The sequence below is a fragment of the Streptomyces sp. Isolate_45 genome, from assembly GCF_024721315.2.
In the GTDB taxonomy this organism is placed as follows: Bacteria; Actinomycetota; Actinomycetes; order Streptomycetales; family Streptomycetaceae; genus Streptomyces.
On the sequence record NZ_JANFAK020000028.1, the window covers coordinates 248 to 56406 of the forward strand.

General features: G+C 73.5%; 53 protein-coding genes and 1 tRNA gene (1 of these 54 cut by a window edge). 28 read left to right on the plus strand and 26 right to left on the minus strand.

The features are described 5' to 3' along the window. A partial coding sequence (locus tag NOD94_RS11995) for a serine/threonine-protein kinase (RefSeq protein WP_281205828.1) occupies positions 1-889 on the minus strand: 889 nt, incomplete at its 3' end. Positions 890-1135: 246 nt separating this feature from the next. Here NOD94_RS11995 and NOD94_RS12000 point away from each other — a divergent pair. Further along, on the plus strand, positions 1136-1405 hold the full coding sequence (locus NOD94_RS12000; protein ID WP_281205829.1) for a hypothetical protein: 270 nt from the start codon (positions 1136-1138) through the stop codon (positions 1403-1405). 48 nt (positions 1406-1453) lie between these two features. Here the strand turns inward: NOD94_RS12000 and NOD94_RS12005 are convergent, their stop codons facing one another. Further along, the gene (locus NOD94_RS12005; RefSeq protein ID WP_281205831.1) at positions 1454-2746 is read right to left on the minus strand and encodes a CaiB/BaiF CoA-transferase family protein; all 1293 of its coding nucleotides are present in this window, start codon (positions 2744-2746) and stop codon (positions 1454-1456) included. Between the two features lie 168 nt (positions 2747-2914). Continuing rightward, entirely contained in the window at positions 2915-4036 is a 1122-nt protein-coding gene (locus tag NOD94_RS12010) for a type ISP restriction/modification enzyme (protein ID WP_281205891.1), read from the minus strand. Positions 4037-4196: 160 nt separating this feature from the next. Between NOD94_RS12010 and NOD94_RS12015 the strand changes: the two genes are divergently transcribed. After that, positions 4197-4361: a hypothetical protein gene (locus NOD94_RS12015; protein WP_281205832.1), complete on the plus strand. Its 165-nt coding sequence runs from the start codon at positions 4197-4199 to the stop codon at positions 4359-4361. Positions 4362-4502: 141 nt separating this feature from the next. Here the strand turns inward: NOD94_RS12015 and NOD94_RS12020 are convergent, their stop codons facing one another. After that, positions 4503-5252, minus strand: a complete 750-nt coding sequence (locus NOD94_RS12020; RefSeq protein ID WP_281205833.1) for a GntR family transcriptional regulator — start codon at positions 5250-5252, stop codon at positions 4503-4505. 160 nt (positions 5253-5412) lie between these two features. After that, positions 5413-6735, minus strand: a complete 1323-nt coding sequence (hmgA, locus tag NOD94_RS12025) for a homogentisate 1,2-dioxygenase (RefSeq protein ID WP_281205834.1) — start codon at positions 6733-6735, stop codon at positions 5413-5415. A gap of 149 nt (positions 6736-6884) precedes the next feature. Here hmgA and NOD94_RS12030 point away from each other — a divergent pair, with 149 nt between their 5' ends. The 8 genes from NOD94_RS12030 to NOD94_RS12065 all read left to right on the plus strand — a co-directional run bounded on the left by NOD94_RS12030 (position 6885) and on the right by NOD94_RS12065 (position 19282). Further along, positions 6885-9014 (plus strand): right-handed parallel beta-helix repeat-containing protein, encoded by a 2130-nt coding sequence (locus tag NOD94_RS12030; RefSeq protein WP_281205835.1) that lies wholly within the window; start codon positions 6885-6887, stop codon positions 9012-9014. A 211-nt stretch (positions 9015-9225) separates the two neighbouring features. Next, entirely contained in the window at positions 9226-10140 is a 915-nt protein-coding gene (locus NOD94_RS12035) for a hypothetical protein (RefSeq protein WP_281205836.1), read from the plus strand. Further along, on the plus strand, positions 10137-11681 hold the full coding sequence (locus NOD94_RS12040) for a hypothetical protein (protein WP_281205837.1): 1545 nt from the start codon (positions 10137-10139) through the stop codon (positions 11679-11681). The genes NOD94_RS12035 and NOD94_RS12040 overlap by 4 nt, the downstream gene beginning before the upstream one ends. A gap of 81 nt (positions 11682-11762) precedes the next feature. Then, the gene (locus NOD94_RS12045) at positions 11763-12383 is read left to right on the plus strand and encodes a TetR/AcrR family transcriptional regulator (RefSeq protein WP_281205892.1); all 621 of its coding nucleotides are present in this window, start codon (positions 11763-11765) and stop codon (positions 12381-12383) included. A gap of 342 nt (positions 12384-12725) precedes the next feature. Beyond that, positions 12726-15107: a molybdopterin-dependent oxidoreductase gene (locus tag NOD94_RS12050; RefSeq protein ID WP_281205838.1), complete on the plus strand. Its 2382-nt coding sequence runs from the start codon at positions 12726-12728 to the stop codon at positions 15105-15107. Between the two features lie 73 nt (positions 15108-15180). Beyond that, the gene (locus NOD94_RS12055; protein ID WP_281205839.1) at positions 15181-16668 is read left to right on the plus strand and encodes a citrate:proton symporter; all 1488 of its coding nucleotides are present in this window, start codon (positions 15181-15183) and stop codon (positions 16666-16668) included. Between the two features lie 98 nt (positions 16669-16766). Continuing rightward, positions 16767-18179 carry an aldehyde dehydrogenase family protein gene (locus tag NOD94_RS12060; protein ID WP_281205840.1) on the plus strand — a complete coding sequence of 471 codons (1413 nt, stop codon included), beginning with the start codon at positions 16767-16769 and terminating at the stop codon, positions 18177-18179. Between the two features lie 23 nt (positions 18180-18202). Next, the gene (locus NOD94_RS12065; protein ID WP_281205841.1) at positions 18203-19282 is read left to right on the plus strand and encodes a zinc-binding dehydrogenase; all 1080 of its coding nucleotides are present in this window, start codon (positions 18203-18205) and stop codon (positions 19280-19282) included. A 152-nt stretch (positions 19283-19434) separates the two neighbouring features. Here NOD94_RS12065 and NOD94_RS12070 read toward each other — a convergent pair whose 3' ends face one another. Continuing rightward, on the minus strand, positions 19435-20079 hold the full coding sequence (locus tag NOD94_RS12070; protein WP_281205842.1) for a TetR/AcrR family transcriptional regulator C-terminal domain-containing protein: 645 nt from the start codon (positions 20077-20079) through the stop codon (positions 19435-19437). A gap of 78 nt (positions 20080-20157) precedes the next feature. On the opposite strand from NOD94_RS12070, the gene NOD94_RS12075 reads away from it, so the two are divergent. From NOD94_RS12075 to NOD94_RS12085, 3 genes are all read left to right on the plus strand, one after another. Continuing rightward, on the plus strand, positions 20158-21309 hold the full coding sequence (locus NOD94_RS12075; RefSeq protein WP_281205843.1) for an acyl-CoA dehydrogenase family protein: 1152 nt from the start codon (positions 20158-20160) through the stop codon (positions 21307-21309). 59 nt (positions 21310-21368) lie between these two features. Further along, complete coding sequence (locus NOD94_RS12080) at positions 21369-21674, plus strand: YiaA/YiaB family inner membrane protein (protein ID WP_281205844.1); 306 nt, start codon at positions 21369-21371, stop codon at positions 21672-21674. Between the two features lie 132 nt (positions 21675-21806). After that, positions 21807-22454 (plus strand): TetR/AcrR family transcriptional regulator, encoded by a 648-nt coding sequence (locus tag NOD94_RS12085; protein ID WP_281205845.1) that lies wholly within the window; start codon positions 21807-21809, stop codon positions 22452-22454. Here NOD94_RS12085 and NOD94_RS12090 read toward each other — a convergent pair. After that, positions 22445-22906 (minus strand): MaoC family dehydratase, encoded by a 462-nt coding sequence (locus NOD94_RS12090; RefSeq protein WP_281205846.1) that lies wholly within the window; start codon positions 22904-22906, stop codon positions 22445-22447. The two genes, NOD94_RS12085 and NOD94_RS12090, sit on opposite strands and share 10 nt — an antisense overlap. Positions 22907-23041: 135 nt before the next feature. On the opposite strand from NOD94_RS12090, the gene soxR reads away from it, so the two are divergent. Then, on the plus strand, positions 23042-23491 hold the full coding sequence (soxR, locus tag NOD94_RS12095) for a redox-sensitive transcriptional activator SoxR (RefSeq protein WP_281205847.1): 450 nt from the start codon (positions 23042-23044) through the stop codon (positions 23489-23491). Positions 23492-23615: 124 nt separating this feature from the next. Here the strand turns inward: soxR and NOD94_RS12100 are convergent, their stop codons facing one another. The 4 genes from NOD94_RS12100 to NOD94_RS12115 form a co-directional block, all read right to left on the minus strand. Beyond that, complete coding sequence (locus NOD94_RS12100) at positions 23616-24410, minus strand: 3-keto-5-aminohexanoate cleavage protein (protein ID WP_281205848.1); 795 nt, start codon at positions 24408-24410, stop codon at positions 23616-23618. Continuing rightward, positions 24407-25006: a hypothetical protein gene (locus NOD94_RS12105; protein WP_281205849.1), complete on the minus strand. Its 600-nt coding sequence runs from the start codon at positions 25004-25006 to the stop codon at positions 24407-24409. Before NOD94_RS12105 ends, NOD94_RS12100 begins: the two co-directional genes overlap by 4 nt. 147 nt (positions 25007-25153) lie before the next feature. Then, a complete protein-coding gene (locus NOD94_RS12110) occupies positions 25154-26569 on the minus strand; it encodes a serine-threonine protein kinase (RefSeq protein ID WP_281205850.1) in 1416 nt (471 codons plus the stop codon). A 223-nt stretch (positions 26570-26792) separates the two neighbouring features. Continuing rightward, positions 26793-28055, minus strand: a complete 1263-nt coding sequence (locus NOD94_RS12115; RefSeq protein WP_281205851.1) for a DUF1343 domain-containing protein — start codon at positions 28053-28055, stop codon at positions 26793-26795. Positions 28056-28226: 171 nt separating this feature from the next. Between NOD94_RS12115 and NOD94_RS12120 the strand changes: the two genes are divergently transcribed. The 3 genes from NOD94_RS12120 to NOD94_RS12130 all read left to right on the plus strand — a co-directional run bounded on the left by NOD94_RS12120 (position 28227) and on the right by NOD94_RS12130 (position 31480). Further along, on the plus strand, positions 28227-29000 hold the full coding sequence (locus NOD94_RS12120) for an SDR family NAD(P)-dependent oxidoreductase (RefSeq protein ID WP_281205852.1): 774 nt from the start codon (positions 28227-28229) through the stop codon (positions 28998-29000). Positions 29001-29134: 134 nt separating this feature from the next. Continuing rightward, positions 29135-30808: an AMP-binding protein gene (locus NOD94_RS12125; RefSeq protein WP_281205893.1), complete on the plus strand. Its 1674-nt coding sequence runs from the start codon at positions 29135-29137 to the stop codon at positions 30806-30808. 60 nt (positions 30809-30868) lie between these two features. Beyond that, positions 30869-31480, plus strand: coding sequence for a TetR/AcrR family transcriptional regulator (locus NOD94_RS12130; protein ID WP_281205853.1), 612 nt, complete (start codon positions 30869-30871; stop codon positions 31478-31480). Positions 31481-31493: 13 nt separating this feature from the next. On the opposite strand, the gene NOD94_RS12135 is transcribed toward NOD94_RS12130, so the two are convergent. After that, the gene (locus tag NOD94_RS12135) at positions 31494-32603 is read right to left on the minus strand and encodes an alkene reductase (RefSeq protein WP_281205854.1); all 1110 of its coding nucleotides are present in this window, start codon (positions 32601-32603) and stop codon (positions 31494-31496) included. A 60-nt stretch (positions 32604-32663) separates the two neighbouring features. Between NOD94_RS12135 and NOD94_RS12140 the strand changes: the two genes are divergently transcribed. Beyond that, complete coding sequence (locus NOD94_RS12140; RefSeq protein ID WP_281205855.1) at positions 32664-33044, plus strand: MerR family transcriptional regulator; 381 nt, start codon at positions 32664-32666, stop codon at positions 33042-33044. A gap of 14 nt (positions 33045-33058) precedes the next feature. Here NOD94_RS12140 and NOD94_RS12145 read toward each other — a convergent pair whose 3' ends face one another. From NOD94_RS12145 to NOD94_RS12185, 9 genes are all read right to left on the minus strand, one after another. After that, on the minus strand, positions 33059-33703 hold the full coding sequence (locus NOD94_RS12145) for an acetate uptake transporter (RefSeq protein WP_281205856.1): 645 nt from the start codon (positions 33701-33703) through the stop codon (positions 33059-33061). Between the two features lie 302 nt (positions 33704-34005). Next, the gene (locus tag NOD94_RS12150; protein WP_281205857.1) at positions 34006-35205 is read right to left on the minus strand and encodes a S8 family peptidase; all 1200 of its coding nucleotides are present in this window, start codon (positions 35203-35205) and stop codon (positions 34006-34008) included. A gap of 190 nt (positions 35206-35395) precedes the next feature. Beyond that, the gene (locus tag NOD94_RS12155) at positions 35396-36640 is read right to left on the minus strand and encodes an acyl-CoA dehydrogenase family protein (protein ID WP_281205858.1); all 1245 of its coding nucleotides are present in this window, start codon (positions 36638-36640) and stop codon (positions 35396-35398) included. Positions 36641-36650: 10 nt separating this feature from the next. After that, positions 36651-37691, minus strand: a complete 1041-nt coding sequence (locus NOD94_RS12160) for a phosphotransferase family protein (protein ID WP_281205859.1) — start codon at positions 37689-37691, stop codon at positions 36651-36653. 198 nt (positions 37692-37889) lie between these two features. After that, on the minus strand, positions 37890-38801 hold the full coding sequence (locus NOD94_RS12165; RefSeq protein ID WP_281205860.1) for an MBL fold metallo-hydrolase: 912 nt from the start codon (positions 38799-38801) through the stop codon (positions 37890-37892). An 89-nt stretch (positions 38802-38890) separates the two neighbouring features. After that, the gene (locus tag NOD94_RS12170) at positions 38891-39187 is read right to left on the minus strand and encodes a hypothetical protein (protein ID WP_281205861.1); all 297 of its coding nucleotides are present in this window, start codon (positions 39185-39187) and stop codon (positions 38891-38893) included. Between the two features lie 130 nt (positions 39188-39317). Beyond that, positions 39318-39635: a DUF202 domain-containing protein gene (locus NOD94_RS12175; RefSeq protein WP_281205863.1), complete on the minus strand. Its 318-nt coding sequence runs from the start codon at positions 39633-39635 to the stop codon at positions 39318-39320. Continuing rightward, entirely contained in the window at positions 39632-40030 is a 399-nt protein-coding gene (locus NOD94_RS12180; RefSeq protein ID WP_281205864.1) for a DUF202 domain-containing protein, read from the minus strand. Before NOD94_RS12180 ends, NOD94_RS12175 begins: the two co-directional genes overlap by 4 nt. A gap of 9 nt (positions 40031-40039) precedes the next feature. Beyond that, positions 40040-40561, minus strand: a complete 522-nt coding sequence (locus NOD94_RS12185) for an NUDIX domain-containing protein (protein WP_281205865.1) — start codon at positions 40559-40561, stop codon at positions 40040-40042. Between the two features lie 87 nt (positions 40562-40648). Here NOD94_RS12185 and NOD94_RS12190 point away from each other — a divergent pair, with 87 nt between their 5' ends. Continuing rightward, positions 40649-42304, plus strand: a complete 1656-nt coding sequence (locus NOD94_RS12190) for an FAD-binding dehydrogenase (RefSeq protein ID WP_281205866.1) — start codon at positions 40649-40651, stop codon at positions 42302-42304. A 65-nt stretch (positions 42305-42369) separates the two neighbouring features. Here NOD94_RS12190 and NOD94_RS12195 read toward each other — a convergent pair whose 3' ends face one another. Further along, positions 42370-42795, minus strand: a complete 426-nt coding sequence (locus tag NOD94_RS12195; protein ID WP_281205867.1) for an ASCH domain-containing protein — start codon at positions 42793-42795, stop codon at positions 42370-42372. A 260-nt stretch (positions 42796-43055) separates the two neighbouring features. Here NOD94_RS12195 and NOD94_RS12200 point away from each other — a divergent pair, with 260 nt between their 5' ends. The 3 genes from NOD94_RS12200 (at position 43056) to NOD94_RS12210 (ending at position 47270) form a co-directional block, all read left to right on the plus strand. Beyond that, positions 43056-44006 carry a hypothetical protein gene (locus tag NOD94_RS12200; protein WP_281205868.1) on the plus strand — a complete coding sequence of 317 codons (951 nt, stop codon included), beginning with the start codon at positions 43056-43058 and terminating at the stop codon, positions 44004-44006. Between the two features lie 62 nt (positions 44007-44068). Further along, positions 44069-45613, plus strand: a complete 1545-nt coding sequence (locus tag NOD94_RS12205; RefSeq protein WP_281205869.1) for an APC family permease — start codon at positions 44069-44071, stop codon at positions 45611-45613. 217 nt (positions 45614-45830) lie between these two features. Further along, positions 45831-47270: an amino acid permease gene (locus NOD94_RS12210; protein ID WP_281205871.1), complete on the plus strand. Its 1440-nt coding sequence runs from the start codon at positions 45831-45833 to the stop codon at positions 47268-47270. Positions 47271-47389: 119 nt separating this feature from the next. Here the strand turns inward: NOD94_RS12210 and NOD94_RS12215 are convergent. Continuing rightward, a tRNA-Leu gene (locus NOD94_RS12215) sits at positions 47390-47474 on the minus strand. Between the two features lie 167 nt (positions 47475-47641). On the opposite strand from NOD94_RS12215, the gene NOD94_RS12220 reads away from it, so the two are divergent. From NOD94_RS12220 to NOD94_RS12230, 3 genes are all read left to right on the plus strand, one after another. Then, positions 47642-48967 carry a M20/M25/M40 family metallo-hydrolase gene (locus NOD94_RS12220; protein WP_281205872.1) on the plus strand — a complete coding sequence of 442 codons (1326 nt, stop codon included), beginning with the start codon at positions 47642-47644 and terminating at the stop codon, positions 48965-48967. A gap of 151 nt (positions 48968-49118) precedes the next feature. Beyond that, the gene (gene chpH, locus NOD94_RS12225) at positions 49119-49352 is read left to right on the plus strand and encodes a chaplin ChpH (RefSeq protein WP_281205873.1); all 234 of its coding nucleotides are present in this window, start codon (positions 49119-49121) and stop codon (positions 49350-49352) included. A gap of 159 nt (positions 49353-49511) precedes the next feature. Continuing rightward, positions 49512-50261 carry a chaplin gene (locus tag NOD94_RS12230; RefSeq protein WP_281205874.1) on the plus strand — a complete coding sequence of 250 codons (750 nt, stop codon included), beginning with the start codon at positions 49512-49514 and terminating at the stop codon, positions 50259-50261. Positions 50262-50300: 39 nt separating this feature from the next. On the opposite strand, the gene NOD94_RS12235 is transcribed toward NOD94_RS12230, so the two are convergent. Then, positions 50301-50489, minus strand: coding sequence for a DUF5703 family protein (locus tag NOD94_RS12235; RefSeq protein WP_281205875.1), 189 nt, complete (start codon positions 50487-50489; stop codon positions 50301-50303). Positions 50490-50536: 47 nt separating this feature from the next. Between NOD94_RS12235 and NOD94_RS12240 the strand changes: the two genes are divergently transcribed. Further along, positions 50537-51217, plus strand: coding sequence for a hypothetical protein (locus tag NOD94_RS12240; RefSeq protein WP_281205876.1), 681 nt, complete (start codon positions 50537-50539; stop codon positions 51215-51217). A gap of 61 nt (positions 51218-51278) precedes the next feature. Here the strand turns inward: NOD94_RS12240 and NOD94_RS12245 are convergent, their stop codons facing one another. Further along, on the minus strand, positions 51279-53663 hold the full coding sequence (locus NOD94_RS12245; protein ID WP_281205877.1) for a helix-hairpin-helix domain-containing protein: 2385 nt from the start codon (positions 53661-53663) through the stop codon (positions 51279-51281). Further along, entirely contained in the window at positions 53660-54643 is a 984-nt protein-coding gene (locus NOD94_RS12250; RefSeq protein WP_281205878.1) for an aldo/keto reductase, read from the minus strand. The genes NOD94_RS12245 and NOD94_RS12250 overlap by 4 nt, the downstream gene beginning before the upstream one ends. A 109-nt stretch (positions 54644-54752) precedes the next feature. Here NOD94_RS12250 and NOD94_RS12255 point away from each other — a divergent pair, with 109 nt between their 5' ends. Together NOD94_RS12255 and NOD94_RS12260 are read left to right on the plus strand one after the other, a co-directional pair. After that, entirely contained in the window at positions 54753-55802 is a 1050-nt protein-coding gene (locus tag NOD94_RS12255) for an LLM class F420-dependent oxidoreductase (protein WP_281205879.1), read from the plus strand. A 243-nt stretch (positions 55803-56045) separates the two neighbouring features. Next, positions 56046-56159: the beginning of a ferritin-like domain-containing protein gene (locus NOD94_RS12260; protein WP_281205880.1), read on the plus strand. The gene runs 675 nt beyond the window's last position; only the first 114 of its 789 coding nucleotides appear in the window; it begins with the start codon at positions 56046-56048; its stop codon lies beyond the right edge, outside the window.

Here is a 56159-nt window from a genome sequence, read left to right on the forward strand (position 1 = left end):
TGCCGCCGGGCCCGGCCGACGGACCGCCGGAGTCCCGTACTGCGCCGCCCGCCCCGATGACGCGCAGCATCCGGGTGGCCTCCGCCGCGTCCAGCCGCCGGTCCGGGTCCTTCCGTAGCAGCCCCTCCAGGACGGGCTCCAGGGGTCCGGCCCGGCGGGGCGGCGGCAACTCGCCGTCCACCACGGCCTGGAGCGTCGAGAGCGGGGTGTCCTGCCGGAACGGCGAAACGCCCTCCACGGCCGCGTACAGCAGTACCCCGAGCGACCACAGGTCCGACTCCGGCCCCGGGTCGCGGCCGAGGGCGCGTTCGGGAGCCACGAACTCCGGGGAGCCCACGACCTCTCCCGTCATCGTGATCGCCGAGGAGCCCTCCAGGCTCGCGATGCCGAAGTCTCCCAGTACCACCCGCCCGTCGTTGGCGAGCAGCACGTTGGCCGGCTTGACGTCCCGGTGCAGCACCCCCGCCCCGTGCGCGGCACGCAGCGCCGCGAGGACCTGCTCGCCGAGGTGCGCCGCCCGCTGCGGGCTCATCGGCCCCTCGGCCTCCAGCACTTCCGCCAGGGACAGCCCGCGCACCAGCTCCATCACGATCCAGGGCCGGCCGTCCTCGGTCGCCACGTCGTAGACCGTGACGACCCCGCGGTGCGAGACCCGGGCCGCCGCCCAGGCCTCCCGCTCCAGGCGCCGGTACATGCGGGCCATCCCCGCCGCGTCCATCCCGGCGGGCGCGCGCACCTCCTTGACGGCGACCTCGCGGCCCAGTACCTCGTCCCGCGCCCGCCACACGATCCCCATGCCACCACGACCGAGCGGACCGAGCAGCCGGTACCTTCCGGCGACGACACGCGCGGCGTCATCGCTTTCGTTCCCACTCACGCGCACCCCCATGCGTCACCGGGCGATCACTCCAAGTTAGCGCAGGACGCGTTCCGCGGCCCCTGTTGTGACAGCACTGTCCGCAAGACTCCCCAAGTGGGCCGATTTGTGCGGAGAGTGACGGTCGACTCCGGTGAGTAATCGTCAACTACCCGTAAGGACAGGGGTAATTCACACCACCGGGATACCCGAGCGCGACGCGGGGGCGATAGGGTTAACCTGCCCGGGCCGGGTGCCCTCGTACGGGTGGGGAGAGACATGGAACAGATAGCAATGCGCAGCAGGCCGCCCCGCGTGCCTGCCATCACCTGCGGCAGCAAGGCGACAAGCTCGCGCCTCGACCGCCACCTCGCGGTATTGGGCGGCCCCGCCGTCCCGCACCACGAGGCCGCCGAGGCGACCCTGCTGATGCGTGAGCTCACGTCCCGCGACCACACGCACGTCCAGCGGAGCCGGAGCGCGCGCGTCGCGCTCTTCGCCCCGCTGCGCAGGCTGCGGCGCACGCTCTTCGGCAGCCGCCGCTCGTAACTGCCCCGCAGTGCAGCCGGCCGCTCCGGCCGCACCCGGCCCACGTCCCTACTCGCCGGCGTCTCCCCGGCCTTCGGCGATCACACCGTCCCGGCGCAGTCCCGCGATCTGCGCGCCCGTCATCCCCAGGGCGCGCAGCAGGGGCTCGTCGTGCTGGCCGAGCGCGGGCACCGCTCCCATCCGCGGTGCCGCGCCCCCCGGCAGCCCGATCGGCGGCAGCAGCGCCCGCAGCGGGCCCACCGGGGAGTCCACCTCCCGCCAGCGGTCACGCGCCGCCAACTGCGGATGCCCGGCCAGTTGCGCCACCGAGTTCAGTCGCGCGCAGGCGATCCCCGCCGCCTCCAACCGTCGGACCGCCTCGTCCGCCCCCAGCAGCGCCAGCGCTCCGGCCACCACCGCGTCGGTCCGCCCGCGACCCCGGGTGCGTGCCGCGTTCGTCGCGAACGCCGGGTCCTCGGCCAGGTCCGGCCGTTCCAGTACCTGCCGCGCCAGTCGCCGCCACTCCCGGTCGTTCTGCACCGACAGGAGCACCCGGTCCCCGTCCGCCGTCGCGTAGGCGTCGTACGGCGCGATCACGGCGTGCGCGAGGCCCGTTCGCGCGGGCTGTTCCCCGCCGTGCATCGTGTGGTGCAGCGGATGGCCCATCCATTCGGCGAGCGAGTCCAGCATCGAGACCTCGACGGGGCCGCCGCGCCCGGTGATCCCGCGGCGCACCAGCGCGGCGAGGACGCCCGAGAAGGCGTACATGGCCGCCGCGATGTCCGCGGCCGGAATCCCCGCCTTCACCGGTTCGTCGGGGGTGCCGGTCACCGACACCAGGCCCGCCTCGCACTGCACGAGCATGTCGTAGGCCCGCTTGTGGGCGTACGGGCCCCGCGGGCCGTAGCCCGAGACGTCCACGGCGATCAGCCGCGGGTAGCGGGCGCACAGCGTGGCCGCGTCGAGCCCGAGCCGGGCGGCGGCCCCCTGCGCGAGGTTCTGGACGAAGACGTCGGCCCCGTCGAGCAGCCGGTGCAGCACCTCCAGGCCGCGCGGGTCCTTCAGGTCGAGCGTCAGGGACTCCTTGCCGCGGTTCGCCCAGACGAAGTGCGAGGCCAGCCCGTGGGCGGCGGTGTCGTAGGCGCGGGCGAAGTCCCCGCCGTCGGGACGCTCGACCTTGATCACGCGAGCGCCGAGGTCGGCGAGCTGGCGGGTGGCGAACGGCGCCGAGACGGCCTGCTCGACGGCGACGACGGTGAGGCCGGCGAGGGGGAGCGGCTCGGGGAGCGGCTCCGGGTGCGCGTCGGTCCGGGGCTGGGGCAGGGGTTCGTGGCCGGGCCGGGGGTGTGAGTCGGTGTCCATGACACCGATCCCTATCCCGGGACGCCCCGACCTGTCACCAGGGAGGGGCCGGAGCCCGCGCGGTTCGCCCCCGTTCGCACCCGTACGCGTACGGAACAGCACCCGGATCGCACCCGTACGCGTGCGGGACGCAACCCGGAGCGCACCCGTACGAGTACGGGACGGGATTCAGAGCAGCGCGAACTGGCCGCCCGGGCCCTCCTCCTGGTGGTCCAGCACGGAGGCGGGCCGCCGGGCGGAGCGCGGCGGCGGCAACACCCCGCCCGCCACGAGTTCCGCGGTCGGCAACAGTGGTCCCGGGGCGAACGCGGCCCGCTCCGGGGCCAGCTCGGCGAGCAGCGCGAGGGTCGTCACCAGCGCGAGCAGCTCCGAGGTCCAGGCCTGCGGCCACCCGGCGGGGCCCAGCGCGTCCAGCCCGTCCGCGTCCGCCGCCCGGTGCGCGCACCGGGCGGCGAACCACGCCTCCAGTACGCGGACCCCCTGGGCCTCGTACTCCCACGCCGCCGCCGGCACGGGGGAGACGACGCCGTCCCCGAGGGTCAGCGTCTGCGACTCCGGGTCGTACCCGAGGCCGTCCGGCCATCCCGTGACCGCCGCCCGGACGTACGGCCGCCGTCCGCCGGGCAGCCTCGGCGGCTCCCCGCCCCGCGCCCCGCGCAACTGGACGGACAACAGCCGGTGCCCCAGCTCCAGCCCGGCCCGCCAGCGCTCCGGATCGGCCGCGAGGGGAACCTCGTACCCCCGGGGCCCCGGGCGGCCCGCGGCGAGGATCCAGCACAGTACGTCCTCCGGGGTGACCCAGCCGCCGTGGTGCTCGCCCAGCAGCGGCAGCAGGCCCGGCGCGAGATTCGGCTCGGCGCCGCCCGGCCGCCGGTGCAGCGGCCGGATCCGGCCGAGCCTGCCCGCCGGGAGGTGGGCGGTGACCAGTAGCTCCGGGGCCTCCACCGCGAACAGCTGGTAGCCGTCCCGGACCCGCCACAGCTCCGGCCGCGCCGCGTCGATGAGCCGCTGGTCGGGCAGCAGCCACTGCTCGTCGAAGGGGGCCCGGAGCACCCGTACGGGTTCGGGGAAGGGGCCGGGCGCGTCGGCGAACCGGGCCGTCGCGGAACGCCGGCCGGGCAGCGCGGCGGCGCCGGAGGTGGTCGTACGGCTCCGGGACGGGCGGAACAGCCGCTCCCGCTCGGCCCCTTCGGCACCCGTCAGGGCCGTCCAGCGGGCCCGCAACGTGGCCGGATCGGGCGCCGCGACCCAGTCCCTGCCCAGGCGCAGGCCGCCCACGGCCCAGGGCATCAGATCGTCCAGCAGCGGGTTCGGCGGCGGTGTCTCAGCGCTCACCCGGCAGATGGTAGCGACGCCCCGCGGGGCCGGGCCCCGCCCTGGCCGAAGCGTTACGCTCCTTATGGGGGTACATGTGGCATGTGTGCACATCCGTACCGACGGAGGAGCGGCCATGAGCCAGTACGACGAGTACTCGACGCCCTCGCAGGCCGAGGGTGAGCGCCTCGACGAGGACATGGACGAGACCCAGCGCAAGCAGCGCCACCCGCAGACCATGCGCACCACCCCCTCCCAGGCCGAGGGCGAGCGCACGGCGGACGACGACGACCGGAGGTGACGGCGGGCGCGGCGTGGACGGCGTGGGCAGCGGGGTTCGGGGCGCGGGTCGGGTCGGGGCTCCGGGTCGACTCGCGTGCGGGGCTCCGGGCCGACCCGCGGCCGGGGCTGCGGCCGGTCGGGGCGTGCCTCGGGCCGAGGCTCAGGGCGCGTCGACCGTGACCGTGAAGGAGAACCGGTCGCCCCGGTACCGGATGCGGGCCACGTCGGCCACCCGACCGTCCTGGTCGTAGGTCACGCCCGTGTAGTGCAGGATCGGGCTCAGCAGCGGCACACCGAGCAGCTCGGCCGTCACCGGGTCCGCCAGTCGTGCCTCGACCGTGTCCGTGATCCGGCTGATCCGCACACCGACCACGTCGCGCAGCACCTTCGTCATCGGCCACCGCGCCAGGTCGGCCAGGTCCACCCCTTCGGCGAGGTCCGGGCGCACCGCGTTCTCCGCCCAGTTCGACGGCTCGTCGCTCTCGCCGTCGTAACGGAGCCTGCGGTACGTGACCACCTCCGGCGTGTCCGGAAAGTGTTCCAGCAGCTCCCCGGACACCGGGGTGCGCTCGTGGCCGAGGATCGTCGTCCGCTCGCCCGACTGCTGCGCCACGATCGCGTCCACCGAGCCCAGCAGTCGTACCGGGGCGCCCCGCCGCGCACCCGGCTCGATGAACGTGCCGCGCCGACGGTGCCGGCTGATCAGGCCCTCGCCCTCCAGCTCCTTGAGCGCCTGGCGCATCGTCAGGACGCTCACCCCGTAGTGCTCGGCGAGCTGTTCCTCGGTCGGCAGCCGCAGCGAGGCGTCCGGGGTGCGGCCGAGTATCGAGGCGCGCAGGGACTGCGACACCTGATACCAGAGCGGCAGCTTCCGGTTCAGTACGAGCGAGTCGGGGGCGAAGGCGGTCACGGGTGGTTCTCCGTACGGCTGGCTGGACGTCATGCGGTGCGGCGGGCGCGCGGGCGGGATTGCCGGCGGGAGTGCGGGCGGGAGCGCGGGCGGTGGTGGCGGACCGGGCCCGTGCCCGGTGTCGCCCCGCCGCCCACGCTCCCGCCCACGCATGCGCATGTTAGGCGCGGAAGTGGCGTTCGAGACCCTGCCACACGTCGTCGTACGCGCGCTGGAGGTGGTCCGCGTCGGCCGCCTGCGGGGTGGCGGTGATCGGCCAGCGGGTCTCGAACATGAAGGCGAGGCCGTCGTCGATCTTCTGCGGCTTCAGTTCGGCGGCGCTCGCCTTGTCGAAGGTCTCCCGGTCCGGGCCGTGCGCCGACATCATGTTGTGCAGCGAGCCGCCGCCGGGGACGAAGCCCTCGGCCTTCGCGTCGTACGCGCCCTCGATCAGGCCCATGTACTCGCTCATCACGTTCCGGTGGAAGTACGGGGGACGGAACGTGTCCTCGCCGACCAGCCAGCGCGGCGCGAACACCACGAAGTCCACGCCCGCGAGCCCGGGGGTGTCGGAGGGCGAGGTCAGCACGGTGAAGATCGACGGGTCCGGGTGGTCGTAGCTGATCGACCCGATGACGTTGAAGCGCCGCAGGTCGTACACGTACGGGACGTGCGTGCCGTGCCAGGCGACCACGTCGAGCGGGGAGTGGTCGTACGTCGCCGACCAGAGGTTGCCGCAGAACTTGTTGACCACCTGGGTCGGGCGCTCGCTGTCCTCGTACGCCGCCACCGGGGCCCGGAAGTCGCGGGCGGCGGCGAGGCCGTTGGCGCCGATCGGGCCAAGGTCGGGCAGCTCGAAGGGGCGGCCGTAGTTCTCGCACACGTACCCACGGGCGGGCGCGCCCTCGGAGTCCAGCGGCTCGACGCGGAACCGGACCCCGCGCGGGATCAGGGCCACCTCGCCGGGGCCGGCGCTCAGCAGGCCGAACTCGGTGCGCAGCAGCAGGCCGCCGCGCTCGGGGACGATCAGCAGCTCACCGTCCGAGCTGCTGAACACCCGGTCCGTCATCGGGGCGTTGGTGGCGTAGAGGTGGATGGCCATGCCGCTGCGCTGTGCGGCGTCGCCGTTGCCGCCCAGGGTCCACAGACCGGCCAGGAAGTCGGTGCCGGCCGCCGGGTCGGGCAGCGGGTTCCAGCGCAGCCGGTTGGGGTCGGGGACCGCCTCGGTGAAGGGCGCCGTGCGCAGCGCGCCGTTGTCGACGCGGACGAAGGCCGGGTGCGCGGCCGACGGGCGGATCCGGTAGAGCCACGAGCGACGGTTGTCGGCGCGCGGCTCGGTGAAGGCGCTGCCGCTGAGCTGCTCGGCGTAGAGGCCGAGGGGGGCGCGCTGGGGCGAGTTCCGGCCGTGCGGGAGAGCGCCGGGCACGGCCTCCGAGCTGTGCTCGTTTCCGAAGCCGGTGAGGTATTCCAGCGCCTCCGCCGTCTTCCTGGCCTGCTCACTCATCTGCTGCTCCCGCTCCGTCGAAGGAATCCTATGCCTGACAGTAGGATTCCACGGCTCCGCCGTCAACGCCCCCTCGACCGAACAGGGGGTCGTACGGATTCCCGCAGAGGGGGATCCGAAAAGATGAACATTGCTCTACTCTCTCGCGCATGTCGTGGACCCGCAGGTTCCCTGCCGTGCCGGCGGCGCTCCTCGCCGCCCTCCTCGCCTTCCTGTCCCTCCTCGTCGCCGCGCCCACCGCCGGCGCGCACGAGGAGCGCCCCGTCACCTTCCCCGACGGCACCGGATCCGTCCCGCAGTACCGTTCCGCCGAGCCCGATCTGCTGGTCTGCAAGACCGACCGCGCCGCCTTCGAACGCCGCACGGCCGGCTTTCCGGACGCCCTGCGGCAACGCAACCTGGCCCTGTACGAGCGGTGCGAGAAGAGCGGCTACCGCCACCTCCAGGAGGCCGTCGACGCCGTCGACCGCCCCGGCATGAACATCGCGATCCTCCCCGGCCTCTACGAGGAGGAGCCCTCGCTCCCGAAGCCGACGGGGGAGTGCGCCGCCCTCAAGGCCCCCAACTCCTCCTTCGGCTACCAGATCCTGTCCTACGAGCAGCAGGCCCAGTGCCGCCACAACCAGAACCTCGTCGCCATCCTCGGCAAGACCGATCTGCAGATCGAGGGCACCGGAGCCTCCCGCACCGACGTCGTCATCGACGCCAAGTACCAGAAGCTGAACGGCCTGCGCGCCGACCGGTCCAACGGCATCTACTTCCGAAACTTCACCGCGCAGCGCACCACCTTCAACTCGCTGTACGTCCTCGCGGGCGACGGCTTCGTCATCGACGACGTCCTGACCCGCTGGAACGACGAGTACGGCTTCCTGACCTTCGCCAGCGACCACGGCCTCTACAAGAACTGCGAGTCGTACGGCAACGGCGACTCCGGCATCTACCCCGGCAGCGCCTCCAACATCAACGAGGGCCGCGGCTACGACGTCCCCCGCTACTCCATAGAGATCACCGGCTGCCGGAGCCACCACAACATGGTCGGCTACTCCGGCACCGCGGGCGACTCCGTGTGGGTCCACGACAACGAGTTCGACCAGAACATGGGCGGCGCCTCGATGGACAGCGCCTTCCCCGGGCACCCCGGCCTCCCACAGAACCACGCCCGGTTCGAACGGAACCTGATCCACGACAACAACCAGGACTACTACCGCCACGTCGCCGACGGCACCTGCGCCAAACCGCCCGCCGAACGCGGCTACGAGCAGGGCGTGGTCTGCCCGCAGATCTCCATGCCGCCCGGCACCGGCATCATCACCGCCGGCGGCAACTGGAACCTCTACGAGGACAACTGGGTGTACGGGCACAAACGCGCGGGCTTCTTCCTCAGCGCCGTCCCCGCCTTCATCCGCGGCGAGGAGGAGTGGTCCAAGCAGACCGACACCTCCCACCACAACCGGTACGCCGGCAACGTCCTCGGCAAGGACAGGTCCGGCGCCTCCCGCCCCAACGGCACGGACGTGTGGTGGGACGGACAGGGCAGGGGCAACTGCTGGCAGGACGGACCCGACGGCTCCACCCCGGGCACCCTGCCCCGGTGCGGAGACGCCCGCGGCGACGTCAGCGGAGCCTCGGCCCGGCTGGTCGGCGAACCGGTGAAGCTCGCCCAACTGCTGGTCTGCGCCGACTACAACGTCCAGGCGCGCAAGCTCCCGGCGGGCTGCGACTGGTACGGGGCCCGCGGCCTGGAGCGCGTCGAGACCCAGCTCGCGCTGGGAGTGGCCGCCGTCCTGCTGCTGGTCGGCGGGGTGCTGTGGCGGCGCCGGCTGGCCGGCTCACGGCTGGGCGCGGCAGCCTCCCTGCTGGGCTTCGCCGGGCTCGCCCTGGACGTCGCCGGATCCACGATGCCCCTCGTGGACACCTTCGTCCCCGCGCTCGCCCTGCTGCTGCTGGGCCTGTGGTGGACGGGCGCCGGACTGGTCCTGCGCGCGGGGCGCCCCTGGCTGGCACGCCTCACCCTGCTCCTGGGCGCCCTGACCCTGCTCGACGCCTTCGACAAGGCCGTCCTGATGATCCCCTGGACCCCGCTGAGCCCCGCCTGGGTACGGGCCCTGGTCGCGGTGGTGTGGGTGCTGTGGGCCGCCGTCGCCTCGGCCCGCCCGGGCCCGCCCACACCGGCCCGCCCCGCGGGCCCGGGCGACGGCCCGGAAGGCGACCGAACCCCGACCCCGACAACCCCGCCCCCACCCCTCACCACGACCGCCGCCCCCGCCCCCACCCCATGACCGCCCGACGGCCACGACCGGCAGCCCCGACACGAAGGACGAGCCGGACACTGACGAGCCGGGCCCCGCGGGGGCGCGGTCCGCGGGGTCCGGGCCCGAGGGGCCGGGGTCCGTGGGGCCGGGGTTCGAGGGGCGGGGGTCCCTTCCGCCCCGCGCGCCGGGCGGATGGGGAGAAGACCGGCACGACCCGAACCAGGACCGGAGGTCCGCAGTGAGCGTCCGCCCCGAAACCCGCGTCCGGTGCGACGCGTGCGGGATACCCGCCCGCGCCGCCAGGCCGTCCCGCCGGACCACCCGCGTCGCCGCGCTGGTCGCCGTCCTCCTCCTGCTCGCGGGCGGCGCGCTGGCGGGGTGCGGGGGCCGGGCCACGACCCACCACAAGCCCGGCACCACCCACGAGGAGGCGTCCGGCGGAGTCGGGACCCTCCTGGAGGCCCAGGACGGTACGGGCCACCGCCTGCGCGAGGTCCCCGCCCAGGGCGCGCCGGAGGTCGGGCTCTCCGCACGCCCCGACTCCGAGGACGGCTGGAACCTCCAACTGGCCGTGAAGAACTTCCGCTTCACCCCCGACAGCACCGGCGGCGGCGCCCTCCCGGGCGCCGGTCACGCCCACCTCGAACTCGACGGCCGCAAGCTGGCCCGGGTGTACGGCCCCTGGTTCCACCTGCCCGCGGCGCAGGTGCCGCAGGGCCCGCACACCCTGACCGTCCGCCTGTACGCCGACGACCACACCGCCTGGGCCGTCGCCGGCAAGGCGATCCAGGCGGCCGCCCCCCTGACCGCGGCCCCCGGGGGCAGTGCCGAGCACAGTCACCCGGCGGCCACCCCCAGCGACGCCGCCACACCCCCCGGGGCCTCGCCGCCCGACCGGACCGTCACCCTCGCCGTCCGGGACGGCAAGGCGCACCCCGCCCCCGACCGCACCGAGCTCAAGCGCGGCGAGCGCGTTGCCCTGCGCGTCACCAGCGACCGCGCCGACACCCTCCACGTCCACGGCTACGACAAGGAACTCGCCCTGCCCGCGGGCCAGGAGGCGACCCTGGTCCTGACGGTCGACCGCACGGGCCTCTTCGAGGTCGAGACCCACACCTCCGGCCTGCTCCTGACCCAGCTCCTCGTCCGATGAACCCCGGCACCACCGGCATGGGCACAGGCACCACCGGCGCCGCGACAACGCCCGGCCGGGTCACGTCCAGCACCACCTGGCCGGGCGGCGGCCCGGGTACGTGGCTCGACTCCTGGGTCCCGATGGGCGGCTCCACGGGGACGCCCATCGGGACGCCCACGCAGACCCCCACCGGCATCGGTACCGGCCCCGGCGCGAGCCCGGTCGGCTGGTCCGGCCAGGGCGTGGTCCCTCACCCGGCCGACCCGTCGAACCTGCTGGCGCACGGGATCGGATCCCAGCACGACCTGCCCATCTCCCCCTTCTACGCGTTCGCCGGGGCCTTCACCGCCCTGTTCGTCTCCTTCCTGGCACTCGGCCTGCTCTGGTCCGTGTCCCGCTTCCGCGGCGACCGCTCCGGTCTCGCCGTGCCCGCCGGGTTCCAGCGGGTGGCCGACGCGCCGGCCACCCGCCTCACCCTGCGCGGACTCGGCCTCGCCGCAGCCCTCGCCGTACTCCTCCACCTCCTCCTCGGTCCCGACGACCCCGCCCGCAACCCCGCGCCGGGGGCCGTCTACGTCCTGTTCTGGGTCGGTCTCGTGCCCGCCTCCCTCCTGCTCGGCCCCGTCTGGCGCCTGGCCAACCCGCTGCGCACCCTCCACCGCCTCCTCACCCGGATCCGGACCCCGCTCCGGGGCCGCCCGCCCGGCCCCGGGCGCCCCCTGCCCGCCGGGTTGGGCCAATGGCCCGCCGCCGCAGGCCTGTTCGGCTTCACCTGGCTGGAGCTGGTCGCCCCCGATCCCGCGTCCACCACCACCCTCCTGATCGCACTCACCGCCTACGCCACCGTCCACCTGCTGTTCGCCGCCCGCTACGGCGAGCACTGGTTCACCGAAGCGGACGCCTTCGAGGCCTACTCCGGCCTCCTGGCCCGGCTTGCCGTCCTCGGCCGCCGGGCCGACGGCCGCCTGGTCCTCCGCAACCCCTTCCACGGACTCGACGCGACGCCCGAGCGGCCCGGACTCGTCGCCACCGTCTGCGTCCTCCTCGGTTCCACCGCCTACGACGGCTACAGCGACAACCCCTCCTGGATCAACGCCGTTCAGACCTCCCCCCTCGGCCGCACCCCCACGGCCACCCTCGGACTGCTCGCTTCCGTCGCTCTCGTCGCCACCCTCTACTGCCTGTGCGCGGCGATCACCCGCCTCGTCGCCGGCCCTCACCCCGGCCCGCTGACCGCCTTCGCGCACTCACTCGTGCCGATCGCCCTCGGCTATCTCATCGCCCACTACTTCTCCCTCCTCGTCACCGAAGGGCCACGCACAGTGAGCATCGCACTCGGCACTGACAACGGCTCCGATCCCGGTCCCCCCTTGGATCCTGGCGGGCTCGCCGCCCTTCAGGTCATCGCCGTCATCACCGGGCACGTACTCGGAGTGATCGCCGCGCACGACCGCTCCGTACGGCTCTTCCCACCCGCCAAGGCCGTCGCGGGTCAACTCCCGCTGCTCGCGCTGATGATCGCGTACACCATCGGCGGGCTCGCCCTGCTGCTCAACTGAGGGCGCGGGGGAGAGGGGGCGTCGCATGCGATCCGTGAAGGCCGGACCGGAACGCTGGACCGAGGAGCCCGGAGCGGCATGATGGACCCCGTGCCTCCCGCCCACCCCCTGCGCCGGACCCCCGTCCAGCAACGCAGCGCCGACCGCCTCGTACGGATCCTCGACGCCTGCGCCGAGCTGCTCGACGAGACGGGCTACGAGAACCTCAGCACCCGGGCCGTTGCCCTTCGCGCCGGGGTGCCCATCGGCTCGGTCTACCGCTTCTTCGGCAACAAGCGGGCCATGGCCGTCGCCCTGGCCCACCGCAACCTCGACCGCTACGCCGACGGCATCCAGCGGCGCCTCGCCGACCTGCCGGCCAGCCCCTGGCAGCCGGCGGTCGACGCGGTGCTCGACGAGTACCTGGCCATGAAGCGCAGCGTGCCCGGATTCGCCCTGGTCGACTTCGGCGTGCCCGCTCCGCCCGCCGACGGCCCGGCCTCCGACCCCAACCACCAGGTCGCCGCCCGGCTCACCGAACTGCTCTGCGCACACCTCGGACTGACCCCCGACGCCGACCTCCGCAGGGCGGTCCTGGTCGCCGTCGAGGCGACCGACGCGCTGATCCAACTCGCCTTCCGGACGGACCCGGCCGGAGACCCCGGCATCATCTCCGAGACCCGGGCGATGATGCGGGCCTACCTCGCGCGCGTCCTCGACTGATCGGGCCAGGCCAGGCCAGGCCCAGCCAGGCTCGGCTCGGCCCGGGCGATACCCGGTCGAGGCGCTCCCCGAGTGAGGCCCCCGCCGCCGCGCCGGTGCTCCTGCCCCAGGCCCGCGGACCTCGGCCCTCCGGGTCGCCGCTCCCGTCGAGCCGTCGCCCTCGGCGCCCCACCCCGGCCCCCGCCCCTCCTCCGCCACGCCCCTCCCGCTCCCAACCCGTCGCCGCAGACCCCTCCCGCCCGTCCCTACCGGTCGGTATGCTCGGGGCGCCCGCAGCCCGGCCGCCCCGCGCCCGGGTCCGGACCGTGTCCGCGCCGCAGCCTGCCGCCCCCAGGAGCGTCCATGCCCCGCACCGCCCCGCGCATCTGCCCGCTCTGCGAAGCCACCTGCGGCCTCACCCTCACCATCGAGGGCACCGACGTGACCGGGGCCCGCGGCGACCGCGACGACGTCTTCAGCCGCGGGTTCATCTGCCCCAAGGGCGCCGCCTTCGGCTCCCTCGACGCCGACCCCGACCGGCTGCGCGCCCCCCTCGTCCGCCGCGACGGGCACCTGCGGGAGGCCACCTGGGAGGAGGCCTACGACGCCATCGCCGCCGCGGTGCCCGCACTCGTCGCGGAGCACGGAGCCCAGGCCGTCGGCGTCGTCCTCGGGAACCCCAACGTCCACACCATGGCCGGAGCCCTCTACCCGCCGCTCCTCGTCAACGCGCTCGGCACCCGGAACCTGTTCACCGCCAGCACCCTCGACCAGATGCCCAAGCACGTGTCCAGCGGGCTCCTGTTCGGAGACCCCTTCGCCATCCCGGTCCCCGACCTGGACCGCACGGACTTCCTCCTGGTCCTCGGCGCCAATCCGGTCGAATCCAACGGATCGCTCTGCACCGCCCCCGACTTCCCCGGCCGCCTGAAGGCGCTACGGGCCCGCGGTGGCACGCTCGTGGTCGTCGACCCGCGCCGTACGCGCACCGCCCGGCTGGCGGACCGTCACCTCGCCCCGCGCCCCGGCAGCGACGCCCTGTTGCTGGCCGCCCTCGCCCACACCCTGATGACGGAGAAACTCGCGGCGCCCGGCCCGCTCGCCGAGCACATCGAAGGACTCCGGGAACTCGCGGACGCCCTCGCTAGTTTCACCCCCGAGGCCGTCGCCCCCGCCTGCGACCTCCCGGCCACCGAGATCCGCGCCCTCGCCCGCGACCTCGCGGCCGCGCCGACCGCCGCCGTCTACGGGCGGATCGGCAGCTGCACCGTCGAGTACGGCACCCTCGCCAGTTGGCTGGTCGACGTGCTGAACATCCTCACCGGCAACCTCGACCGCCCGGGCGGAGCCCTCTTCCCGCTCGCCGCGGCCGGCCCGCGACCCCGCCCCGCCGGGCCGGGCCGGGGATTCGCCCTCGGCCGCTGGCACAGCCGGGTCAGCGGTCACCCCGAGGTGAAGAGCGAGCTGCCCAGCGCGGCACTGGCAGAGGAGATCGAGACACCCGGTGAAGGGCGGATCCGCGCCCTGATCTGCATCGCGGCCAACCCGGTGCTGTCCGCCCCGGACGGCCGCCGGCTCGATGCCGCCCTCGCCGGACTCGACTTCATGGTCAGCGTCGACCCCTACCTCAACGAGACCTCGCGCCACGCCCACGTCGTCCTGCCCCCGCCGCCGCCCTCCCGGAGCGCGCACCACGACTTCGCGTTCAACGGCTTCGCCGTCCACAACCAGGTCCGCTACACGCGCCCGGCCGTCCCCCTCGAAGCGGACCGGCTCGACGAGTGCGAGATCCACGCCCGCCTCGTCCTCGCCGTCTCGGGCATGCACGGCGCCGCCGAGCCCTCAGCGGTGGACGAGCTCGCCATCCGGGCCACCCTCTCCAAGGAGACCTCCGACCGGCACTCCCCGCTGCACGGAGCCGACCCCGAACACCTCGCAGGGCTCCTCACCGGCGAGAACGGACCCGAGCGACGACTCGACCTGATGCTCCGACTCGGCCCGTACGGGGACCGCTTCGGGGCGGCCGGGCACGACACCGCCGGCGCGGGTGACGACCCGGGCGCGGGCAGAAGCCGGGGCGGTGCCGGAACGGCCGGCAGCGGAACGGCCGGGGACGCAACGACCGGCGCCCCGGCCGGCCTCGGGGCGCCGGACGGTGACGCCGGCGGGACGACGCACGAGGCAGGGCTCAACCTCGAACGGCTTCTCGCCCACCCGCACGGCATTGACCTGGGCCCGCTGCGGCCACGCCTTCCGGGCGTGCTCAGGACCCGCAGCGGCAGGATCGAGCTGCTGCCGGACCCGATCGCGGCCGAGCTGCCCAGGCTCCGCGCCGCGCTCGCCGAACGCCCCGCCGCCCTGGTGCTCGTGGGCCGCCGCCATCTGCGGTCCAACAACAGCTGGTTGCACAACGTCCCGGCCCTCACCGGAGGTTCCAACCGCTGCACCCTCCAGGTCCACCCGGAGGACGCGGCGCGCCACGGCCTCACCGACGGCGGTCGCGCCAGGATCAGCGCGGACGGCGGCAGCCTGGACGTGCCGGTCGAGGTCACCGACACCGTCCGTGCGGGCGTCGTCAGCCTCCCGCACGGCTGGGGCCACGACCGGCCCGGCACCCGGCTCGCGGTGGCCGCCGCCGATCCCGGTGCCAACGTGAACCAGCTGCTCGACGGCACCCGGCTGGACCCCCTGTCCGGCACGGCAGTGCTCAACGCCTTCCCCGTCCAGCTGGCACCCCTGCCCTGAGCTGGGGTTTTGCTCGTATTGCTCACGCGCGGACATCTTGTTGGGCGCAGCGGGGGGCACCTACGTTCCCAGCATGCTGACCTTCCTCGGCTTCGCCATGATCGCGACCTTCCTGGTCCTGATCATGCTGAAGAAAATGTCGCCCATCGCGGCGCTCGTGCTCATCCCCGCGCTCTTCTGCGTGTTCGCCGGAAAGGGCGCGCACCTCGGGGACTACGTCATCGACGGGGTCGGCAAACTCGCGCCGACCGCCGCGATGCTGATGTTCGCCATCGTCTACTTCGGCCTGATGATCGACGTCGGCCTCTTCGACCCGATCGTGCGAGGCATCCTGCGCTTCTGCAAGGCCGACCCGATGCGGGTGGTGGTGGGCACGGCCGTGCTCGCCGCCATCGTCTCGCTCGACGGGGACGGCTCGACCACCTTCATGATCACGGTCTCGGCCATGTATCCGCTGTACAAGCGGCTCGGCCTGAGCCTGGTGGTCATGACCGGTGTCGCCGCCACCGCCAACGGCGTCATGAACACCCTTCCCTGGGGCGGCCCCACGGCCCGCGCCGCCACGGCCCTCAAGCTCGACGCCGGCGACATCTTCGTCCCGATGATCCCCGCACTCGCCGTCGGCCTGCTCTTCGTCTTCGCCCTGGCCTACGTCCTGGGCATCAAGGAGCGCCGCCGGGTCGGGTCCCTGGTGATGCCCGGCGGGGAGGGTGAGGAGAGCGCTGATGAGGCCGGTACGGAGGTACTGGTTCCGGCCGGCGTCCGTACCGGCGGCGCCGCCGACGCCTCCGACGCCCGCACCGTCCCCCCGGCCTCCGGCGGCGTACACGGATCCGACGGAGCCGAGGCCGACCGGACCGCGAGTACCGGTCAGCCGACAGGCTCCGCCCCGACCGACGTCCCGCCGGACGCGGACGGCTTCCAGGGACTCGACCCCCACCGCCCGACGCTGCGCCCCCGCCTGTACTGGTTCAACGCGGGACTGACGGTCGCCCTGCTGACAGCCATGATCATGGAGCTGCTGCCGATCCCGGTGCTCTTCCTGCTCGGCGCCGCCCTCGCGCTCACCGTGAACTTCCCGCACATGCCCGACCAGAAGGCCCGGATCGCCGCGCATGCCGAGAACGTGCTGAACGTGGCGGGCATGGTCTTCGCCGCCGCCGTCTTCACCGGGGTCCTCACCGGTACGGGCATGGTCAAGGACATGGCCGACTGGTTGGTCGGTGCCATCCCCGAGGGCATGGGGCCGCACATGGCCCTGGTCACCGGACTGCTCAGCCTGCCCCTCACCTACTTCATGTCGAACGACGGCTTCTACTTCGGCGTCCTGCCGGTGCTCGCCGAGGCGGGCGCCGCCCACGGGGTGTCCCCGCTGGAGATCGCCCGCGCCTCCCTGGTCGGCCAGGCCCTCCACATGTCCAGCCCGCTGGTTCCGGCCGTCTACGTGCTCGTCGGCATGGCCAAGGTCGAGTTCGGTGACCACACCCGCTTCACCGTGAAATGGGCGGCCCTCACCTCCCTCGTGGTTCTCGCGGCGGGGATGCTTTTCGGCATCATCTGATCCCGGCCACCCCTGGCGCCCGGAAAACTACCGACGCTAGTTTGTAGGGTGTTGGTGACGTCAGGTCTACGCGCTCGTGCGTGCTCGGGAGGAATGACATGAAGGCCCACGACGGGATGTACATCGGCGGGGCGTGGGTGCCCGCAGTCGGCGCCGGCCGGATCGAGGTCGTCAACCCGGCGGACGAGCAGGTCATCGCCGAGGTCCCGGCCGGCAGCGCCGAGGACGTGGACGCGGCCGTACGGGCCGCCCGCGCGGCCTTCCCCGGCTGGGCGGCCACCGCCCCGGCCGACCGGGCGGCCCTGATCGGCGCCCTGCGTGACGTCCTGGCCGCCCGGAAGGGCGAGATGGCCGAGACGGTCACCGCCGAGCTCGGTTCCCCGCTCGGCTTCGCGGAAGCGGTGCACGTCGGGTCGCCGATCGCGGTGGCCGGCTCGTACGCCGAGCTGGGGGCCTCGTACGGCTTCGAGGAGCGGATCGGGAACTCCACCGTGCTGCTGGAGCCGGTCGGTGTGGTCGGGGCGATCACGCCCTGGAACTACCCGCTGCACCAGATCGTTGCCAAGGTGGCACCCGCACTCGCCGCCGGCTGCACCGTCGTCCTCAAGCCCGCCGAGGACACCCCGCTGACCGCACAGCTCTTCGCCGAAGCCGTGCACGAGGCGGGCATCCCGGCCGGGGTCTTCAACCTGGTGACCGGAACCGGTCCGGTCGCCGGGCAGGCCCTGGCCGAACACGAAGGGGTCGACCTCGTCTCCTTCACCGGCTCGACCGCCGTCGGGAAGAAGATCGGCGCCATAGCCGGCGCCGCCATCAAGCGCGTCGCCCTCGAACTGGGCGGCAAATCGGCCAATGTCATCCTGCCCGGGGCGGACCTCGCCAAGGCCGTCTCGGTGGGCGTCGGCCACGTCATGAACAACTCCGGTCAGAGCTGCAACGCCCTCACGCGCATGCTCGTCCACCGGGACCAGCACGAGGAGGCCGTCACCCTCGCGGCCGCCGCCGTCGCCAAGTACCCGTCCGGGGACCCCCGCGACCCGGGCACCCGACTCGGCCCGGTCGTCAACGCCACCCAGCGCGACCGCGTCCGCGCGTACATCGCAAAGGGCGTCGAGGAAGGCGCGCGCCTCGTCGCGGGCGGCCTCGACAGCCCCCATGCGCAGGGGTACTTCGTCGCCCCGACGGTCTTCGCGGACGTCACCCCCGGGATGACCATCGCCCAGGAGGAGATCTTCGGCCCCGTCCTGGCGATCCTCCCCTACGAGGACGAGGACGATGCCCTGCGCATCGCCAACGGCACCGTCTACGGCCTGGGCGGCGCGGTGTGGGCCGCCGACGAGGAGACGGCCGTGGCGTTCGCCCGCCGCATGGACACCGGACAGGTGGACATCAACGGGGGCCGCTTCAACGTGCGCGCGCCCTTCGGCGGGTACAAGCAGTCGGGTGTCGGCCGCGAACTGGGCCCGCACGGCCTGGGGGAGTACCTCCAGACCAAGTCCCTGCAGTTCTGACCGCCCGAGACGGAGAAAAGATCATGGTCCGCGCCGCCGTCCTGCCCGCCGTCGGAGCCCCGCTGGAGATACGGGAGATCGTGCTGCCCGAGCCCGGCCCCGGCCAGGTCCGGGTGCGGCTCGCCGCAGCCGGCGTCTGCCACTCCGACCTCTCCCTCACCAACGGCACCATGCGGGTGCCCGTTCCGGCCGTGCTCGGGCACGAGGGCGCGGGGACGGTCCTCGCCGTCGGCGAGGGCGTCACCCACGTCGCCCCGGGGGACGGGGTGGTCCTCAACTGGGCGCCGTCCTGCGGGGAGTGCCACCACTGCCGGATCGGCGAGGTCTGGCTCTGCGCCAAGGCGCTGACGGGCGTCGGGGCCGTTCACGCCCATGACGCCGAGGGGACCGAGCTGCACCCCGGGCTCAACGTCGCCGCCTTCGCCGAGGAGACCGTCGTCGCGGCGAACTGCGTGCTGCCCGCGCCCGCCGGGATCCCGCTCACCGAGGCCGCCCTCCTCGGCTGCGCCGTCCTCACCGGCTACGGCGCCGTCCACCACAGCGCGCAGGTCTTCCCGGGCGAATCGGTGGTCGTGTTCGGGGTCGGCGGGGTCGGCCTGGCCGCGCTCCAGGCGGCCCGGATCGGTCAGGCGGGCCCCATCGTCGCCGTGGACGTCTCCCCGGCCAAGGAGGAGCTCGCCCGGGCCGCCGGAGCCACCGAGTTCGTGCTCGCCTCGGACACCACGGCCAAGGAGGTCCGCGCGGTCACAGGCGGGCGGGGCGCGGACGTCGCCATCGAGTGCGTGGGCCGCGCGGAGTCCATCCGCGCCGCCTGGGATTCGACGCGGCGGGGCGGCCGGACGACGGTCGTCGGCATCGGCGGCAAGGAGCAGCAGGTCACCTTCCACGCGCTGGAGATCTTCCACTTCGCGCGCACGCTCAGCGGCTGCGTCTACGGCAACAGCGACCCCGCCCGCGACCTCCCGGTGATCGCCGACCACGTCCGTGCGGGCCGCCTCGACCTCGGGAGCCTCGTCACCGACCGCATCACCCTCGACGGCATCCCGGCCGCGTTCGACGCGATGCTCGCGGGCAAGGGAGGCCGCTCGCTGGTCGTCTTCTGACCCGTGCCGGGGCCCGTGCCGGGGCCCGTGCCGGGGCCCGTGCCGGGGCCCGTGCCGGGGCCCGTACCGGGGCCCGTACCGGGGCCCATATCGGGTCGGGCCCCTACCCCTGCCCGCGCCGCGACCTCCGCCCCACCGGGACCGGGCGGAGGTCAGGCGGGGTCGGGCGGGAGGGCTTCGAACTGGAGGGCCAGGCCGTCGAGGAGTGCGGCCAGGCCCGTCTCGAAGGCGCCGTCGTCGACTTCGCGGTGCCGCTCCGCCAATAGGTGCGCCTGGCCCAGGTGGGGGTAGTCCGCCGGGTCGTAGGCCGTCTCGTCGTCGACGAAACCGCCGGCGAAGGAGGCCACCGCCGAGCCCAGGATGAAGTACCGCATCAGCGCGCCGATCCGGGTCGCGTGAGCCGGGGGCCACCCGGCCTCCGTCATCGCGCCGAACACCGAGTCCGCCAGCCGCAGCCCCGCCGGGCGTCGACCCGGCCCCCGGGCCAGGACCGGCACGATGTTCGGATGGTCCGACAGGGCGTCGCGGTACGAGTGGGCCCAGGCGCGCAGCGCCCGCCGCCAGTCCCGGCAGTCCTCGAACATCGACAGGTCGACCCGCGCGCTCACCGCGTCCGCGACCGCCTCCAGGATCTCGTCCTTCGTGCGGAAGTGGTTGTACAGGGACGGCCCGCTGACCCCGAGGGCGGCGGCGAGCCGGCGTGTCGACAAGGCCTCCAGGCCCTCCGCGTCCACCAGCGCACCCGCCGCCTCGACGATGCGGTCCCGGCTGAGGAGGGGCTTGCGCGGTCTGGCCATGCGCCACATAGTAGGGCCTGCCCGCCATAAACTACCGGTGCTAGTTAAAGGCCGGTCGAGACGCCCCGGAGGTGCCCGGTGAACCTGGAGCCGAGCGAGGAACAGAGCGCCGTACGCCGGCTGGCCCGCGCGTTCACCGAGCGCGAGATCGTTCCGTACGCCGCCGCGTGGGACCGGGCCGAGAGCGTGGACCGGGGCATCGTGAAGAAGCTCGGCGACCTCGGGTTCCTCGGTATGACGGTGCCCGAGGAATACGGGGGCTCCGGCGGGGACCACCTGTCCTACGTCCTGGTCACCGAGGAACTCGGTCGCGGCGACTCCGCCGTGCGCGGCATCGTCTCCGTCTCCCTCGGCCTCGTCGCCAAGACCATCGCGGCCTGGGGCGACGAGGAGCAGAAGCGGGACTGGCTGCCCCGCCTGTGCTCCGGCGACGCACTCGGCTGCTTCGGCCTGACGGAGCCCGGCACCGGCTCCGACGCGGGCAACCTCACCACCCGGGCCGTGCGCGAGGGTGACTCGTACGTCGTCAGCGGCAGCAAGATGTTCATCACCAACGGCACCTGGGCCGACGTCGTCCTGCTCTTCGCCCGCACGAACGACACCCCCGGCCATCGCGGGATCTCCGCCTTCCTCGTGCCCGCCGACGCCCCCGGGCTCACCCGCCGCGAGGTGCACGGGAAACTAGGCCTGCGCGGCCAGGCCACCGCCGAACTCGTCCTCGACGCGGTCCGCGTGCCCGCCTCCGCCATGCTCGGCCCCGAGGGCAAGGGCTTCTCCGTCGCGATGTCCGCCCTGGCCAAGGGACGCATGTCGGTCGCCGCCGGCTGCGTCGGCATCGCCCAGGCGGCGCTGGAGGCGGCCGTCTCGTACGCCGCCGGGCGCGAGCAGTTCGGCAGGCCGATCGCCCACCACCAGCTCGTCCAGGAACTCATCGCCGACATCTCGGTCGACGTCGACGCCGCCCGGCTCCTGACCTGGCGGGTCGCCGACCTCATCGACCGCGGGCAACCCTTCGCCACCGAGTCCTCCACCGCCAAGCTCTTCGCCTCGGAAGCCGCCGTGCGCGCCGCGGGCAACGCCCTCCAGGTGCACGGCGGCTACGGCTACATCGACGAGTACCCCGTCGGCAAACTGCTGCGCGACGCCCGCGTGATGACCCTCTACGAGGGCACCAGCCAGATCCAGAAGCTGCTGATCGGCCGCGCCCGCACGGGGGTCTCCGCGTTCTGAGTACGTAGCTGAGTACGTGCGCCCATGTGCGCCCGGCCGCCGCCGCCGATGCTGGACCCATGAACGAGACACCGGTCAAGCAGCAGAACACGGGGGCCTACTACGGCCAGGCCGTCGCCTCCTTCGGCGTCGCCATCGCCGCCGTGGCGCTCGGGATCTACAACATGGACGCGGACGGCTGGGTCCGCGCCTTCCTCGGCATCGCGGTGCTCTACCTCACCACCTCGGCGTTCACCCTCGCCAAGGTGATCAGGGACCGCCAGGAGGTGACGCAGATCGTCACCCGCGTCGACCAGGCCCGGATGGAGAAGATCATGACGGGCTACGACCCCTTCGCGCCGAAGCCCCCCGCCCAGGACCGTTGAGCGCGCCCCCGGAGCACCCCGGGACGCGCCCAGCCCGATGCGACCCGACCACCCGGCCCGCCCGGAGCGCTAAGCGCTTGCTCACCCTCCGGTAAGGTGTTCCTTCCTACAAGCGGAAGAGGTGGACGGGCCATGCGGAGCGCGGCGGAAACCGGCGGATACCAGCCGTGGTCGGAGGTCACCCCCGACGCCGCGCGGCGGCTGCTCGTCGCCGCCGTGGAGGCCTTCGCCGAGCGCGGATACCACGCGACCACCACCCGGGACATCGCCGGCCGGGCCGGGATGAGTCCGGCCGCGCTCTACATCCACTACAAGACCAAGGAAGAACTGCTCCACCGGATCAGTCGCATCGGTCACGACAAGGCGCTGGAGATCCTGGAGACCGCCGCGTGCGGTCCGGGCACCGCCGCCGATCGGCTCGACGGCGCAGTGCGGTCCTTCGTGGGTTGGCACGCGGCGCACCACACCACCGCCCGCGTCGTCCAGTACGAGCTCGACGCCCTCGCGCCGGAGCACCGCTCCGAGATCGTGGCCCTGCGCCGGCAGACCGACGCGGCCGTGCGGCGCATCATCGCCGACGGTGTCAGGGCGGGGGAGTTCGCGGTCCCGGACGTCCCGGGCACCACCCTCGCGGTGCTGTCGCTGTGCATCGACGTGGCCCGCTGGTTCAGCGCGGCCGGACCGCGCACGCCCGACGAGGTCGGCGCGCTCTACGCCGACCTCGTGCTCCGCATGGTGGGCGCGACGTCCGCCGGGACGGCCCCACCCGCTCAGAAGTAGTAGCGCGACACCGACTCCGCCACGCACACCGGCTTCTCGGCGCCCTCGCGCTCCACGGTCACCGTCGCCGCCACCTGCACACCTTCGCCCACCTCGGTCACCGAGGTGATCAGCGCGGTGGCGCGCAGCCGCGAACCGACCGGCACGGGAGCGGGGAAGCGGACCTTGTCCACGCCGTAGTTGATGCCCATGCGCATGCCCTCGACCAGCATGATCTGCGGCACCAGGCTCGGCAGCAGCGACAACGTCAGGTAGCCGTGCGCGATCGTCGAACCGAACGGTCCGGAAGCCGCCCGTTCGGGGTCGACGTGGATCCACTGGTGGTCACCGGTCGCGTCCGCGAACAGGTCGATCCGCTTCTGGTCCACCTCCAACCACCCGCTCGGGCCGAGCGGCTCGCCGATGCCGGCGCGCAGTTCCTCGGCGGATGTGAAGATCCTCGGTCCGGCCATGCCCTGCCCCTGTCTGTCGATGTCTGCGCGCGCTCTTCCCGCGCGCCCACCTGCACGCCCAGACGAATAAGCGCTTGCTCAGCATGCTGCGCCGCGTGTGTGAATGTCAACGCGCCTCCGGCTAGGCTCGGCAGGGTGCCGCAGATTCCCGAGAAGGTCCACGAACTCACCGTCGGTCAGCTGTCCGCGCGCAGCGGAGTCGCCGTCTCGGCGCTCCACTTCTACGAGACCAAGGGCCTGATCAGCAGTCGGCGCACCTCCGGCAACCAGCGCCGCTACACCCGTGACGCGCTGCGCCGGGTCGCGTTCGTGCGCGCCGCGCAGCGCGTGGGCATCCCGCTCGCCGACATCGGCGAGGCGCTGTCCCAACTGCCGGAAGGGCGCACGCCGAACCGTGAGGACTGGGCCCTCCTGTCGGAGGCCTGGCGTTCCGAACTCGACCAGCGCATCGCACAACTCAGCGACCTGCGCGACCGGTTGACGGACTGCATCGGCTGCGGCTGCCTCTCCATGAAGACCTGCGCGCTGTCGAACCCGGACGACGTCTTCGGCGACCGCATGGCCGGCTCCAGGCTCGCGTACTGACACCGCCCCCACCCGGGCCGGGAATCACCGCCCGCAGGCCGCCGGCTCCTCGGGCCTGTCGTCGAACTCCCGTCTGCCCCGCGAGGCCGCCCCCCGGGCGACGACGGGAGTTCGACGACAGTCCCTAAGCCCCCGCCGGAACGGTCCCGGCGGTGATCTCCATGGCGGCAGCCACCAGTTCGGCGTTCGACCGGGCGGGCCGGCCGTCCGGCAGGTGAAGGACCTCCCCTACGCCGATCCGCGCACCGGCGCCGCACCGGGAGGCCAGCCGCAACACAGGCCATGCCTCGCCCTCCCTCCCGTACAGCACCACGGGCACGGGAGGCAGCCACCGCAGCCCCGCCACCAGTGCGGGATCGGCCCGCGCCAGCTCCGCCACCAGCCGCACCCGCCTGTGGTCGGCCGGGGCCCAGGCCAGGAACCGGGCCAGTGGCTCAGGCCCGGCCCCACCGCCCAGCGGCACCACCGCGTCGACCGCCACCCCGCGCGCCAGCAGGGCGAGGCCCAGCTCGCAAGCACCGGGTTCCGCGAAGGACACCGTCGCCCGGTCCGGCAGCACCGACCAGTCCCGCACCCGCTCCCGGCGTGCCGCCGGATCCGGCTCCGCCGTGATGGAAGCGGGCACCGCCAGGGGTACGCGGACCCCCGCGCCGCGCAACTCCTCCAGCAGGGGCCCGACCACCCGGGGCGAGAGGCTCTCCCGGCCGCAAGGGGTCCGCGGGTGCACCAGTACCTCGCCGGCCCCGGCGGCGACCGCGGCCAGCGCCGACTCCGCGAGCGCCTGCGGGGACATCGGTACGGCCGCCCCGTCGGAGGCGCCCCGCGAACCGTTGAGCCCGACCTGGAGCCGCCCGCCCCGGCCGGCCGACCCCGCGCCCGACCCCGCGCCCGACTCCGACCCCGCGCCCGTCCCGCTCATGCCGCGTCCACCGCGGCCGGATGCACCACCGCCGCGTAGGTCAGGGCCGGTCTGGGAACCACGATCCCGCAGCCCCCGCACACCGGCCCGTCCCACGCCCACGTCCCGGTCCAGTCGCCGTGTCCGGCCGGCGCGGCCGGCCAGCGCAGCTCCTCCTCGCCGCACACCGGACACGAGGTGCCCGGTTCCGATTCCAGCACCGTCACCAGCCGCCGCAGCACCTCGCCCAGCGTTCCCTCCGGCCGGACCCCCGGGTCGGCGCAGCGCACCACCGCGTCCCCGTTGGCGCCCCAGGCCCACTCCGGGCGACGCACCCCGTCGTGCTTCTCACGTCTGCGTCGCGCCGCGAACTGCCTCTCGTACTCCAGCCAGACCGCCCGCGCCTCTTCCAGTTCCTCCAGCGCCGCGACCAGCCGCAGGGGGTCGGCACCCCGGTCCTCGGGGGCGATCCCGTGCCGGTCGCACAGGTGCCACCACGTCGCACGGTGCCCGTACGGGGCGAACCGTTCCAGGCAGCGGCGCAGCGAATGGCGCCGCAGGGCCCGGTCGTTGCGCGCGTCGCGCACCTGATAGGCCAGACTTCGAAAACCCGCCATCGCACCTTCACCTCCGCCGTCCCCCCACACCTGTGCCCGTGCCACTCCGTCGAACGAAGCAGCCCGCCCCGACGTGCCCAACATGCCCGGCCGGATGTGGGCGCATGCGGGGGCGGTCGAGGCGTGTGGGTGGCACATGGCCGGAACTCAGCGCCCCATGCGCCCCGCGGACACCACGAGCCGGGCCAGTTCCTCGTGGCAGATGTCACTGTGCGCCCCCGACGGAGCCCCGCCCCGGCGGACCACCGAGCCCGCGTCGACGCTGACGCAGCCGGTCCGCGGCAGCCCGTCGCGCAACGCGGCGGCGAGGTCGAGCCGGGGCGCGCCCGGCACGGCCCGCACCCCGTCGTGCCCGATCGCGCCCCACCGCTCGTCGAAACCGAGGAGTCCGGCCGAATCCCCCGCCATCCGGGACGCCAGCGGATAGAACACCCCGAGCGAGGAATCGTGCGCGGAGTGGCAGGCCACGACCGGCCCGTCCACCCGGCGCTGGAGCCCGCGCAGGGCACCGCCGCGCCGCGGATCGTGGGGGAGCCGCTCGCTGAAGGCGTAGTGGGAGAAGGCCCCTTGGAGCAGCGTCAACGACTTCGGGTTCCCCACCCCGTCGGGCAGGGCCCGCAACGCGAAGGACACCACGCGGGCGCCGAAGCTGTGGCCGATGAGGTGGATCCGCAGGGCGGGCCGGCGTCCGGCCAGGTCCGTCAGGACCGGGCCGAGTCCGCGTTCGCCGACCACCCCGGCCCGCTTCTTCATCTCGTAGTACGTAGCCTGCCGCAGCAGTTCCTTGGCCCCGTCCCACAGGGTCCGCGGCCCGCCCCCGAGCGCGAGGCCCGGCGCCCCGGGAGGTACGGGCCCCGCGTCCGTGCCGGCGTCCCGTGAGCCTTCGACCTGCTCCAGCGCGTGCGCGAGGGTCCGACAGACCGCGAGGACGTCCTCGGCGAAAATGGCCGGTACGTCGTGCCGCGCGACCCTGCCGCCCGGCCCGGCGGGCGTCGGGGTCGGGGCCGGCATCGGGCCCAACAGGTTGACGGGCGTGCCGACCCGGTCGGCCCGCAGCAGCTCCCGTACGAGCGCCCCGAACTCGACGAGGGCCGCCGCCGAGTCGGGGCGGTCCTCCAACAGCTCGGCGATCCGGTCGAGTTCCGCGTCGCGGCACGGCCAGAACTCCGCGAGGGCCCGCCGCGTATCGGGGTCCAGGGCCGTTCCGGAGCCCGGCGGTGCCGCCGCGCCGCGTGCCTCGAAGTCGGGTATCGGCTCGTCGGAGAACCGGATCGACGGCCAGACGACGCCCACGTACCCGAGCCGCACGCCCGTCCCCACCAGCTCGGGGAAGGGGGCGAAGAAGCGGTCGTAGAGCCGGGTCGCCGTCGAGCGGTCGCTGTTCCAGCCGTGCGCGAAGACCAGCAGGTCCGTGGCCTCGATCCGGGCCACCGTCTCCCGGGCCGCCGGGTCCACGTCGCCCTGCGCGTCGATGGTCAGCTCCCGGTACGGGCCGACCCCGATCCCCGCCGCGACCGCGCCACCGCCCGCGACGCCCGCCGGGCCCCGGCCCCCGACCCCCACCCCCACCCTGGTGCAGCCACCCACCCCGGTGAAGCCCCGCGCCGCGGCCCGGGGCCCCGGCCCCGCCCCGCCCGTGCCCGTGGTCCCGGATCCGCCCGGCCGTCCACCCGCCATGAGGTCCCCCCTCCGCGCCGCGCCTGTGGTGCTGCTCGCAGCATCCCGCCGCGCGGGCCGCCCGACCAGCCCCGCGACGTCCCGGATCGGGGGCGGGGCCGCCCGGGGGTCAGGGGTAGAGCAGGTACTTCTCCCGTACCGCCGCGAAGCGCGCCAGTCCGGCCGACCAGTCGTCCACGATCTCCTGCACCCCCGCCCCGGCGTCCACCATCGTGCGAACCCGGTCCGACCCGGTCAGCTTGTCGATCCAGTGGTCGGAGCGCCACGCGAACCCGGAGCACACCCGGCGCGCGGTGACCAACAGACCGATCCCGGTCCGCACCGGATCGAAGGCGTCCCGGTCGTGCACGATCAGCCGGACCCCGCCGCATACCTTCCCGGAGTGCTTGGAGAAGGACGGGGTGAACCAGGTCTCCCGGAACCACACCCCGGGCAGCTCCAGGCCGTTCGCCGCCTCGGCCCACCGCCGGTCGACGCCCTCCGCGCCCACCACCTCGAAGGGGGTGGTGGTGCCCCGGCCCTCCGACAGGTTGGTCCCCTCGAACAGGCAGGTCCCCGCGTACGCCAGCGCCGTGTCGGGGGTCGGCACGTTCGGGCTCGGCGGCACCCAGGGCAGCCCGGTCGCCCCGAAGAACGACTCCCGCCGCCACCCGGCCATCCGTACGGTCAGCAGCCGCACCGGCCCTTGCGGGAAGGCCGTACCGCTCAGGAACTCGCCGTTGAACAGCAGAGCCAGTTCGGCCGCGGTCATCCCGTGCGCGAGCGCGATCGGCTCCCGGCCCACGAAGCTCGCGTACGGCCGTTCCAGCACCGGTCCGGCCGCCCGCCGACCGCCGACCGGGTTCGGCCGGTCCAGCACCACCACCGACTTGCCCGCCAGGGCGGCCGCGCGCATGCAGTCGTAGAGGGTCCAGACGTAGGTGTAGAACCGCGCCCCGACGTCCTGGATGTCGAAGACGACCGTGTCGATGCCCGCCTTCGTGAACAGGTCCGCGAGCCGCTGCCCGCTGGTGGCGTACGTGTCGTACACGGGCAGCCCCGTCGCGGGATCGCGCCCCGCCCCCTCCGAGCCACCGGCCTGCGCCGTGCCCCGGAAGCCGTGCTCCGGCCCGAACACCGCGACCAGGTCGACCCGTTCGTCCGCGTGCAGTACGTCGACCAGGTGACGGGCGTCCGCGGTGATCCCGGTGGGATTGGTGACCACCCCGACCCGCAGGCCGGCCAGTGCCGCGTACCCGTCGGCGGCGAGCCGCTCGAACCCCGTACGCACCCGCTCCGACCCGGGTCCCGTGGCCGAGGCGGGCCCCGCGCCCGCCCCCAGGGTCCCCACGGCTCCCGCCAGTCCCAGCATCCCGCGTCGTGACAGCGTCATCCCGCCACGCTAGGCCCTGCCTTTCGGATCCTGCCCGACCCACGCCGTCCGGTGTCGCGGCCGCGCGCGTCGACGGGGCGCCCGAGCGACCCGATGGGCGTCGCACCCTTCCGGCCGGGCATACCGACTGGTTAGTCTGCCCGGGACCGGCCCCCAGGGCAGCGACGAAAGGTGACCCCCGTGAGCGCGTACCAGGAACAGCGAGTCGTCGTCACCGGCGCGGGCGGCGGCATCGGAGCGGCACTCGCGCACCGGTTCGCCGCCGAGGGGGCGACCGTCGTCGTCAACGACCTCGACCCCGCCAAGGCCGCCTCCGTGGCGGCCGCGATCGGATCCCGGGCCGTCGCCGTGCCCGGCGACGCCTCGACGGTCGTGGCCGAGGCCCGGGAAGCCCTGGGCGGCGCCGTGGACGTGTACTGCGCCAACGCCGGCCTCGCCTCGGGCGGTGACGCCTTCGCGGACGAAGCCGTCTGGGAAGCCGCCTGGGACACCAACGTCATGGCCCACGTGCGCGCCGCCCGGACCCTGCTGCCCGACTGGCTGGAGCGGGGCGGCGGCCGTTTCGTGTCCACCGTCTCGGCCGCCGGTCTGCTGACCATGATCGGAGCGGCGCCGTACAGTGTCACCAAGCACGGCGCCCTCGCCTTCGCGGAATGGCTCTCGCTGACCTACCGCCACCGGGGCGTGCGGGTCCACGCCATCTGTCCGCAAGGGGTGCGCACCGACATGCTGACAGCCGCCGGGTCGGCGGGCGAGCTGGTCCTGGCGCCGACCGCGATCGAGCCCGACGCGGTCGTGGAGGCACTGTTCGACGGTATGGAGAAGGGCCGGTTCTTGATCCTCCCGCACCCCGAGGTGGCGGACTACTACGCCGCGCGCGCCACGGAACCCGACCGCTGGCTGAGCGGCATGAACCACCTCCAGCAGAAGTGGGAGTCCTCGTGACCCCGGCCCACGCCGCCGCCCCGACCTCCGAGGCCGAGGCCGAGCCCGGCTTGCCGGCCCCCGACGCCGCCCCCGCGGACGTCGTCCCGCCCGCCGACGCCGCCCCCGGCTCCCGGTACGCCGCCCGCCCCTGGTTGCGGCAGCTGAGTCCGGCCCAACTGGCCGCCGTCTCGCCGCCGCCCAGCGTGCTGCACGCGTTCCGGGCGGCCGTCGCCCGCGCCCCCGGCCATCCGGCCCTCGCGTACTTCGACGGCAGGATCTCCTACGCGCAGGCCGACGCCCTCTCCGACTCCCTCGCCGGGCACCTGGCCGCGCGGGGCGTCGGCCGGGGCGACCGGGTCGCCGTCATGCTGCAGAACACCCCGCACTTCGTGCTCGCCGTGCTGGCCGCCTGGAAGGCCGGGGCGGTGGTCGTCCCGCTCAACCCGATGTACAAGTCCGCCGAGGTCCGCCGGGCCCTGCGCGACTCCGGCGCCGCCGCGCTGGTCTGCGAGGAGCGGGCCTGGCCGGCGTACCTGCGGGAGTCCGTGCGCGGGACGGGAGTACGGACCGTCCTGACCGCCCGCGACCGGGACTTCCAGACCCGCGACGACCCCCGGGTCCTGCCCGAGCGGCACGCGCGGGCCGAGCCCCCGCACCCCGCGGTCCCCGCCCCCGCCTCCCCGCGCGAGGGGGACGCCCCCACCCCCGCCGACCTCGCCACCACGGCCCGCCGGGGCCACCCGGCGCCGCCCGACCCGCACCTCACGGCCGCCGACACCGCCCTCATCAGCTACACCTCCGGTACCTCCGGCACCCCCAAGGGCGCGATGAACCCGCACGGCGCGCTCACCTACAACGCCACCCGCCAGGTCACCGGGCACCCCCTCCCCGAGGGCGCCGGCTACTTCGCCCTCGCCCCGCTCTTCCACATCACCGGCATGGTCTGCGAGCTCGCCGCCTGTTTCACCAACGCCGGCACCCTCGTCCTCGCCCACCGCTTCGACGCCGGGACCGTCCTGGACGCCTTCCTCGAACACCGCCCCGCCTACACCATCGGCCCGGCCACGGCCTTCATCGCGCTCGCCGCCCACCCCGCGGCCACCCGCGACCACTTCGCCTCCTTCCAGGTGGTCTCCTCCGGCGGCGCACCGCTCCCGCCCGCGCTCGTCGCGCGGCTGCGCACCGCCTTCGGCTTCCACCTGCGCAACGGCTACGGCCTCACCGAGTGCACCGCCCCGTGCGCCTCGGTCCCCGCCCACCTCGAAGCCCCGGTCGACCCCGCCTCCGGCACCCTCTCGGTCGGTGTCCCCGGCGCGCAGACCCTCGTACGGATCCTCGACGAGCGGGGCGCCGAGGTCCCCTTCGGCGAGACCGGTGAGATAGCCGTCCGCGGGCCCCAGGTCGTGCCCGGCTACTGGGGGTTGCCCGAGGAGAGCGCGAAGACCTTCCCGGACGGCGAACTGCGCACCGGGGACGTCGGCTTCATGGACCCCGACGGCTGGCTCTACGTCGTCGACCGGAAGAAGGACATGATCAACGCCGCCGGGTTCAAGGTCTGGCCGCGCGAGGTGGAGGACGTCCTCTACACCCACCCCGCCGTCCGCGAGGCGGCCGTCGTCGGGGTACCCGACCCGTACCGCGGGGAGAGCGTGAAGGCGTACGTGAGTCTGCGGCCCGGCGCCTCGGTGGAGCCCGCCGAACTGGCCGCGCACTGCGCCGAGCGCATCGCCGCGTACAAGTACCCGCGCGTAGTCGAGATCCTGCCTGTTCTTCCCCGGACGACCAGTGGCAAGATCCTGCGACGGGAACTGCGCGAGCGAGGCTGAAAACAGTCGGATGGTCGTACGACGCAGCAGGTGAGGGATCAGGAAAGGAAGGCGAGCGACATGGCAGCCAGGACCACCACGGAGCCGGCGGAGAACAACCGGGAGACCCCGGTGCCGCAGCGGCTGCTGGCCGTGGCCACCAGGCTGTTCGCCGAACGTGGCTACGACCGCACCTCCGTCCAGGAGATCGTCGAGGCCGCCGGCGTCACCAAGGGCGCGCTGTACCACTACTTCGGGTCGAAGGACGACCTGCTGCACGAGGTGTACGCGCGGATGCTGCGCCTCCAGCAGCAGCGGCTCGACGCGGTGGCCGGATCCGACGCCCCCGTCGAGGAGCGGCTGCGGGCCGCGGCCGCCGACGTGGTGGTCACCACCATCGAGAACCTCGACGACGCGATGATCTTCTTCCGGTCGATGCACCAGCTCAGCCCGGAGAAGTACAAGCAGGTGAGGGCCGAGCGCAGGCGCTACCACGAGCGCTTCCGGGCCCTGGTCGAGGAGGGTCAGCGCACCGGGGTGTTCGCCACGGCCACGCCCGCCGACCTGGTGGTCGACTTCTACTTCGGGTCCGTCCACCACCTGTCCACCTGGTACCGCACGGACGGGCCGCTCACCCCGCACCAGGTCGCCGACCACCTCGCCGACCTGCTGCTGCGCTCCCTGCGCCCCTGAGCGGCGGTCCCGCTCACACCCGGGCCAGGGCCGGGTAGTCGGTGTACCCCTGCGCACCCTGTACGTGCATCAGGAACTCCGGGCGGAGCTCGTTGAGCGGGGCGCCCGTGCGCAACCTCTCCACGAAGTCCGGGTTGGCGAGGAAGCCCCGGCCGAGCGCGATCAGGTCGGCGCCCGCCTCCAACAGCCGCTCGCCCCGCCGCTTGCCCCCGTCGTCCGCGACCTCCTCGCGCGAGAGCGCGGGGTTGGCGATGAGCGTGCCCGGCCAGGCCGCGCGGAGCGCGGCGAAACCCGGCCGGTCCGGGTCGGCGTACACCTGGTGCAGGTAGACCGGCCCGAGCTCCGCCAGGGCCCGGGTGAGCGCCGGGTAGATCTCCTCGGTGTCGCCCTCCTCGATGCCGTTGACCTCCAGGCCGGGGGAGACGCGCACGCCCACCCGGTCCGCGCCGATCGCCTCGATGACGGCCCGGACCACCTCGACGGTGAAGCGGATGCGGTTGCCCACGGGGCCGCCCCACTCGTCGGTGCGGCGGTTCGTGTTCCGCGAGAGGAACTGGTGGAGCAGGTGGCCGTTGGCCGAGTGCACCTCCACACCGGCGAAGCCCGCCCCGACGGCGTTGCGGGCGGCGGTCGCGAAGTCCGCGATGGTGGCCCGGACGTCCGCGTCGGTCATCTCGCGGGGCGGGAGGGCGTCCTGGAACCCGGAGGGGGTGTGCAGCGGCTCCGGGAAGCGGACCGCGGACGGGGCGAGCGGGACGTGCCCGCTGGTATCGGGGTGGCCGACCCGCCCGCCGTGCTGGAGCTGGAGGAACATCCGCCCGCCTGCGGCGCGCACCGCGTCGGTGACCCGCCGCCAGCCGGCGATCTGCCCGGGGGAGTGGATGCCGGGGATGTGCGGGTACGTCTGCCCGACGGCGTTCGGCGTGGTGCCCTCGGCGATGATCAGGCCGGCCGAGGCGCGCTGCGCGTAGTAGGCGGCCATGAGGGCGCCCGGCACGCCGTCGGCGTCCGCGCGGTTGCGGGTCAGCGGCGCCATCACCAGGCGACCGGGCAGCTCCAGACCGCCGAGGCGGACGGGCTCGAAGAGGCGGGAGGCGGTGGGTACCTGCTCGGTGTTCGTCATGCCGGTACCGTAGAACCTCACACTGATGTCAGGTTCAAGGCCTTGGGTCGGGGGATGGTCATGCGGATCGGTGAGCTGGCGGCGCGCACGGGGGTCGGCGCGCGGTCGCTGCGTTACTACGAGGAGCAGGGGCTGTTGGCGTCCGACCGGACGCCGGGCGGCCACCGCGACTACCCCGAGCGGGCGGTCGACCGGGTGATCCGGATCCAGGAGCTCTACGCGGCCGGACTGCACAGCGCCAAGATCGCCCGGATCCTGCCCTGCATGCGCGACGAGGACGGCGGCCCGTCGGTGCGCGCGACCCCGCTGCTGGTGGCCGAACTGACCGCCGAACGGGAGCGGATCGACCGGATGATCGGTGATCTGGAGCGCTCCCGCGACGTCCTGGACGAGGTCATCGGCACGGCCGCCGGTCTGATCGCCGCCGCCGGCCCCGCCTGATCGGTCCCGCTGCCTCAGCCCAGGGGGAGGACTTTGCGGCCCCAGGTCTCCTCGGCCACCCCGGCGAAGGAGACGTACCAGGCGATGCCCGCGCACAGCAGGCCGAGGAATCCGCCGACGTGGCCGAGGGCGGTGACCCGGGTGAGGTCGCCCAGGGCCAGGAAGAGGAAGGTCAGGGCGAGCACGGTGAAGAGCAGCCGGTGCGCCAGGTCCAGCTTCAGGGCGGCGACGGCCATGTAGGCGGTGAAGACGAACCAGGCGATGAGGAACCACCCGGTCGCGATGTGGGCCTGGCCGGCGGGCAGCGTCGGGACGACGAACTTGACGTACCCGGCGAAGGACATCCAGAACGCGCCGTACGAGACGAAGGCCGTGGTGGCGAAGGTGTTGCCGCGGCGGAACTCCATCGCACCGGCGACGAACTGCGCGAGGCCCCCGTAGAAGAGGGCGAGCGGCAGGACCACCGCGCTCAGTGCCGTATCCGCGATCAGGCCCGAGTTGAAGAGGCTGAGCACGAAGGTGGTCAGCGCGAACGCGGCCAGGCCCAGCGGCCCGGGGTTGGCGACGCCGGCCGCCGGAGCCTGCGGGGCGGTCTGCGGTGCGGCGTACTGCGGGGCGGTCGGGGCGGGGGCGGCCGGGGTCAGGGTGGAGCTGGGCATGGCGATATGCACCTTCGGTGGGGGGATGTTCCGAATATAGCCCACCGTGCGCGACACCTCCGACCGGTTCGCCCGGGACCCGGCGGGACCGAGGTCCCGTCCCGACGGGGCCGACCGGCCGGGTCGTGCGACCCGGCCGGACCGGTGACCGGTCGGAGGTGTCCCGCACGGCGGACCGGCCCGTCCTCCGGCGCGCCCCTGGTGGGGGCGGCCGGAGGACGGGCCGGTCCGGTTCGTCGACTACGTCCGGTGCGTCGGCCGCATCCGGTTCATCCACCGCGTCCGGTGCGTCCGGTCACCCGCTACGGGGCCACCTTCAGCAGCTTGTTCGCCGTGCCGGTCGACGGGTTGGTCACCGCGCCCGCGGTCGCCGCCGCGGTCAGGGCCGCGGCGGTCTGCGCCGGGGTCGAGGACGGGTGCCCGGACAGGTAGAGGGCGGCTGCGCCCGCCACGTGCGGAGCGGCCATCGAGGTGCCGGAGATGGTCTTGGTGCCGGTGTCGCTGTCGTTCCAGGCCGAGGTGATGTCCGAGCCGGGAGCGTAGAGGTCCACCACGGAGCCGAAGTTGGAGAAGGAGGACTGCGCGTCGTCGATGGTGCTCGACGCCACGGTCAGCGCCTCCGTGACCCGGGAGGGGGAACCCTGGCCCGCGTCGCTCGACTCGTTGCCCGCCGCGACGGAGAACGCGACGCCCGCGGCGACCGCTCGCCGCACCGCCTCGTCGAGCGCCTCGTCGGCGCCGCCGCCCAGGCTCATGTTGGCCACGGAGGGCCCGGAGTGGTTCTTGGTGACCCAGTCGATGCCGGCGACGACCTGCTCGGTGGTGCCCGAGCCGTTGTCGTCCAGCACCCGCACCGCCACCAGCTTCGCCTTCTTGGCGACGCCGTGCGCGGTCCCCGCGACCGTGCCGGCGACGTGGGTGCCGTGGCCGTTGCCGTCGTCGGCGCTGTCGTCGTTGTCGACGGCGTCGAAGCCGTGCGTGGCGCGGCCGCCGAAGTCCTCGTGCGTCACGCGTATGCCGGTGTCGATGACGTACGCCGTGACCCCTTCACCGGCCTTGTCCGGGTAGTCGTACTTCTTGTCCCCCTCCTGCGCGGTCTGGTCGATCCGGTCCAGCCCCCAGGACGGCGGGTTGGGCTGGCTGGCCTTGATGGTGAACTTCTTGTTCTGCACGACCTTGCCGACGGCCGGGTCGGCCGCGAGCCGCTTGGCCTCGGTCTCGCTCAGTCCGGAGGCCGAGAAGCCGTTGACCTGGGAGCCGTAACTGCGTTGCAGTTCGCCACCGTACTTGTTGGCGAGCTTGGCCTTGTCCGCGGATTCGTCGAGGATGACGACGTAGCTTCCGCTGATCGCACCGGGGGCGCCCAGTCCGTAGACCGTGCCCTCGGCCGGCGCCGCCGCCCCCGCGAAGGGGGTGGCGATCAGGGTCACGGCGGCCGCGGTGGCGGCTCCCGCACCGAGTGCCGCGTAACGGAAACCGCGCGAACGCTTGTGAGATGCCATGTGGAGGGTTCTCCTTGTGGGTGACGTGTGGGGCGTCGAACCTTCTGGAGAACCCTGTTCCGATTGACAGGCGCAAATCAAGATCGCCCCTGCCTTTCAGCCTTATTCAACAAGGTTTCTTAAAAGGCCCCACGCATCGCCTTCACCGTGCACACACGTTCACCCGAACTCCCGCACGAATGCCCCACTTTCAGGATCGGCCGCCCGCGTACTTCCTCAACTCCCGCAGCGCGAGCGAGCGCTGGTGCACCTCGTCGGGTCCGTCGGCCAGCTGCAAGGTCCTTGCCGCGGCCCAGAGTTCGGCCAGCGGGAAGTCCTGGCTCACCCCGCCCGCGCCGTGCAACTGCACCGCCCGGTCCAGGATCCCCACGACCGTGCGCGGGGTCGCGATCTTGATGGCCTGGATCTCCGTGTGCGCTCCCCTGTTGCCCACCGTGTCCATCAGCCAGGCCGTCTTCAGCACCAGCAGCCGCAACTGCTCGACGGCGACCCGCGCGTCCGCGATCCAGCCCTGTACGACCCCCTGGGCGGCCAGTTCCTTCCCGAAGGCCGTACGTCCCACCGCGCGTCGGCACATCAACTCGATGGCGCGCTCCGCCATGCCGATCAGCCGCATGCAGTGGTGGATCCGACCCGGGCCGAGCCGGGCCTGGGCGATGGCGAAGCCGCCGCCCTCCTCGCCGATCAGGTTGCCCACCGGGACCCGGGCCCCGTCGAAGACCACCTCGGCGTGCCCGCCGTGGTCGTGGTCCTCGTACCCGTACACCTTCATCGCCCGGCGGACCTCCACGCCCGGGGTGTCGCGCGGGACCAGGACCATGGACTGCCGGCGGCGCGGATCGGCGCCCTCCGGGTCGGTCTTGCCCATCACGATGAAGACCTTGCAGTCCGGGTTCATCGCACCGGAGATGTACCACTTGCGTCCGGAGACCACGTACTCGTCGCCCACCCGCTCGATCCGCGTCTCGACGTTCGTCGCGTCCGAGGAGGCGACCTCGGGCTCGGTCATCGCGAACGCGGAGCGGATCTCGCCCGCCAACAGGGGCTCCAGCCACTGCTTCTTCTGCGCCTCGTCCCCGAACTGGGCGAGCAACTCCATGTTCCCCGTGTCCGGGGCCGCGCAGTTCGTCGCCATCGGTGCCAGGTGCGGACTGCGGCCGGTGATCTCGGCCAGCGGGGCGTACTGGAGGTTGGTCAGCCCGGCGCCGTACTCCGCGCCGGGCCCGCCGTGCTGGTTCACGAAGAACAGGTTCCACAGGCCCTGCCGGCGCGCCTCGGCCTTCAGCTCACCGAAGACGGCCGGGGTGTCCCAGGGCGAGGCCAGCCGTGCGCGCTGCTCGGTGGCGACGGCTTCCGCCGGGTACACGTACTCCTCCATGAACGCGACCAGCCGCTCGCGGAGTTCCTCGGTCCGGGTGTCGAATGCGAAGTCCATGGGGAGTGCCTCAGCCTTCCTGAAGTTCTTTGAGGGTGGTCAGACCGTGCTCGATGAAGACGGGGACGAGCTCGCCGATCCGGTCGAAGCCCGCCCCGACGGTCTGCCCGAGCGTGTAGCGGTAGTGGATGCCTTCGAGGATCACCGCGAGCTTGAACCAGGCGAAGGCCGTGTACCAGGCGATGGCGCCGGTGTCCCGCCCGGAGCGCGCGGCGTAGCGCTCGATCAGCTCGGAGGGTGCCGGATGCCCCGGGGCCCGGCTCGTGGTGCTGACCGGCGAATCGGCGAGGCCCAGGTCGGAGCTGTACATCACCAGCAGTCCGAGGTCGGTCAACGGGTCGCCCAGCGTGGACATCTCCCAGTCCAGCACCGCCCTGATCGTGTCGTCCGGCCCGCCGATCAGTACGTTGTCCAGCCGGAAGTCCCCGTGCACCACGGTCGGCGCGGGGGAGCGGGGCAGGTTCCGGCCGAGCGCGTCGTGCAACTCCTCGATCCCGGCGAGCTCCCGGCCCCGGGAGGCCGCGAGCTGCTTGCCCCAACGCCGCAACTGCCTTTCCAGGAAGCCGTCGGGCCGGCCGAAGTCGCCCAGGCCCACCGCCTCCGGATCGACGGCGTGCAGGTCGACCAGGGTGTCCACCAGGGCGAGCACCGCCCGCCGGGTGCGCTCCGGCCCGATCCCGGCGAGCTGGTCCGCCGTCCGGTACGGGACGCCGTCCACGTACTCCATGACGTAGAACGGCGCCCCCAGCACGGCGTCGTCCTCGCACAGCAGCAGCGGCTCCGGCACCGGCACGGCCGTCCCGTGGAGGGCCGCGATCACCCGGTGCTCGCGGCGCATGTCGTGCGCGGTGGCCAGGACGTGGCCGAGCGGCGGGCGGCGCACCACCCAGTGGCCCGCCCCGTCGGTGACGGCGTACGTCAGGTTCGAGCGACCGCCCTCGATCAGCCGGCCGCTCAGCGGGCCGGACACGAGGCCGGGCAGATCGGTGTCGAGGCGGTCGCGCAGCCGCTCCAGGTCGAGGCCTCGCGGATCGTCCGGGGCTGGGGGCATGGTGGGCACCTCCGTACGGAGTGGACGGCATGGGGCGGAACGCCCGGGAGCCATCATGCCGACCAGTCGGTATGCCGTCCAGAGCGCGGCCGCGGGAAACCTCTTCCGGCCGCACACCAGCACCTGGTCCGGGCCGCGCCGCGAACGGCACGGCGCCCACCCCACCCGGGGCCCGGCGCCGACGGCGCCGCGCTCACCTCACGCGTGACACAGGATCGGCGTCCCGCCGTTCATCACCGTCATGTCCCGCAGCACCGCCAGGATGTCCAGCGGCGCCCCCTCCGGTTCCCCGGCCAGCTCCGCGTACGCCCGGTGGACGTTCGCCACGAGCCGCTCGCTCTCCCGCCAGGCGGCGAACTCGCCCAGGTCGGCCCGACCCGCCGTCTCCAGAGGGGTCAGTCCCCGCGCCCGCCCGTCCCGGGCGAGCTCGCCCACGTACCGCAGGTACCGCTCGGTCGACTCGTACGCCGACGGGTCGGTCAGCGGCCCGTGGCCCGGAACGACGGTCTCCGCGCCCAACTCCCGCAGCCGCTCCAGCGCGCGCAGCGAGCCCGACAGCGAGCCCATCGCCAGGAACGGGGTACCGCCGGCGAATATCAGGTCCCCCGTGAACACGACCCTCTGCCGGGGCAGCCACACGACCGAGTCCCCGGTGGTGTGCGCGACACCGGGGTGGAGGACCCTTACCTCGATGTCGCCGACGTGCAGGGTCAGCCGGTCGGCGTACGTCAGGTCCGGCGGGGTGATCTCGACCTTGCCGAAGTCCGTCGCGGGCCAGATCAGCTCCAGTTGGTGCCCGGCGGCGAGCTGCTCCGCCCGCGCCGCCTCGTGCCCGAGGACCAGCGCCTCCGGGGCGAAGACGCCGTTGCCGTAGGTGTGGTCGCCGTGGTGGTGGGTGTTCACCACCGTCCGGGGCAGTGGCACCCCGGCCGCGAGGACGGTCCCGCGCAGGGCCAGCGCCCGCCGTTCGGTGGCGGCCGTGTCGACGAGGAGCGTCCGCCCGCCGTCGCTCACGAATCCGGCGTTGTTCAGGCACCAGCCGCCGTCCGGCTGGACGTACGCGTACACGCCGGGCGCGGGCTGGACGAGGTACGGCTCTTCGACGGACATCCTGACTCTCCCCGGGTCGCTGTGACGGTCCGTCGGCATCCTGTCACCCGGCGCCCCGCACGGGGAGGGCGGGGCGCCGGGTGGCCGGGTCAGTGGTCGTCGTAGTGGCCCTCGTGCTCCGCGTGCCGGTGCCCGTCGTGCAGGTAGTCCACGTGGTCGCCGTGGGGGACCGCGTCGTGCCCGCAGTCCGATCCGTGTGCGTGCGGGTGGGCCTCGTGCGTGGTGTGCCCGGGGGTCTCGCACTCGTCCCAGTGCCCGGAGTGCTCCCGGTGCAGGTGCCCGTCGTGCGCGTAGTCGACGTGGTCTCCGTGCGGGACGGCCCGGTGTCCGCAGTCCGGGCCGTGGGTGTGCGCGTGCGTCGGGTGTTCGTGGTGCAGGGTCGTCATGGCGCAGAGGCTAGTGCGCTTCGCCCCGGAACGCCCGGTGTGTCCCCCTTCGTGTCGCACGCGCAGGCGCAAGCGCAGGCGCGGGGCCACGGGTACAGGGGCAGCGGCAGGGGCAACCGCGCCGCGCCGCTCAGAGGATCACCGCGATGGCGAAGACCGCCAGCGCCACCGTGCAGGCCACCACCCCCAGGGCCGCCCGCGGCGGCAACCCCCGGGGGCGGGCGGCCGCGAGCTCCCGCACCCGCCGGTGCGCCACCCACAGGAAGGCGACCCAGATCAGGACGGTCACCGCCGCCCCGGCCACCTCGGTGGGGCTGCCCGTCCCCCGCATCGCCTGCCGCACGGCCAGCACGGCCACCACGGAGCAGGCCAGCGTCGTACGCCGCCACGCGAGCCGGGTCCGCTCCGGCTGGAGCCCCGCGTCGCGGACCTCGCCGGAAACGCTCACCGCTCCGACGTCCAGCCCAGCAGGACGACGAAGATCATCGCCACGGCGACCAGCCCCACGCACAGGCTCAGCATCACGGGGAACCGCGACAGCGGGAGGTCCTCGCCCCGCCGCATCGCCCGCTCGCACCGCGTCCAGTGGTTCACCGCCCGCAGGGCGCACGCCGCGCCCACCGCCAGCAGCGCGAAGGCCATCCCGACCCGCACCCCCCACCGCAGGTCGGGCAGGAACTGGTCCACCGCGAACCCGCCGCCCACCAGGGCCAGGGCGGTCCGGATCCAGGCCAGGAAGGTCCGCTCGTTGGCCAGCGAGAAGCGGTAGTCGGGGGTCTCGCCCTCGTCCTTCAGCCGCGATGGTGCGAACCAGAGGCGCACGTCCTTGACGAAGTCGATCACCCGGCCAATCTACTGGCGCGGCCCCCGGAACTCCCGCAGCCGCCGGTACGCCTCCAGCCCGTCCGGCACCCAGGGCCACCGCGCGTCCGCGACGCGCCGCTCCAGTTCGCCGGGCGTCAGCCAGGCGTGCCAGTCCACCTCCGAGACCTGCGGGGACACCGGCAGGTCGCACCGCACCTCGTACACCGAGGACCACCAGGCCCCGCCCGGACCCTCGTACAGGAACTTGAAGAGCGGCGCCGGCGACTCCAGCCCCCGCACCCCCAGCTCCTCCTCGGCCTCCCGCAGCGCGGCTCCCGCGTAGTCCTCGCCGGCGCCCAGCACCCCGCCCACGAACATGTCGTAGTACGAGGGGAAGACCAGCTTCGACGCGGTCCTGCGGTGCACGAAGACCCGCCCCCGCGCGTCCGTCGCCCGGACGAACACGCACCGGTGGATCAGCCCCCGGGCGTACACCTCGCCCCGCGGGGCCCGCCCGATGACCCGGTCGTCCCGGTCGACCACGTCCAGTACTTCATCAGCGGCACTCACACGATCCATCCAACCACCGCTGTTGACTGGTTACCGCTCCGTAGCCAAGGATCTGCCCCACCACCGAATCCGGAGGACGGGCAACGCATGACGTACGACGCTGACGTGATCGTGATCGGAGCGGGGCTCGCCGGCCTCGTGGCCACCGCCGAGCTCGTCGACGCGGGCCGCAAGGTCATCCTCGTCGACCAGGAACCCGAGCAGTCGATCGGCGGCCAGGCCCACTGGTCCTTCGGCGGCCTGTTCTTCGTGGACTCGCCCGAGCAGCGCCGCATGCGCATCAAGGACAGCCACGAACTCGCCCTCCAGGACTGGCTCGGCACGGCCGGGTTCGACCGGGACGAGGACGCCTGGCCGCGCCGCTGGGCCGAGGCGTACGTCGACTTCGCGGCCGGCGAGAAGCGGTCCTGGCTGCACGCGCAGGGCGTCCGCTTCTTCCCCGTCGTCGGCTGGGCGGAGCGCGGCGGCTACGACGCCAACGGCCACGGGAACTCCGTCCCCCGCTTCCACATCACCTGGGGCACCGGCCCGGGGCTCGTCGCTCCCTTCGAGCGGCGGGTCCGCGCCGGGGTCGCCCGCGGCCTGGTCCGGCTCGCGTTCCGTCACCGCGTCACCGGCCTCGCCTCGACGGCCGGCGTCGTCGACACCGTCACCGGGGAGGTCCTGGCCCCGTCGGACGCCGAACGGGGCGGCGCGAGCAGCCGCGAGAGCGCCGGCGCCTTCAGCCTGCGGGCCCAGGCCGTGATCGTGACCAGCGGGGGCATCGGCGGCAACCACGACCTCGTCCGCCGGCAGTGGCCCGCCCGCCTCGGCACCCCGCCCGAGCGGATGCTCTCCGGAGTGCCCGCCCACGTGGACGGGCTGATGCTCGGGATCACCGAGGACGCCGGCGCGAGCCACATCAACAAGGACCGGATGTGGCACTACACCGAAGGCATCGAGAACTGGAACCCGATCTGGGCCCGCCACGGCATCCGGATCCTGCCCGGCCCGTCCTCCCTGTGGCTGGACGCCACCGGCCGACGGCTGCCCGTACCGCTCTTCCCGGGCTTCGACACCCTCGGCACCCTCGAACACATCATGCGGACCGGCCACGACCACACCTGGTTCGTCCTCAACGAGCGCATCATCGGCAAGGAGTTCGCCCTCTCCGGCTCCGAGCAGAACCCGGACCTCACCGGCAAGTCCGTCCGCGACGTCATCACCCGCGCCCGCCAGGCCGTGCCCGGCCCGGTGAAGGCCTTCATGGACAACGGCGCCGACTTCGTCGTCGAGCGCGACCTGTCGGCCCTGGTGCGCGGCATGAACGCCGTCACCAAGGAGAACCTCCTCGACGAGGCCACAGTCCGGCACGAGCTGGTGGCCCGTGACCGGGAGATCGCCAACCCCTTCACCAAGGACCTCCAGGTGACGGCGATCCACGGCGCCCGCCGCTACCTCGGCGACAAGCTGATCCGCACCGTGGCCCCGCACCGGATCCTGGACCCCGCGGCGGGCCCGCTGATCGCCGTCCGGCTCTCGATCCTGACCCGCAAGTCGCTCGGCGGCCTGGAGACCGACCTGTCCTCGCGGGTCCTGACCCCCGCCGGCGAGCCGCTGCCCGGGGTGTACGCGGCCGGTGAGGCGGCCGGCTTCGGCGGCGGGGGAGTCCACGGCTACCGCGCCCTGGAGGGAACCTTCCTCGGCGGCTGCCTCTTCTCGGGCCGCGCCGCGGGCCGCGCCGCGGCGAAGGCGGTGGGCTGACCCGGCGCCCCGCGCCCGTCCCCGCCCGTAGGCGCCGTCCGCGGCGGGCCCGCCGGCCGGAGGTGTCAGACGAGCCGCTCCGTGACCCGGAACCGCTCCGCGACGACCAGGGTGTCGTCGTCGACCGTGTACCCCGGGTCGCCGAGCGCCGCGCGCACCGGCTCGGAGTGCCAGAAGCCCTCGTGTGCCGTGCGCCATTCGGCCACCGACGCGTACCCCTCGCCCTCGTCGAGGGCGTGCCGCAGGGAGACGTCCGCCAGCCGCAGCACCTCCACGCCGGTGACCTCGACCACGGCCAGTCCCGCCTCGTCCGAGTCGACCAGGACGGCCCGGTCGCCCGGCGCCGGCAGCGGCTCGCCCTCGGCCTCGTACTCCGCGAGGAGGCCGGTGGTGCTGGTCTTCGCCCCGCTCAGCACCGCCGCGACCAGCTGGTCGCGCAGCGGCCCGGGGAAGCCGAGGAGGTAGGGAGGAAGATCGTCGAGGGATGTCATGGGGCCACCCTAGCCACCACCCCCCGGCCGCTCCGAACGATATGGGGAGCGCTCCAACTGGGTTCTCGGAAACACCAGTTGAAACCCGCCACGCAGTGGACTGGACCTTGACGTGGAGCTGTGCGTACCGCTTAGCTGTATGTGATCATCCGAGTCCTCACCGGCATGATCCAACCCGCACCACCGCACCGTTTCTCCACCCCCGTGCGCGCTCCGCGCACGTCGTCCACCCGCGCCCGCGCTCTGGAGGGAACCCGCGGATGTCCCCGCCTCCGCCGCCTCTCGGCCGCGCCCGCAAGCGGGACGCACAGCTCTTCGACCCGGCCCTGTGCGACACCGAACTCGTCGACGTACGGACCCAGTTCGCGCAAGGCCGATGGGCCAGGGCCCGCGCCCTCCTGGTGGGCACCGGCGACGACTGGGACCGCCGCGGCCACCGCGTCGTCGTCCTGGCCGAAACCCCGGCCGCCACCGCCTGGGCCCGCGAATGGCTGCTCGCCGAACCCGACAGCGCCGACGCGGCCACCCTCCTCGCCTGCGCCACCGTCTTCACGGCCCTGCGGCACAAGGGCACCCCCGAGGCCGCCGACGAGGCCTGCCGCCGCGCGGCGGGCCTGCTCCCCGCCGACCCCACCCCCTGGCTGGGCCTGCTCATGCTCTCCGGGTCCTTCGGCACGGAGGAGGAGTTCAGCCGGCACTTCGACCAGGTCCGGGCCCGCCACCGCGAGCACCACCACGCCCACCACCTGATGGTCGCCCGGCTCGCCGAACGCACCCCCGCCACCGGCCAGGACCCCCTCCACGAGGTCTACGACTTCGCCGCCTGGGCCGCCGAGGAGTCCCCGGCGGACTCCCCGCTCGCCGTGCTCCCCGTCATCGCCCACGCCGAGCGCTACCGGGTCCTCGCCGCGGCCCAGGGCCGCACCAACCCCGGGGCCGCCGCCGAGCACTGGTCCGGCCGCCGCGCCCGCACCGTGCTGCGCTCCGCCTTCGACTGGTGGCTGGAGTGGGAGCGCGAGGACCACCCCCGCAACCGGGTCGACCTCAACTTCCTGGCCCACGCCAAGCTCTGCGAGGGCCGCTCCGCCGAGGCCGCCGCCCTCTTCCACCGCATCGGCGCCCACGCCACCCCGGCTCCCTGGTCCTATCCCGACCGGGACCCGCACAAGGCCTTCCTCGCCGCGCGCAGCGTCGCGCTCGGCACCGCCTAGCCCCGCCCCGATCCCCCGACCGTCCCCGCAGACCGCTCCCGCTCCCGGAAGGAAGCCCCGCCATGCCGACGGGCAGATCCACCACGCTCAGCGAACCGACCGAGATACGCACGTACAAGGGTCAGGACCGCGCCCTGCGCGCCGACCGGCTCGGCACCGCCGGACTGCTGCTCTCCGTACTCGCGGCCAGCGCGCCCCTCATGGTCGTCGCCGGTGTCATGCCCACGATCTTCGGGGTCATGGGCATCGTCGGACAGCCACTGCTCTTCGTGATCCTCGGCGTCGTCCTCGCCCTCTTCAGCATCGGCTACGCCGAGATGAGCCGGCACGTCCACAACGCCGGCGCCTTCTACGCCTACATCGCCCGCGGCCTCGGCCCCACCGCCGGAGCGTGCGCCTCCGTCGTCGCCCTCGTCGCGTACAGCGCCATGCAGGTCGGCGTCTACGGCATCCTCGGCTTCGAGATATCCGGCCTCTTCGCCACCTACCTCGACACCGAGGTCGCCTGGTGGATCCCGGCCCTGCTCGCCGTCGCCGCCACCGGCGCCCTCGGCTGGCTGAAGATCGACCTGAACGCCAAGGTGCTCGGCGTCCTGCTCCTCATCGAGTGCGCCCTCGTCGTCATCTTCGACGTCGCCGCCCTCGGCAAGCCCGGACCCGAGGGCCTGTCCCTCAGCGCCTTCGACCCGAGCACCCTCTCCGGCGCCGGCCTCGGCACCGCCCTGTGCTTCTGCATCGCCGCCTTCGTCGGCTTCGAGCAGTCCCCGGTGTACGCCGAGGAGACCAGCAAGCCGCACATCGTCGTCTCCCGCGTGATGTTCCTCGGCGTCGGCTTCGTCGCCCTCTTCTTCGCCTTCAGCGCCTGGGCCCTGACCGTCGCCACCGGCCCCGCCGCGATCACCGACGCGGCCGCGGCCTCCGGCCCCGGCCTGCTCTTCGAGCTGACCGAGACCCGACTCGGCGCCACCTTCACCGACGTCCTGCACGTGCTCTTCGTCACCGGCATGTTCGCGGCGATGCTGAGCTTCCACAACGTCGTCGCCCGCTACGCCTTCGCCATGGGCCGCGAGGGCCTGCTCCCGGCCCGCTTCGGCCGCACCAACCCCGGCACCGGCGCCCCGGCCACGGGCTCCCTCCTGCAGACCGGCATCGCCGCCCTCGTCGTCGCGGCCTTCGCGCTCACCGACGACCTGCCGACGGGCGACCCGACCGCGCCCGTCCTGCGCCTGTTCACCTGGATGGGCAGCGTCGGCGCCCTCGGAGTGACCGTCCTCATGGCCGCGTCCTCCTTCGCCGTCATCGCCTTCTTCGTCCGCCGCGGCACCGCCGGCGCCCAGGTCTGGCGACTCGTCGCGGCCGGCCTCGCCGGACTGGCCCTGGTCGGGATCGCCCTCTACACCGTCAAGGACTTCGCCGTCCTGGTCGGCGCCGAGGAGGGCTCCGCGCTCAGCTGGGCCCTGCCCGCCATCATCGCCGTCGCGGCCCTGGGGGGCCTGGCCCACGGGCTGTACCTGAAGTCCCGCCGCCCCGAGGCGCACGCCCGCATCGGCCTCGGCAACGAGGCGTTCCGGCTGGACCAGGCAGCGGAGTCCACCCCGCAAGACTGACGCTTCCACCTCGCATTCGTGCCCCCGAGAAGCCCCCGGCGACCGTTTCCATGGTCGCCGGGGGCTTCCGTGCGCAGGGAGTCGATTTTGGCGGGGAACGGAGCCTCATGGTCTCCTGGGGCGACAAAACCACCGGATCGCGGCACGGGCGACACCACCCAGCTCTCCCGCGCGGCCGTTCCGCCCTGCCTGTCCGACCCACGAAGGCGAAGACCGTATGAGTGACCGCACCTTGACCGAGGCCCCCGCCGAGGCGTCTTCCCGCCCCGTCGACGCCGGCGACGAGGGCTACAGCAAGGACCTCAAGTCCCGCCACATCAACATGATCGCCATCGGCGGGGCGATAGGCACCGGCCTGTTCCTCGGCGCCGGCGGCCGCCTCGCCGGAGCGGGCCCCTCGCTCGCCATCGCCTACGCGGTCTGCGGCGTCTTCGCCTTCTTCGTGGTCCGGGCCCTCGGCGAGCTGGTCCTGTACCGGCCCTCCTCGGGCGCCTTCGTCAGCTACGCGCGCGAGTTCATGGGGGAGAAGGGCGCCTACACGGCGGGCTGGCTCTACTTCCTCAACTGGTCCACCACCACCGTGGCCGACATCACGGCCGCCGCGACCTACGCCCACTTCTGGTCGATGTTCACCGACGTCCCCCAGTGGGTGCTCGCCTTCATCGCCCTGGCCGTGGTCCTCACCGCGAACCTGATCTCGGTGAAGTACTTCGGCGAGATGGAGTTCTGGTTCTCCCTGGTCAAGGTGGCCGCCCTGACGATCTTCCTGATCGTCGGCATCTACCTCGTCGCCACCAGCCACGACATCGGCGGCAACACCCCGGGCCTCGCCAACATCACCGACAACGGCGGCATCTTCCCGGCCGGCGTCCTGCCCATGCTCCTGGTCATCCAGGGCGTGGTCTTCGCGTACGCCTCCGTCGAGCTCTGCGGAGTCGCCGCGGGCGAGACCGAGAACCCCGAGAAGATCATGCCGAGGGCGATCAACTCGATCATGTGGCGCGTGGGCATCTTCTACGTCGGCTCGGTCGTCCTGCTGGCCCTGCTGCTCCCCTACACCGCCTACTCGGACGGCCAGAGCCCGTTCGTCACCGTCTTCGACAAGCTCGGCGTCCCGGGCGCCGCGGGCATCATGAACCTGGTCGTCCTGACGGCCGCCCTGTCCAGCCTGAACTCCGGCCTCTACTCCACCGGCCGGATCCTGCGCTCGATGGCCATGTCCGGCTCCGCGCCCAAGTTCACCGGTGTCATGAACAAGGGCAAGGTCCCCTACGGCGGGGTCCTCTTCACCGCCGCCTTCGGCGTCGCCGGCGTCGGCCTGAACTACCTGATGCCCGAGGACGCCTTCGAGATCGTCCTCAACTTCGCCTCGCTCGGCATCCTCGGCACCTGGGCGATGGTCATGCTCTGCTCGCTCCACTTCTGGCGGAGGGCGAAGCAGGGCCGACTGGAGCGCCCCTCCTACCGGCTGCCCTGGGCCCCGTACACGCAGATCGTGACGCTGGTCTTCCTCGTCACGGTCCTGGTCCTGATGTGGTGCGACGGCGGCGTCGGCCGCACCACCGTCCTGTTCGTCCCCGTCATCGGCGCCGCCCTGGTCGGCGGCTGGTTCCTGGTCCGCGGCCGGGTGGCGGAGATCGCCGCCTCCCGCCGCTGACGCGACGCACGCACGAGGGGCCCGGCCCGGGATCGATCCCGGGCCGGGCCCCTCCGCCGTCCCCCGTACGCGGGAAACGAAGAAGGACCCCGCCGCAGCGGGGTCCTTCTTCTTACTTGTGTCCGAGGGGGGACTTGAACCCCCACGCCCGATAAAGGGCACTAGCACCTCAAGCTAGCGCGTCTGCCATTCCGCCACCCGGACAAGGTGTCTGTCTCGCGTCCCTCGCGGGCCGTTCCGACGTGGAAAACATTACCAAACATTCCGGGGGCCCGATCACACCCCCCGGTGACCGGGGAGCGCCCTTGGGCGGAGCGCCGCGGCGAGGGAGGATGGGGAGGTAGCCGGTACTGATCAGCGGGAGGAACAGCGTGAGCGAATCGGGCGCGGGCAGGACCGTCTCCGGCCAGGACGAGGTCGTCGACCTCTGCCGGGACCTCATCCGGATCGACACCAGCAACTACGGGGACCACTCGGGCCCGGGCGAGCGCAAGGCGGCCGAGTGGATCGCGGAGCAGCTGGCCGAGGTGGGACTGGAGCCCCAGATCTTCGAGTCCCACAAGGGCCGCGCCTCGACCGTGGCCCGGATCGAGGGGGAGGACCCCTCGCGGCCGGCCCTGCTGATCCACGGGCACACCGACGTGGTCCCGGCCAACGCCGCCGACTGGACCTACGACCCGTTCTCGGGCGAGATCGCCGACGGGTGCGTGTGGGGCCGCGGCGCGGTCGACATGAAGGACATGGACGCGATGACGCTGGCCGTCGTGCGCGACCGCATGCGCAGCGGACGCAAGCCCCCGCGCGACATCGTGCTGGCCTTCCTCGCCGACGAGGAGGCGGGCGGCATCTACGGGGCCCGCCACCTCGTCGACAAGCACCCCGGCCTCTTCGAGGGCGTGACGGAGGCGATCGGCGAGGTCGGCGGCTTCTCCTTCACCGTGAACGAGAACCTGCGCCTGTACCTCGTCGAGACCGCGCAGAAGGGCATGCACTGGATGCGGCTCACGGTGGAGGGCACCGCGGGCCACGGGTCGATGACCAACAACGACAACGCCATCACGGAGCTCTGCGAGGCCGTGGGCCGCCTCGGCCGCCACCAGTGGCCCGTCCGCGTCACCAAGACCGTGCGGTCGTTCCTGGACGAGCTCTCGGACGCCCTGGGCACCCCGCTGGACCCCGACAACATGGACGAGACCCTCGCCAAGCTCGGCGGCATCGCCAAGATGGTCGGCGCGACCCTGCGCAACTCGGCCGCCCCGACGATGCTCGGCGCCGGCTACAAGGTCAACGTCATCCCCGGTCAGGCCACGGCGCACGTCGACGGCCGTTTCCTGCCCGGTTACGAGGACGAGTTCTTCGCCGACCTCGACCGGATCCTCGGCCCCCGCGTGAAGTACGAGGACGTCCACGCGGACAAGGCCCTGGAGACGGACTTCGACGGGAAGCTAGTCGACGCCATGCAGGGCGCCCTCAAGGCCGAGGACCCGATCGCGCGGGCCGTCCCGTACATGCTCTCGGGCGGTACGGACGCGAAGTCCTTCGACGACCTCGGCATCCGCTGCTTCGGCTTCGCCCCGCTCCAGCTGCCCCCCGAGCTGGACTTCGCGGGCATGTTCCACGGAGTGGACGAGCGGGTTCCGGTCGACGGCCTCAAGTTCGGCGTCCGGGTCCTCGACCGTTTCATCGACAACGCGTGACGGGCCACTCCTAACGCCGGGGAATCGGGAAGGTGTGCGGATTCCACTGAGAAGAGTGAATGCGCTCATACGCTCGTAGCCCCGGTGGGAACTCCTCGTTACAGGTGGTGCGGTCCGCGGCTGGGACCGCACTTGCCTACTAGGAGGAACAATGCTCAAGAAGGTTGTCGCCGCTGCGGCTGCTACCGGTGGTCTGGTTCTCGCGGGTGCGGGCCTGGCTGTCGCCGACGCGGGTGCCCAGGGTGCGGCCATCGGCTCCCCCGGTGTCCTGTCCGGCAACGTCGTCCAGGTTCCGGTCCACGTGCCCGTGAACGTCTGCGGCAACACGATCTCCGTGATCGGCCTGCTGAACCCGGCCTTCGGCAACACCTGCGTCAACGCCTGACGCGTCTGAAGACCCGGCCCCGGAGCGCTTTCCAGCGCTCCGGGGCCGCCGGGCTTTCACGGCCCGATCCATCGACTTTTCGGCGTACCAGGCGGGGGAGCCTGGACGGCCCGGCCGCCGCGCGGCGGCCGTCGACGTACCAACAGGGGACGAGTGCAGATGCGACGACCGATCCAGGTCACGAGGAAGACGCTGATCACCATGGCGGCCGCGGGGGGTGTGCTCGCGCTGGCCGGCGGTCAGGCGCAGGCGGCCTCCGGGGCGTCCGGCCATGCCGCGAACTCGCCGGGCGTGCTGTCCGGGAACAACGTGCAGGCCCCGGTGGACGCGCCGGTGAACCTCTGCGGCAACACCGTCAACGTGATCGCCCTGCTGAACCCGGCCTTCGGGAACGGCTGCGCGAACGAGTCGGGCAAGCACCGCCCGCCGGGCAAGCCGCAGCACCCGGACCACCCGGGCGGCCACGAGGAGCCCTGCGACGACCACCCGGGCAACCCGGGCGGCGGGAACCCCGGCGGTGGCACGCCCGGTGGCGGTAACCCGGGCGGTGGGACGCCGGGTGGTGGGACCCCCGGTGGTGGCACGCCCGGTGGTGGGAACCCGGGTGGTGGCACTCCGGGTGGTGAGACCCCCGGTGGCGGTAACCCGGGCGGTGGCACCCCGGGCGGTGGCACCCCCGGCGGTGGCACTCCGGGTGGTGAGACCCCCGGCGGCGGTAACCCGGGCGGCGGTACCCCCGGCAGCCCGGGCGGGCAGACGCCCGGCCAGGGCCCCGGTCAGGGGACGGGCGGCCACGGCGGACTCGCGGCCACGGGCGCCGGCGACGCGCTCACGGCCGGAGTGCCCCTCGCGGGCGGACTGCTCCTCGCCGGAGCCGTGCTCTACCGGCGCGCCCGCAACTCCGCCTGACGGATGCTCACGACGCGGGTCCCGCTCCCGGGGCCCGCGTCACCAGGTCGCGCGGACCTGACGGATGATCCGGCGGCGCAACCGCACCCTGCGGCTGCCGTCCCGGTGGAGCGTCAGGCGGTCCAGTTCCCAGTGGCCGTACTCGGCGTGGTCGGTCAGTAGTCGGGTCGCCTCCTGGCGGGGGGTCCCGCGAGGCACGTACACGTCGACGAATTCGTATTCCGGCATCGCATCTATTGTGCGGGCAGAGCCCCGCTACGGATAGCGTCTGCACTATGTCTGATGCCGCTCTGCCCACTGTTGCCGAGGTACGCGCCGCCGCCGAGGCGGTCAAGGCCGCTCTCGACCGCCACCTCGCCGCGGTCGAGAGCAGGATCGGGGACGAGGACCCGGCCGTCTACGCCGCCTTCAACGAACTCGCCGCCGCCGCCGAGGAATACGACGAACTGCTCTACGACCGCTACGACGAGGTCACCCCGTTCGAGATCCCCACGCCGGAGGACGGAGTTCCGTACACCGGGCCGGCGGAACCAGCGGCCTTCAGCGTGTTCATCCGCCGTGACTACGCCGTCGTCGAACCGGCCCGGCTGGTCGCCCAGGCGGAACGCGTCGCCGCGCACGACCGCGAATCCGAGTTCGTCGACGACAGCGGCACGGCCGGTGCGCTCGGCGTGCTCTTCGGGGAGTACGAGCCCGACGAGATCGCCTCCCGCTACAAGGAGTTCGGACTGGAGGAGGGCGACTCCACCCTTTGGATCGCGGCGCTCGAAGAGGTGGCGGAACCGGGTGATTGGCTCGACGCGCCCTTCGGACAGACCGACCCCCAGGACGTCCTGCACCGCTTCGACGTCAGCTCCGTCTTCGACGAGGATCCGGAGGACGCCGAGGACGCCGAGGATCCCGAGGAGCCGGGGGAGTTCGAGGAGGCGGCCGAGCCCGGTCTGACCCCGGCCTGATCCCGCCCGACGCGTGCGCCGCCCCCGCCCTTCCGGTCGGGGGCGGCGCCGCACGTTCCCGCTACTGCGGCGCGGCCTCCTGAGCGGCCGTCAAGGCCCGCAACAGGCCCGTGAGCCGGGTCGTGCGCGGCTTCGGCAGCACCTGCGCCACCGCGTGCGGCAGCGCCTGGTCGACCCCGTGGACGACGGACAGGTGCCGCTCCGCCCGCCCGAACGCCGTGTACACCCAGTCCCGGGACAGGGCCTGCGCGGCGTCCCCCGGAAGGACGACCACCACCGCGGGCCAGCGCGTCCCGACGGCCTGGTGCGCCGTGACCGCCCAGCCGTGCCGCACCTGGGACTCGACCCGTTCCTTCGGTACGACGACCCGGGCCCCCGCGAGGTCCAGGTGCAGCCCCTCCGCGTCGGCCGACACCACCCGGCCCGGCAGCGCCCGCCCGGGGGAGGGCACGTGGACGACCCGGTCGCCGGGGTCGAACCCGCCGAACCGGCCGGGGCCGGGATTCAGCCGCTCCTTGAGGGCCGCGTTCAGCGCGCGGGTGCCCGCCGAGCCGCCGTGGCCCGGGGTGATGACCTGCACGGCATCGGCCGGGATCCCGAACGCGCGCGGCACCGACTCGGCGACCAGTTGCACGGTGCGGTGCACCGCCTCACCGGCGTCCTGCACCGGGACGATGACGACCTCCTTGCCCGGGGCGTGTACCTGGTTGAGCTCCCCGATCCCGACGCCCGAGACCAGCTCGCCGACCGGGCCGGGGTCCGGCGTCCGGGACACGACCTGCGGCCAGGCCCGCGCCGCCAGCACATCGGCGAACACGCGCCCGGGACCGGCCGACCCGAGCACCCCGGGGTCCCCGGACAGCACCAGACGGGCCCCGTCCGGGACGGACTCCACCAGGGCGGCGGCCGTCTCCACGTCCAGCTGCGGCGCGTCCAGTACCACGAGGAGGTCCAGCTCGAACCGGCCGTCGGCGTCCCGCCCGGGGCCCTGCGTCCCGGCCAGCAGTCCGGCCGGGGTGACCCGGTCCGGGCCAGGGGCGTGCGCCGCCAGGACGGCCCGCAGACCCAGCTTCCGGGCCGCCTCCAGCAGGGCCGGCGGCTCGGCACGGGCGGCCTCGCCGCCGGTGTGGGTCACCACCCCGTGGCCGGCGACGGCCCTGATCAACTCGCCGCCGGTGCCGGTGCCGGTGGTGGCCCGCGACCAGTCGGCGGGGTCGGTGACGCCGGCTGCCAGCCGGGCCAGGCCGTCGGCGAGGCTCTCCTCGGCGAGGGCGTACTCCTCCAGCCCCACGAGGACCCGTACGGGCCGCTCCGCCTCTTCGGCCTCCGCGTCGGCGTCCGCGGCGGGGGTCGGCGCGATGCCGTCCAGCGGCTCCTCGAACACGAGCACCGCGCCCTCGCCGACGGCGTTCTCAAGGGCCCCGGCCGGTTCCGGCACCCCGTACTGGGCCAAGGCCTTCTCCAACACCGGGGCCTCCAGAGCGGTGTGCCCCTTCTCGGCGGCCCGGTCCAGCAGCCAGCCCACCAGGGCGGCGCCGCGGCGTTCGTCGGCGGGACCGGCCCCGCCGCCCAGCAGGGCCTGCGCGAAGCCGTCAGCCTGGGCCGGGCGGACGCCGGCGACCGCCAGCAGCCGCCAGGGGTCCTCGACGAGCCGGCCCGCGGCGCCCTCACCGAGGATCCGGGCGGCCGGCCCGGCCAGTGCCTCGGGGGCACCGCCGCGGGCCAGCACGGCCCGTACGCCCTCGATCTCGGCCGCGGCGGGCTCGGCGCCGGCAGTGACGGGCCGGGGTTGCTGCGGGGGAGCGGGGGCGGCCTTGCGGGGGGCGGCCGGGGCCTCGTCGAAGTACACCGGGGCCGGCGCGGCGCCGCTCTCCACGGCCCGTACGGCGGCCAGCAGGTCGGCGGCCTTCCCGCTGAGCTTCGCGCCCGCCTCGACGGGAGCCTCACGCTCGGCCTTGCGCCGTGCGATGCGCTCCCGCTCGACCTTCTGCGCCGCCAGCTCGGCCTGCGCCTCGGTGAGCGACGGCGCCGCCCCCTCGGCGCCCGCGGCCGCGGTTACGCCCGGGGCGTCCGCACCCGATTCGGCGTCCTCGCCGGAAGCGCCCGCGTCCGGTTCACCGTCTCCGGCGCCCGCGGCCGCCGCCGCGTCCTGGGCGTCGGCGTCGGGAGCCTCGTCGTCCGGTTCGCCCTCCGCGGTGCCCGCGGTCGCCGCGGCGGCCCCGACCTCGGGGTCCCCGCCCGGCTCGCCGGCCGCGTCGGATCCGGCGCGGGCCCGCGGCGCGTCCCCGTCCCCCGTGTCCTCCGACGGCTCCGGGGCGAGGTCGGCCTCGGGTTCCGGGTGGGCCTCCGGCCTCGCGGGGTCCTCGGGCGCGGCCCCGCCGGCCCCGGCCCCTTCCTCCGCGGCAGCGGGCGCGGCGGCGGCGGTGGTCTCGGGGTCCGTACTCACAGCGTGCTCCAGTCCTGATCGGGGTAGCGGTGCACCGGGACGGAAACGTCGTCCAGCGCACGGCAGATCTCCTCGGGAAGACTAAGGGCCTCCACCGACAGCGCCGCCCCGAGCTGTGTCGACGTCCGCGCGCCGACGATCGGGGCGACCACTCCCGGCCGGTCCCTCACCCACGCCAGCGCCACGTGCAGGGGCGTCACCCCCAACCCCTGGGCGGCGGTCACCACCGCGTCGACGATCCGGCCCGCCGGCTCGTCGAGGTACGGGTCCACGAAGGCGGCCAGGGACTCCGAGGCACCCCGTGAGTCGGCGGGCGTGCCGTCGCGGTACTTGCCCGTCAGCACCCCGCGGCCCAGCGGGGAGGAGGGGAGCAGGCCCACGCCCAGGTCCAGCGCGGCGGGCAACACCTCCCGCTCCACGCCCCGCTGGAGGAGCGAGTACTCCATCTGCGTCGAGGCGAGCCGGGTCCGCACCCCCGGCACGGCCAGCTGCCACGTCGCGGCCTTCGCGAGCTGCCAGCCACTGAAGTTGGACACCCCCGCGTACCGGGCCCGGCCGCTGCTGACGGCGAGGTCCAGCGTCTGCAGGGTTTCCTCCAACGGGGTACGGGGGTCGAAGGCGTGCACCTGCCACAGGTCCACGTAGTCGGTGCCCAGCCGGTCCAGCGAGTCGTCGAGGGCGCTCAGCAGGTGCCCGCGAGAGCCGTCGAAGCGCCGGTCGGGATCCGGCACGCTGCCCGCCTTCGTCGCGATGACCAGGTCGCGGCGCGGAACCAGCCCGGCCACCAGTTGCCCCAGGATGTACTCGGCCTCGCCGCCCCCGTACACGTCGGCCGTGTCGACGAGCGTGCCGCCCGCCTCCCAGAACGTCTTCAACTGCTCGGCGGCGACTTCCTCGCCGGTGTCGCGGCCCCAGGTCAGGGTGCCGAGGCCGATCCGGGAGACGCGCAGTCCGGTGCGGCCGAGATGCCTCTGCTCCATGAGCGCTGAGACTACTGGGGCGCTGACGCGGGAGACCTTGGCGCGCTACAGTCCCCCGCAGACCCACGTTACTGATCGGTAAATCGGCTTCACCGTTAGGGGACGACACATGCGGCTCGGCATCAATCTCGGCTACTGGGGTGCGGGCATGGACGCCGACAACCTCTCCGTCGCCCAGGAGGCCGACCGGCTCGGCTACGACGTCTGCTGGGCCGCCGAGGCCTACGGTTCGGACGCGGCCACCGTGCTGGCCTGGGTCGCGGCCCAGACGGAGCGGATCGACGTCGGCTCGGCCATCTTCCAGATCCCGGCCCGCCAGCCCGCGATGACGGCGATGACCGCCGCCACCCTGGACTCGCTCACCAAGGGCCGCTTCCGACTCGGCCTCGGCGTCTCGGGGCCACAGGTCTCCGAGGGCTGGTACGGCGTCAAGTTCGACAAGCCCCTGGCCCGGACCCGCGAGTACGTGGAGATCGTCCGCAAGGCGATGACCCGCGAGCGGCTGTCCTACGACGGCGCCCACTGGACCCTCCCGCTGCCCGACGGTCCGGGCAAGCCCCTCAAGCTGACCGTCCACCCGGAGCGCGAGCACATCCCGCTCTACATCGCCGCCATCGGGCCGAAGAACCTGGAGCAGACCGGCGAGATCGCCGACGGCGCCCTGCTGATCTTCCCGGCCGCCGAGCACCTGGAGGAGACGGCCCTGCGCCACATCCGCGCGGGCCGCGAGAAGGCCGGCCTGACCATGGACGGCTTCGACGTCTGCCCGACGGTGCCGCTGGCCCTCGGCGAGGACGTGACGGCCCTCGCCGACATGTTCCGCCCCTACACCGCCCTGTACGTCGGCGGCATGGGCAGCCCGAAGCAGAACTTCTACAACCAGCTCGCCCAGCGGATGGGCTACGAGAAGGAGGCCGCCGAGATCCAGACCAAGTACCTGGGCGGCGACAAGACCGGCGCGGCCGCGGCCGTCCCGCACTCCCTGATCGACTCGACCACCCTGCTGGGCTCCGTCGAGCGGATCGCCGACGGCATGCGCGCCTACGCCGACGCCGGGGTCACCACCCTCACCCTGGCCCCGGCCGGCTTCACCCTGGACGAGCGGATCGCCGCCCTGCGGGCCGGCACCGAGGCCCTGGAGCTCGCCGGCCTCGCCTGAGTCCGGCCCCGACGGCCCCCGACACGACGACGGAGCCGCGCGTGGTGCGCGCGGCTCCGTCATCAGGTCCTGCGGCCGTGGTGGGGGCTCGGGGGGTCTTCCCCGCCACGGCCGACACAGCCAACAACGCCCCGCCCCGCCCCCGGGTTACGCCCTCGCGACGAGCCGCCGATTTCGTTCATTCGGCCGAGTCGGGCGGCCCTCTCGGTTGCCTGTCCGATCGATCCGCATTTGACTCGTTCCATGCTCTCTGCCCGCAGCCTGTTCCAGGAGATCGTCGACCACGACGACTCCTTCCAGCTGTTCTGCTCCATCGCCGCGAGCGGGGAGTCCCAGGGCGGCTGGGAGAACGCCCGG

What these genes read in the sequence shown, in the direction of transcription:
- NOD94_RS12165 (WP_281205860.1), bottom strand. Translation starts at nt 38,801, where the DNA reads ATGTCCGTCGAAGAGCCGTACCTCGTCCAGCCCGCGCCCGGCGTGTAC.
- NOD94_RS12030 (WP_281205835.1), top strand. Translation starts at nt 6,885, where the DNA reads ATGTCGTGGACCCGCAGGTTCCCTGCCGTGCCGGCGGCGCTCCTCGCC.
- NOD94_RS12115 (WP_281205851.1), bottom strand. Translation starts at nt 28,055, where the DNA reads ATGACGCTGTCACGACGCGGGATGCTGGGACTGGCGGGAGCCGTGGGG.
- NOD94_RS12045 (WP_281205892.1), top strand. Translation starts at nt 11,763, where the DNA reads ATGGACCCCGTGCCTCCCGCCCACCCCCTGCGCCGGACCCCCGTCCAG.
- NOD94_RS12130 (WP_281205853.1), top strand. Translation starts at nt 30,869, where the DNA reads ATGGCAGCCAGGACCACCACGGAGCCGGCGGAGAACAACCGGGAGACC.
- NOD94_RS12155 (WP_281205858.1), bottom strand. Translation starts at nt 36,640, where the DNA reads ATGGACTTCGCATTCGACACCCGGACCGAGGAACTCCGCGAGCGGCTG.
- NOD94_RS12060 (WP_281205840.1), top strand. Translation starts at nt 16,767, where the DNA reads ATGAAGGCCCACGACGGGATGTACATCGGCGGGGCGTGGGTGCCCGCA.
- NOD94_RS12230 (WP_281205874.1), top strand. Translation starts at nt 49,512, where the DNA reads ATGCGACGACCGATCCAGGTCACGAGGAAGACGCTGATCACCATGGCG.
- NOD94_RS12255 (WP_281205879.1), top strand. Translation starts at nt 54,753, where the DNA reads ATGCGGCTCGGCATCAATCTCGGCTACTGGGGTGCGGGCATGGACGCC.
- NOD94_RS12195 (WP_281205867.1), bottom strand. Translation starts at nt 42,795, where the DNA reads ATGACATCCCTCGACGATCTTCCTCCCTACCTCCTCGGCTTCCCCGGG.
- NOD94_RS12105 (WP_281205849.1), bottom strand. Translation starts at nt 25,006, where the DNA reads ATGGCGGGTTTTCGAAGTCTGGCCTATCAGGTGCGCGACGCGCGCAAC.
- NOD94_RS12090 (WP_281205846.1), bottom strand. Translation starts at nt 22,906, where the DNA reads ATGGCCGGACCGAGGATCTTCACATCCGCCGAGGAACTGCGCGCCGGC.
- NOD94_RS12160 (WP_281205859.1), bottom strand. Translation starts at nt 37,691, where the DNA reads ATGCCCCCAGCCCCGGACGATCCGCGAGGCCTCGACCTGGAGCGGCTG.
- NOD94_RS12205 (WP_281205869.1), top strand. Translation starts at nt 44,069, where the DNA reads ATGCCGACGGGCAGATCCACCACGCTCAGCGAACCGACCGAGATACGC.
- NOD94_RS12170 (WP_281205861.1), bottom strand. Translation starts at nt 39,187, where the DNA reads ATGACGACCCTGCACCACGAACACCCGACGCACGCGCACACCCACGGC.
- NOD94_RS12015 (WP_281205832.1), top strand. Translation starts at nt 4,197, where the DNA reads ATGAGCCAGTACGACGAGTACTCGACGCCCTCGCAGGCCGAGGGTGAG.
- NOD94_RS12050 (WP_281205838.1), top strand. Translation starts at nt 12,726, where the DNA reads ATGCCCCGCACCGCCCCGCGCATCTGCCCGCTCTGCGAAGCCACCTGC.
- NOD94_RS12000 (WP_281205829.1), top strand. Translation starts at nt 1,136, where the DNA reads ATGGAACAGATAGCAATGCGCAGCAGGCCGCCCCGCGTGCCTGCCATC.
- NOD94_RS12235 (WP_281205875.1), bottom strand. Translation starts at nt 50,489, where the DNA reads ATGCCGGAATACGAATTCGTCGACGTGTACGTGCCTCGCGGGACCCCC.
- NOD94_RS12010 (WP_281205891.1), bottom strand. Translation starts at nt 4,036, where the DNA reads ATGCCCTGGGCCGTGGGCGGCCTGCGCCTGGGCAGGGACTGGGTCGCG.
- chpH (WP_281205873.1), top strand. Translation starts at nt 49,119, where the DNA reads ATGCTCAAGAAGGTTGTCGCCGCTGCGGCTGCTACCGGTGGTCTGGTT.
- NOD94_RS12150 (WP_281205857.1), bottom strand. Translation starts at nt 35,205, where the DNA reads ATGGCATCTCACAAGCGTTCGCGCGGTTTCCGTTACGCGGCACTCGGT.
- NOD94_RS12100 (WP_281205848.1), bottom strand. Translation starts at nt 24,410, where the DNA reads ATGAGCGGGACGGGCGCGGGGTCGGAGTCGGGCGCGGGGTCGGGCGCG.
- NOD94_RS12055 (WP_281205839.1), top strand. Translation starts at nt 15,181, where the DNA reads ATGCTGACCTTCCTCGGCTTCGCCATGATCGCGACCTTCCTGGTCCTG.
- NOD94_RS12085 (WP_281205845.1), top strand. Translation starts at nt 21,807, where the DNA reads ATGCGGAGCGCGGCGGAAACCGGCGGATACCAGCCGTGGTCGGAGGTC.
- NOD94_RS12210 (WP_281205871.1), top strand. Translation starts at nt 45,831, where the DNA reads ATGAGTGACCGCACCTTGACCGAGGCCCCCGCCGAGGCGTCTTCCCGC.
- NOD94_RS12065 (WP_281205841.1), top strand. Translation starts at nt 18,203, where the DNA reads ATGGTCCGCGCCGCCGTCCTGCCCGCCGTCGGAGCCCCGCTGGAGATA.
- NOD94_RS12135 (WP_281205854.1), bottom strand. Translation starts at nt 32,603, where the DNA reads ATGACGAACACCGAGCAGGTACCCACCGCCTCCCGCCTCTTCGAGCCC.
- NOD94_RS12145 (WP_281205856.1), bottom strand. Translation starts at nt 33,703, where the DNA reads ATGCCCAGCTCCACCCTGACCCCGGCCGCCCCCGCCCCGACCGCCCCG.
- NOD94_RS12240 (WP_281205876.1), top strand. Translation starts at nt 50,537, where the DNA reads ATGTCTGATGCCGCTCTGCCCACTGTTGCCGAGGTACGCGCCGCCGCC.
- NOD94_RS12005 (WP_281205831.1), bottom strand. Translation starts at nt 2,746, where the DNA reads ATGGACACCGACTCACACCCCCGGCCCGGCCACGAACCCCTGCCCCAG.
- NOD94_RS12040 (WP_281205837.1), top strand. Translation starts at nt 10,137, where the DNA reads ATGAACCCCGGCACCACCGGCATGGGCACAGGCACCACCGGCGCCGCG.
- NOD94_RS12070 (WP_281205842.1), bottom strand. Translation starts at nt 20,079, where the DNA reads ATGGCCAGACCGCGCAAGCCCCTCCTCAGCCGGGACCGCATCGTCGAG.
- NOD94_RS12140 (WP_281205855.1), top strand. Translation starts at nt 32,664, where the DNA reads ATGCGGATCGGTGAGCTGGCGGCGCGCACGGGGGTCGGCGCGCGGTCG.
- hmgA (WP_281205834.1), bottom strand. Translation starts at nt 6,735, where the DNA reads ATGAGTGAGCAGGCCAGGAAGACGGCGGAGGCGCTGGAATACCTCACC.
- NOD94_RS12080 (WP_281205844.1), top strand. Translation starts at nt 21,369, where the DNA reads ATGAACGAGACACCGGTCAAGCAGCAGAACACGGGGGCCTACTACGGC.
- NOD94_RS12250 (WP_281205878.1), bottom strand. Translation starts at nt 54,643, where the DNA reads ATGGAGCAGAGGCATCTCGGCCGCACCGGACTGCGCGTCTCCCGGATC.
- NOD94_RS12200 (WP_281205868.1), top strand. Translation starts at nt 43,056, where the DNA reads ATGTCCCCGCCTCCGCCGCCTCTCGGCCGCGCCCGCAAGCGGGACGCA.
- NOD94_RS12190 (WP_281205866.1), top strand. Translation starts at nt 40,649, where the DNA reads ATGACGTACGACGCTGACGTGATCGTGATCGGAGCGGGGCTCGCCGGC.